This window comes from Alsobacter metallidurans, assembly GCF_014636935.1.
GTDB lineage: Bacteria > Pseudomonadota > Alphaproteobacteria > Rhizobiales > Beijerinckiaceae > Alsobacter > Alsobacter metallidurans.
Window position 1 is genome coordinate 1,762,587 of record NZ_BMES01000002.1, and the last position, 55,146, is coordinate 1,817,732.

At 68.2% G+C, this 55,146-nt stretch carries 56 protein-coding genes and 1 pseudogene (2 of these 57 running past the window's edge); 26 read left to right on the forward strand and 31 right to left on the reverse strand.

Annotated features, from left to right (window positions below; translation table 11 throughout):
• Positions 1-239: the beginning of a DUF1499 domain-containing protein gene (locus IEV99_RS18600; protein WP_188519209.1), read on the reverse strand. 286 nt of this gene lie to the left of the window's left edge; the window shows 239 of its 525 coding nt (coding positions 1-239); it begins with the start codon at positions 237-239; its stop codon lies off the left edge, out of view.
• Between the two features lie 105 nt (positions 240-344).
• Here IEV99_RS18600 and IEV99_RS18605 point away from each other — a divergent pair, with 105 nt between their 5' ends.
• Entirely contained in the window at positions 345-704 is a 360-nt protein-coding gene (locus IEV99_RS18605; protein WP_210318674.1) for a DMT family protein, read from the forward strand.
• 28 nt (positions 705-732) lie between these two features.
• Here IEV99_RS18605 and IEV99_RS18610 read toward each other — a convergent pair whose 3' ends face one another.
• Both IEV99_RS18610 and uvrB read right to left on the reverse strand, forming a co-directional pair.
• Positions 733-957 (reverse strand): hypothetical protein, encoded by a 225-nt coding sequence (locus tag IEV99_RS18610; RefSeq protein ID WP_188519210.1) that lies wholly within the window; start codon positions 955-957, stop codon positions 733-735.
• A 103-nt stretch (positions 958-1,060) separates the two neighbouring features.
• A complete protein-coding gene (gene uvrB, locus IEV99_RS18615) occupies positions 1,061-4,003 on the reverse strand; it encodes an excinuclease ABC subunit UvrB (RefSeq protein WP_244643924.1) in 2,943 nt (980 codons plus the stop codon).
• Between the two features lie 177 nt (positions 4,004-4,180).
• Between uvrB and IEV99_RS18620 the strand changes: the two genes are divergently transcribed.
• The 7 genes from IEV99_RS18620 to IEV99_RS18650 all read left to right on the forward strand — a co-directional run bounded on the left by IEV99_RS18620 (position 4,181) and on the right by IEV99_RS18650 (position 12,777).
• Positions 4,181-5,650 carry a DUF1800 domain-containing protein gene (locus IEV99_RS18620; RefSeq protein ID WP_188519211.1) on the forward strand — a complete coding sequence of 490 codons (1,470 nt, stop codon included), beginning with the start codon at positions 4,181-4,183 and terminating at the stop codon, positions 5,648-5,650.
• A gap of 14 nt (positions 5,651-5,664) precedes the next feature.
• A complete protein-coding gene (locus IEV99_RS18625) occupies positions 5,665-6,918 on the forward strand; it encodes a DUF1501 domain-containing protein (RefSeq protein WP_188519212.1) in 1,254 nt (417 codons plus the stop codon).
• Positions 6,919-7,045: 127 nt separating this feature from the next.
• Entirely contained in the window at positions 7,046-7,531 is a 486-nt protein-coding gene (locus IEV99_RS18630) for a DUF992 domain-containing protein (RefSeq protein ID WP_188519213.1), read from the forward strand.
• Positions 7,532-7,680: 149 nt separating this feature from the next.
• A complete protein-coding gene (locus tag IEV99_RS18635) occupies positions 7,681-8,727 on the forward strand; it encodes an ABC transporter substrate-binding protein (protein ID WP_188519214.1) in 1,047 nt (348 codons plus the stop codon).
• A 250-nt stretch (positions 8,728-8,977) separates the two neighbouring features.
• Positions 8,978-9,742, forward strand: a complete 765-nt coding sequence (locus IEV99_RS18640; protein ID WP_188519215.1) for an ABC transporter ATP-binding protein — start codon at positions 8,978-8,980, stop codon at positions 9,740-9,742.
• On the forward strand, positions 9,739-10,542 hold the full coding sequence (locus IEV99_RS18645; RefSeq protein ID WP_188519216.1) for an ABC transporter permease: 804 nt from the start codon (positions 9,739-9,741) through the stop codon (positions 10,540-10,542). The genes IEV99_RS18640 and IEV99_RS18645 overlap by 4 nt, the downstream gene beginning before the upstream one ends.
• A gap of 150 nt (positions 10,543-10,692) precedes the next feature.
• The gene (locus IEV99_RS18650) at positions 10,693-12,777 is read left to right on the forward strand and encodes an elongation factor G (protein ID WP_188519217.1); all 2,085 of its coding nucleotides are present in this window, start codon (positions 10,693-10,695) and stop codon (positions 12,775-12,777) included.
• 204 nt (positions 12,778-12,981) lie between these two features.
• Here IEV99_RS18650 and IEV99_RS18655 read toward each other — a convergent pair whose 3' ends face one another.
• A complete protein-coding gene (locus IEV99_RS18655) occupies positions 12,982-14,064 on the reverse strand; it encodes an extensin-like domain-containing protein (RefSeq protein ID WP_188519218.1) in 1,083 nt (360 codons plus the stop codon).
• A gap of 296 nt (positions 14,065-14,360) precedes the next feature.
• Here IEV99_RS18655 and IEV99_RS18660 point away from each other — a divergent pair, with 296 nt between their 5' ends.
• Positions 14,361-16,025, forward strand: a complete 1,665-nt coding sequence (locus tag IEV99_RS18660; RefSeq protein WP_188519219.1) for an L-lactate permease — start codon at positions 14,361-14,363, stop codon at positions 16,023-16,025.
• A gap of 78 nt (positions 16,026-16,103) precedes the next feature.
• Here the strand turns inward: IEV99_RS18660 and IEV99_RS18665 are convergent, their stop codons facing one another.
• From IEV99_RS18665 to IEV99_RS18705, 9 genes are all read right to left on the reverse strand, one after another.
• Positions 16,104-16,649, reverse strand: coding sequence for a DUF2852 domain-containing protein (locus tag IEV99_RS18665; RefSeq protein ID WP_371875802.1), 546 nt, complete (start codon positions 16,647-16,649; stop codon positions 16,104-16,106).
• Between the two features lie 164 nt (positions 16,650-16,813).
• Complete coding sequence (locus IEV99_RS18670; RefSeq protein ID WP_188519221.1) at positions 16,814-17,467, reverse strand: TetR/AcrR family transcriptional regulator; 654 nt, start codon at positions 17,465-17,467, stop codon at positions 16,814-16,816.
• A gap of 46 nt (positions 17,468-17,513) precedes the next feature.
• Positions 17,514-17,852 carry a hypothetical protein gene (locus tag IEV99_RS18675; RefSeq protein ID WP_188519222.1) on the reverse strand — a complete coding sequence of 113 codons (339 nt, stop codon included), beginning with the start codon at positions 17,850-17,852 and terminating at the stop codon, positions 17,514-17,516.
• 45 nt (positions 17,853-17,897) lie between these two features.
• A complete protein-coding gene (locus tag IEV99_RS18680) occupies positions 17,898-18,590 on the reverse strand; it encodes a ribonuclease T2 family protein (protein ID WP_188519223.1) in 693 nt (230 codons plus the stop codon).
• An 81-nt stretch (positions 18,591-18,671) separates the two neighbouring features.
• Entirely contained in the window at positions 18,672-19,139 is a 468-nt protein-coding gene (locus IEV99_RS18685) for a hypothetical protein (protein WP_244643928.1), read from the reverse strand.
• A 106-nt stretch (positions 19,140-19,245) separates the two neighbouring features.
• Positions 19,246-19,776, reverse strand: a complete 531-nt coding sequence (locus IEV99_RS18690; RefSeq protein WP_188519224.1) for a winged helix DNA-binding protein — start codon at positions 19,774-19,776, stop codon at positions 19,246-19,248.
• Between the two features lie 199 nt (positions 19,777-19,975).
• On the reverse strand, positions 19,976-20,965 hold the full coding sequence (locus IEV99_RS18695; protein WP_188519225.1) for a TRAP transporter substrate-binding protein: 990 nt from the start codon (positions 20,963-20,965) through the stop codon (positions 19,976-19,978).
• 23 nt (positions 20,966-20,988) lie between these two features.
• Entirely contained in the window at positions 20,989-22,305 is a 1,317-nt protein-coding gene (locus tag IEV99_RS18700) for a TRAP transporter large permease (protein ID WP_188519226.1), read from the reverse strand.
• 3 nt (positions 22,306-22,308) lie between these two features.
• A complete protein-coding gene (locus IEV99_RS18705; RefSeq protein WP_188519227.1) occupies positions 22,309-22,854 on the reverse strand; it encodes a TRAP transporter small permease in 546 nt (181 codons plus the stop codon).
• A 168-nt stretch (positions 22,855-23,022) separates the two neighbouring features.
• On the opposite strand from IEV99_RS18705, the pseudogene IEV99_RS24010 reads away from it, so the two are divergent.
• The 5 genes and pseudogenes from IEV99_RS24010 to IEV99_RS18725 all read left to right on the forward strand — a co-directional run.
• A pseudogene (locus IEV99_RS24010) lies at positions 23,023-24,517 on the forward strand (hydantoinase/oxoprolinase family protein); the annotation flags it as partial.
• Between the two features lie 23 nt (positions 24,518-24,540).
• A complete protein-coding gene (locus IEV99_RS24015; protein WP_371875814.1) occupies positions 24,541-26,658 on the forward strand; it encodes a hydantoinase B/oxoprolinase family protein in 2,118 nt (705 codons plus the stop codon).
• Between the two features lie 92 nt (positions 26,659-26,750).
• Entirely contained in the window at positions 26,751-27,323 is a 573-nt protein-coding gene (locus tag IEV99_RS18715; RefSeq protein WP_188519229.1) for a type 1 glutamine amidotransferase domain-containing protein, read from the forward strand.
• A gap of 79 nt (positions 27,324-27,402) precedes the next feature.
• Positions 27,403-28,278 carry a 23S rRNA (adenine(2030)-N(6))-methyltransferase RlmJ gene (locus tag IEV99_RS18720; RefSeq protein WP_188519230.1) on the forward strand — a complete coding sequence of 292 codons (876 nt, stop codon included), beginning with the start codon at positions 27,403-27,405 and terminating at the stop codon, positions 28,276-28,278.
• Positions 28,279-28,547: 269 nt separating this feature from the next.
• Complete coding sequence (locus IEV99_RS18725) at positions 28,548-28,766, forward strand: cold-shock protein (protein WP_188519231.1); 219 nt, start codon at positions 28,548-28,550, stop codon at positions 28,764-28,766.
• Between the two features lie 62 nt (positions 28,767-28,828).
• On the opposite strand, the gene IEV99_RS18730 is transcribed toward IEV99_RS18725, so the two are convergent.
• Entirely contained in the window at positions 28,829-29,461 is a 633-nt protein-coding gene (locus IEV99_RS18730) for an outer membrane protein (protein WP_188519232.1), read from the reverse strand.
• Positions 29,462-29,719: 258 nt separating this feature from the next.
• On the opposite strand from IEV99_RS18730, the gene IEV99_RS18735 reads away from it, so the two are divergent.
• Complete coding sequence (locus tag IEV99_RS18735; protein WP_244643929.1) at positions 29,720-30,535, forward strand: glycosyltransferase family 2 protein; 816 nt, start codon at positions 29,720-29,722, stop codon at positions 30,533-30,535.
• Positions 30,532-31,278: an SDR family oxidoreductase gene (locus IEV99_RS18740; RefSeq protein ID WP_188519233.1), complete on the forward strand. Its 747-nt coding sequence runs from the start codon at positions 30,532-30,534 to the stop codon at positions 31,276-31,278. Before IEV99_RS18735 ends, IEV99_RS18740 begins: the two co-directional genes overlap by 4 nt.
• Before the next feature lie 33 nt (positions 31,279-31,311).
• Here IEV99_RS18740 and pgeF read toward each other — a convergent pair whose 3' ends face one another.
• The 3 genes from pgeF to lgt are packed head-to-tail and all read right to left on the reverse strand — an operon-like array spanning position 31,312 to position 34,028.
• Entirely contained in the window at positions 31,312-32,076 is a 765-nt protein-coding gene (gene pgeF / locus IEV99_RS18745) for a peptidoglycan editing factor PgeF (protein ID WP_188519234.1), read from the reverse strand.
• A gap of 33 nt (positions 32,077-32,109) precedes the next feature.
• Positions 32,110-33,201, reverse strand: coding sequence for a class I SAM-dependent methyltransferase (locus IEV99_RS18750; protein ID WP_188519235.1), 1,092 nt, complete (start codon positions 33,199-33,201; stop codon positions 32,110-32,112).
• Positions 33,198-34,028 (reverse strand): prolipoprotein diacylglyceryl transferase, encoded by an 831-nt coding sequence (lgt, locus tag IEV99_RS18755; RefSeq protein ID WP_188519236.1) that lies wholly within the window; start codon positions 34,026-34,028, stop codon positions 33,198-33,200. The genes IEV99_RS18750 and lgt overlap by 4 nt, the downstream gene beginning before the upstream one ends.
• Positions 34,029-34,185: 157 nt before the next feature.
• Between lgt and IEV99_RS18760 the strand changes: the two genes are divergently transcribed.
• The 4 genes from IEV99_RS18760 to IEV99_RS18775 all read left to right on the forward strand — a co-directional run bounded on the left by IEV99_RS18760 (position 34,186) and on the right by IEV99_RS18775 (position 36,970).
• Entirely contained in the window at positions 34,186-34,461 is a 276-nt protein-coding gene (locus IEV99_RS18760) for an accessory factor UbiK family protein (RefSeq protein WP_188519237.1), read from the forward strand.
• Positions 34,462-34,665: 204 nt separating this feature from the next.
• Entirely contained in the window at positions 34,666-35,169 is a 504-nt protein-coding gene (locus IEV99_RS18765; RefSeq protein ID WP_188519238.1) for a type III secretion system chaperone family protein, read from the forward strand.
• A gap of 102 nt (positions 35,170-35,271) precedes the next feature.
• A complete protein-coding gene (gene proC, locus IEV99_RS18770; protein ID WP_188519239.1) occupies positions 35,272-36,093 on the forward strand; it encodes a pyrroline-5-carboxylate reductase in 822 nt (273 codons plus the stop codon).
• An 88-nt stretch (positions 36,094-36,181) separates the two neighbouring features.
• Positions 36,182-36,970 carry a TetR family transcriptional regulator gene (locus IEV99_RS18775; RefSeq protein ID WP_188519240.1) on the forward strand — a complete coding sequence of 263 codons (789 nt, stop codon included), beginning with the start codon at positions 36,182-36,184 and terminating at the stop codon, positions 36,968-36,970.
• A 4-nt stretch (positions 36,971-36,974) separates the two neighbouring features.
• On the opposite strand, the gene IEV99_RS18780 is transcribed toward IEV99_RS18775, so the two are convergent.
• The 3 genes from IEV99_RS18780 to IEV99_RS18790 form a co-directional block, all read right to left on the reverse strand.
• Positions 36,975-38,291: an ATP-binding protein gene (locus tag IEV99_RS18780; RefSeq protein ID WP_188519743.1), complete on the reverse strand. Its 1,317-nt coding sequence runs from the start codon at positions 38,289-38,291 to the stop codon at positions 36,975-36,977.
• An 81-nt stretch (positions 38,292-38,372) separates the two neighbouring features.
• The gene (locus tag IEV99_RS18785) at positions 38,373-39,092 is read right to left on the reverse strand and encodes a response regulator (RefSeq protein WP_188519241.1); all 720 of its coding nucleotides are present in this window, start codon (positions 39,090-39,092) and stop codon (positions 38,373-38,375) included.
• Positions 39,089-39,589 (reverse strand): MarR family winged helix-turn-helix transcriptional regulator, encoded by a 501-nt coding sequence (locus IEV99_RS18790; RefSeq protein WP_244643983.1) that lies wholly within the window; start codon positions 39,587-39,589, stop codon positions 39,089-39,091. The genes IEV99_RS18785 and IEV99_RS18790 overlap by 4 nt, the downstream gene beginning before the upstream one ends.
• Positions 39,590-39,774: 185 nt before the next feature.
• Here IEV99_RS18790 and IEV99_RS18795 point away from each other — a divergent pair, with 185 nt between their 5' ends.
• Positions 39,775-40,662, forward strand: coding sequence for a branched-chain amino acid aminotransferase (locus tag IEV99_RS18795; protein WP_188519243.1), 888 nt, complete (start codon positions 39,775-39,777; stop codon positions 40,660-40,662).
• 110 nt (positions 40,663-40,772) lie between these two features.
• Entirely contained in the window at positions 40,773-42,548 is a 1,776-nt protein-coding gene (locus IEV99_RS18800) for a hypothetical protein (RefSeq protein WP_188519244.1), read from the forward strand.
• Positions 42,549-42,552: 4 nt separating this feature from the next.
• Here the strand turns inward: IEV99_RS18800 and IEV99_RS23815 are convergent, their stop codons facing one another.
• From IEV99_RS23815 to petA, 11 genes are all read right to left on the reverse strand, one after another.
• Positions 42,553-43,053, reverse strand: a complete 501-nt coding sequence (locus IEV99_RS23815; protein ID WP_244643930.1) for a MaoC family dehydratase — start codon at positions 43,051-43,053, stop codon at positions 42,553-42,555.
• The gene (locus IEV99_RS23820; RefSeq protein WP_244643931.1) at positions 43,050-43,505 is read right to left on the reverse strand and encodes a MaoC family dehydratase; all 456 of its coding nucleotides are present in this window, start codon (positions 43,503-43,505) and stop codon (positions 43,050-43,052) included. Before IEV99_RS23820 ends, IEV99_RS23815 begins: the two co-directional genes overlap by 4 nt.
• 254 nt (positions 43,506-43,759) lie before the next feature.
• Entirely contained in the window at positions 43,760-44,857 is a 1,098-nt protein-coding gene (gene ychF, locus IEV99_RS18810) for a redox-regulated ATPase YchF (RefSeq protein WP_188519245.1), read from the reverse strand.
• A gap of 78 nt (positions 44,858-44,935) precedes the next feature.
• On the reverse strand, positions 44,936-45,544 hold the full coding sequence (pth, locus tag IEV99_RS18815; protein WP_188519246.1) for an aminoacyl-tRNA hydrolase: 609 nt from the start codon (positions 45,542-45,544) through the stop codon (positions 44,936-44,938).
• Positions 45,545-45,630: 86 nt separating this feature from the next.
• Positions 45,631-46,290, reverse strand: coding sequence for a 50S ribosomal protein L25/general stress protein Ctc (locus IEV99_RS18820; protein ID WP_188519247.1), 660 nt, complete (start codon positions 46,288-46,290; stop codon positions 45,631-45,633).
• 195 nt (positions 46,291-46,485) lie between these two features.
• Positions 46,486-47,430 carry a ribose-phosphate pyrophosphokinase gene (locus IEV99_RS18825; protein WP_188519248.1) on the reverse strand — a complete coding sequence of 315 codons (945 nt, stop codon included), beginning with the start codon at positions 47,428-47,430 and terminating at the stop codon, positions 46,486-46,488.
• A 160-nt stretch (positions 47,431-47,590) separates the two neighbouring features.
• The gene (locus IEV99_RS18830; protein ID WP_188519249.1) at positions 47,591-48,130 is read right to left on the reverse strand and encodes a hypothetical protein; all 540 of its coding nucleotides are present in this window, start codon (positions 48,128-48,130) and stop codon (positions 47,591-47,593) included.
• A gap of 47 nt (positions 48,131-48,177) precedes the next feature.
• The gene (locus tag IEV99_RS18835; RefSeq protein ID WP_188519250.1) at positions 48,178-49,326 is read right to left on the reverse strand and encodes a M24 family metallopeptidase; all 1,149 of its coding nucleotides are present in this window, start codon (positions 49,324-49,326) and stop codon (positions 48,178-48,180) included.
• Between the two features lie 113 nt (positions 49,327-49,439).
• Entirely contained in the window at positions 49,440-50,300 is an 861-nt protein-coding gene (locus tag IEV99_RS18840) for a cytochrome c1 (protein WP_244643932.1), read from the reverse strand.
• 37 nt (positions 50,301-50,337) lie between these two features.
• Positions 50,338-51,615 carry a cytochrome b gene (locus IEV99_RS18845; protein ID WP_188519251.1) on the reverse strand — a complete coding sequence of 426 codons (1,278 nt, stop codon included), beginning with the start codon at positions 51,613-51,615 and terminating at the stop codon, positions 50,338-50,340.
• 30 nt (positions 51,616-51,645) lie between these two features.
• Positions 51,646-52,182 (reverse strand): ubiquinol-cytochrome c reductase iron-sulfur subunit, encoded by a 537-nt coding sequence (petA, locus tag IEV99_RS18850; RefSeq protein ID WP_188519252.1) that lies wholly within the window; start codon positions 52,180-52,182, stop codon positions 51,646-51,648.
• Positions 52,183-52,422: 240 nt separating this feature from the next.
• Between petA and IEV99_RS18855 the strand changes: the two genes are divergently transcribed.
• The 4 genes in view from IEV99_RS18855 to IEV99_RS18870 are tightly spaced (at most 34 nt apart) and all read left to right on the forward strand, a layout consistent with a single transcriptional unit that may run on beyond the window.
• Positions 52,423-52,908, forward strand: a complete 486-nt coding sequence (locus tag IEV99_RS18855) for a tRNA (cytidine(34)-2'-O)-methyltransferase (protein ID WP_188519253.1) — start codon at positions 52,423-52,425, stop codon at positions 52,906-52,908.
• Complete coding sequence (hemF, locus tag IEV99_RS18860; RefSeq protein WP_188519254.1) at positions 52,908-53,804, forward strand: oxygen-dependent coproporphyrinogen oxidase; 897 nt, start codon at positions 52,908-52,910, stop codon at positions 53,802-53,804. Before IEV99_RS18855 ends, hemF begins: the two co-directional genes overlap by 1 nt.
• Entirely contained in the window at positions 53,795-55,024 is a 1,230-nt protein-coding gene (locus IEV99_RS18865) for a low temperature requirement protein A (protein ID WP_371875815.1), read from the forward strand. The genes hemF and IEV99_RS18865 overlap by 10 nt, the downstream gene beginning before the upstream one ends.
• Positions 55,025-55,058: 34 nt before the next feature.
• Positions 55,059-55,146: the beginning of a DUF1285 domain-containing protein gene (locus IEV99_RS18870; protein WP_188519255.1), read on the forward strand. 500 nt of this gene lie beyond the right edge of the window; only the first 88 of its 588 coding nucleotides appear in the window; the start codon lies at positions 55,059-55,061; its stop codon lies beyond the right edge, outside the window.

Consider the following 55,146-nt stretch of genomic DNA (forward strand, 5'->3'; position numbering starts at 1 on the left):
GCGGTCGCGGCGTAGCGCGGCGGTATAAGGTCAACAGGCGCAGCGCAGAAAGCGGCAGGGCACACGAGCGCGTCGTTGCGCCCGGGGCGGCGCGCCAGATGGGCGAAATCGACCCGCCCCTGATCGGCCGGCCCGACGAGTTCCCAGACGCGGCCGATGCCGCCGGGCGCGTCCTTCCTGAGCACGACCACGCCGGCCGCCAGCGCGGCGACCCCGATCGCAATCACGAATCCGCGCATCGGCCCATCAATCCATGTTCGGGAGGTCCGCGGTCGGAACTCTCCGGGCTACTCTGGCCTATGTTCCCGTCGTTCGCACAACAAAGCAGATCCTGAAAGGTCCCGATGTCCGCGATTCCTCACGCCGCCTTCGTGGCGCCCATCCTGATGCTCGTCGCCTCCAACGTATTCATGACCTTCGCGTGGTACGGGCACCTGAAATTCCCGTCCGTGTCGCTGCCGCTCGTGGTGGTCATCAGCTGGGGCATCGCGTTCTTCGAATACTGTCTTGCCGTGCCCGCCAACCGCATCGGCCACGAGGTCTACTCGGCCGCGCAGCTCAAGACGATCCAGGAAGTGGTGACCCTGCTGGTGTTCGCCGTGTTCTCGGTGACGGTGCTCAAGGAGGCGCTCACCTGGAACCACGCGGTCGGCTTCGCGCTGATCGCCGGCGGAGCGTTCTTCATTTTCCAGGGGCCGCTATAGCGGCGTAGCGCTGCGGCGCCCTGATGTTTTAGCGGCTTAGCGTCGCGGGCGGCAGCGAGGAAACCTGCACGGGCGCGGCGGGGCCGAACAGGGCAACCGCGACGGTGGCGACGCTGAGCGCCGCGACGAGCCACACCGACATCCGGAACTGGCGCTGCGCTTCGAGATGCGCGCCCGCCATCACGCGCCCGCCCTGCGGCATGCGCAGCGGAGCGTCAGCGGACAGGCAGGCGATGGTCGGGGCGCGGAACATGGAAGGGATCTCGGTGCGGCTTCGTTGGCCGCTTCTATGATCCCGCCAATCCCCGGCGGATGTGCGCCGCCGCACATGATCGTGCGACCGCGCAGCCCTGCGGTCACCCCTTCTTGCCGCCCCTGAACGCCCGCGTGCCCGGCCGGCCCGCCTTGCTGCGCGCCGCTGCGGCTTCGCCGCCGAGCGGACGACCAAGGCCGCCGCCGAGATTATGCGGCCCCATCTCGTCCAGCGTCGGCTTGCGGGCCCGGGTGGGCGGGAGCGGGGCGTCCGTGGGCGTGTCGTCCGAGAACCGCGGGCCGTCCGCGAAGCGGTCGTCTCCGGTCGTGCCGGCGCCGCGGCCGCGCTTGGGCTCCACCGGGGGCAGGTTGCCGGCGCGGCCGTATTTCTTGGGGCCGGCGTAGCCGCCGGTCTTCTCGTCCACCTGCGTCTGGGTCGCCATGGGATCGGCGGCGAGCACCAGCTCGGTGGCTTGCAGGCGCTTGATCTCGTCGCGAAGGCGGGCCGCGACCTCGAAGTCGAGGTTGGCGGCGGCCTCCCGCATCTTCTTCTCGAGGTCGGCCAGCGTAGCCTTCATGTTGTGGCCGACCAGCGCGCCCTCCTTGGCGACGCCGGTGTCGACGCGGACATGGTCGCGCTCGTAGACGCTCTCCAGGATGTCGCCGATGTTGCGCTTCACGCTCTCGGGCGTGATGCCGTTGGCCTGGTTCCAGGCGTTCTGCTTTTCGCGGCGGCGGTTGGTTTCCTGGATGGCGCGGTCCATGGACCCCGTCACCTGGTCGGCGTACAGGATGACCTTGCCGTCGACGTTGCGGGCGGCGCGGCCGATGGTCTGGATCAGCGACGTCTCGGAGCGCAGGAAGCCCTCCTTGTCGGCGTCCAGGATCGCGACGAGGCCGCATTCAGGGATGTCGAGGCCCTCGCGCAAGAGGTTGATGCCCACCAGCACGTCGAAGGCGCCCAACCGCAGGTCGCGCAGAATCTCGATGCGCTCGATGGTGTCGATGTCGGAGTGCATGTAGCGCACCCGTACGCCGTTCTCGTGCAGGTACTCGGTGAGGTCCTCGGCCATGCGCTTGGTCAGCACCGTGACCAGCGTACGGTAGCCGTTGGCTGCAACCTCGCGCACCTCGCCCAGCAAGTCGTCGACCTGCGCGCGGGCCGGGCGGACGTCGATCACCGGGTCGATCAGCCCCGTCGGCCGGATGACCTGCTCGACGAACACGCCGCCGGTGCGCTCCATTTCCCATGTGCCGGGCGTAGCCGACACGTGGACGGTCTGGGGCCGCATGGCCTCCCATTCCTCAAAGCGCAACGGCCGGTTGTCCATGCAGGACGGCAGGCGGAAGCCGTACTCGGCCAGCGTCGCCTTGCGGCGGAAGTCGCCCTTGTACATGCCGCCGATCTGCGGAACCGTGACGTGGCACTCGTCTGTGAACACGATGGCGTTGTCGGGCAGGTATTCAAACAAGGTGGGCGGCGGCTCGCCTGGCCGGCGGCCGGTGAGATAGCGCGAGTAGTTCTCGATGCCCGCGCAGGACCCGGTGGCCTCCAGCATCTCGATGTCGAACAGCGTGCGCTGCTCCAGCCGCTGCGCCTCCAGGAGGCGGCCCATGCGGTAGAGCTCCTCCAGGCGCTGCTTGAGCTCGTCCTTGATGCTCTTCACGGCCTGCTGGAGCGTGGGCTTGGGCGTGACATAGTGCGAGTTGGCGTAGATCTTCACGAATTCGAGGTCGGCCGACTTGTTGCCCGTGAGTGGGTCGAACTCCTGGATGCTCTCGACCTCGTCGCCGAAGAGGTTGATGCGCCAGGCCCGGTCCTCGTAGTGGGCCGGGAAGATCTCGACCACGTCGCCGCGCACCCGGAAGGTGCCGCGCGAGAAGTCGCCCATGTTGCGCTTGTACTGGAGGGCCGTGAGGTCGGCGAGGAGCTGGCGCTGATCCAGCCGCTCGCCCACCTTTACGGTGAACGTCATAGCCGTGTAGGTCTCGACCGACCCGATGCCGTAGATGCACGACACGGAGGCCACGATGATGACGTCGTCGCGCTCCAGCAAAGCGCGCGTGGCGGCGTGGCGCATGCGGTCGATCTGCTCGTTGATCGAGGATTCCTTCTCGATATAGGTGTCGGTGCGCGGGACGTAGGCCTCCGGCTGGTAGTAGTCGTAGTAGGAGACGAAGTACTCCACGGCGTTGTTGGGAAAGAAGCTCTTGAACTCGCCATAGAGCTGCGCCGCCAGCGTCTTGTTGGGGGCGAGGATCAGCGCCGGCCGGTTGGTCCGGGAGATCACCTGCGCCATCGTGAAGGTCTTGCCCGAGCCGGTGACGCCGAGCAGCACCTGGTCGCGCTCGTGACGCTTCACGCCCTCCACCAGCTCGGCGATGGCGGTGGGCTGGTCTCCCTTCGGCTCGAACTCGGACACGAGATCGAAGCGCTTGCCGCCCTCGGACTTGTCCGGGCGGGGCGGGCGGTGCGGCGCCCAGGGCTTCTTCTCGCGCAGGTTCGGATCGCCCTGCTCCAGCAGCGCCTTCAGCGAATCCATGGTCGCGGTGGCGCCCACGAGGCCGTTGCCGCGCACCTGGTCGTCGTCGTCCTCGTCGCGCAGCACGTTGCCCTGGCGCACGCGCTTGGGCGCGGCCTTGAGGATGTCCTCACGGGAGAGACCGACGTCGCGCTTGCGATTTCCGGGGTGGATCTCGCCCTCGACCGGAGGCGGATTCGCCTTGGCGCGGCGCGCGGCGGCGCCCGGGGCGGCGCGACCGTTGTCGCCGTCGGCCGGGAAATCGAGCCCGAGTTTGCGGGCCAGCGCGGGGTCAACGCCCTCGACGTCGTCCGGATCGTAGCCGGCCTGTGGCGACTCGGCGAAGCCCGAGCCGGAGCGGGCCGTTTTGGCGGCCTCTCGCGCAATGCCGGGGTTGAGAAGCGCGGCGAGATGGTCGTCCAGCGGCTTCAGCTCGGGCCTGGACGCCTTGGAGCGTGGCGTCCGTGGGCTGAGCGCGCTGTCGCGGCCGGAAGACGGCGCGGGAGATTTCGGTGTTTTGGCCATACCGTGAACATGGGGCGAGTCACGCCGCGGGGCAAGCCGCCGCGGCGGACAGACGACCGGCGCGGCCAGAGGCCATGGCTCGGTATTGGAGCCTTTCCGAAAACGATCCTTAACGTCTGGTAGGCCTTAATGCAGCCCATGTCCGCTCCCTATCGTGGCGGACCCCCGGACATTATCATGGCCGTTGATCCCCGCCTGTCTCTGGTCGCCCTGAACCGCTTTGGCCTCGGCGCCATGCCCGGAGAGCTGGCGCGTGTCGGCTCCGACCCGCGCGGCTTCGTGCTCGCTCAGCTGAGCCCTGCCGCGGTGCGACCTCTGGCGGACGTGGCGGGGTTCCCGCCCTTGCAGGACAGCAGCCGCAACCTCGTGGACGCGCGCCGCTTCGAGAACGAACGCAGGGCGGCGAAGCTTGCTCAGGCCGCCATGGCGGCCGCCGCGCCCGGCGTCAACATGCAGGACGAGACCAATGCCCGGACGATGCAGCCGCCAAGCGGAGCCATGGCGGGAGGGTCCTTGGCGCCGCCGCCCAAGCAGCCGGAACCGCCCGAGCAGGCCGCCTTTCGCGCCGAGGTGGTGGCGCGCTTCGCCCGGCTGCTCGGCACGGAGAACGGGCTGGTGGAACGGCTGACGCTGTTCTGGTCCAACCACTTCGCGGTGTCGGCCGCCAAGGGCCCGGGGTTGCGCATGCTGTGCGGCTCGTTCGAGCGCGAGGCCATCCGGCCCTTTGTGCTCGGGCGCTTCGGAGACATGCTGAAGGCCGTGGAGCAGCACCCGGCGATGCTCTACTACCTCGACAATCACCAATCCGTCGGCCCGACCTCCAAGGGCGGGCAGAACGGCAAGCGCGGGCTGAACGAGAATCTCGCCCGCGAGATCCTGGAGCTGCACACGCTCGGGGTCGACGGCGGCTACGGGCAGGCTGACGTGACCAGCCTGTCGCGCATCATCACCGGCTGGACGGTGACGTCGCCGGACGAGGACCTCTTGCACGGCGGACGTTTCACCTTCGCGCCTGCCCGGCACGAACCGGGCGACCATGTGGTGCTGGGCAAGACTTACATGCAGGACGACCAGCGCCAGGGCGAGGCCGTGCTGGCCGACCTCGCCGTGCACCCCGCGACCGCGCGGCGCGTCGCCCGCAAGCTGGCGACCCATTTCGTGGCCGACCAGCCGCCGAAGATGCTGGTGGATCGGTTGGCCAAGACGTTTCTGGACAGCAAGGGCGACCTCGCGGCGGTGACGCGCGTGCTGGTGAGCGCCCCGGAGGCTTGGTCCGCGCCGGCTGCCAAGCTGCGGACCCCGCAGGACTTCCTGATCGCGGCGTTTCGGGCCACCGGCAAGACGCCCGATCCGGGCGCCGTTACGGGCGTTCTGCAGGTCATGGGCCAGCCCTTGTGGCAGCCGATCGGCCCCAACGGCTTCTCCGACCAGTCGGCCGAATGGGCCTCGCCCGAGGGCGTCTCGGCGCGTCTCGACGCGGCCGCGCAGTGGGGCCGGCAAAACGCCAAACTGGATCCGCAGGCTCTGCTGGAGACCACAATTGGGCCGGCAGCGTCGGCCGAGACCCGCCAGGCCGTGGCGCGCGCGGAAAGCCGCGCCCAGGCGGTCGCGCTGGTGTTCATGTCCCCCGAATTCCAGCGCCGATGAGCCGGGAGCTCGCCATGTCGCATCCGTTTCTCACCGGTCCCGAGGCTGCCTGCTGCGAGGCGCCCGATCCGTCCCGCCGCGCCGTGCTGGTGACCGGCGGGGCGCTGTTCGCCTGGGCGTTTGCGCCGCGCTTCGCCCATGCGGCAGGGGGCAAGGATCCGCGACTCGTCACCATCGTGCTGCGCGGCGCGCTGGATGGGCTCTCGGCCGTGGCGCCGGTGGGCGACCCCGACTATGCGGCGCTGCGGGCCGGCATTGCGCTGTCGGCGACCGGAGACAACGCCGCGCTGCCGCTGAACGGCTTTTTCGCCCTGCATCCGGCGATGCCGAACTTCGCCCGCCTCTACAAGGCAGGGCAGGCCAGCGTGGTTCACGCGACGGCCACGCCCTACCGGTCGCGCTCGCATTTCGACGGGCAGGACGTGCTGGAGAGCGGCCTGCCGGGCGTCGCGCCGGTGGACAGCGGCTGGATGAACCGGGCGCTGGCGGCGCTGCCAAAGGGCGAGCGCATCGGCAAGCTCGGCGGGGTCGGGGTCGGGGCCACCACGCCGCTGGTGATCCGCGGCAAGGCGCCCGTGCTGGGCTGGGCGCCGCAGGGCCTGCCCAAGGCCGAGGACGATCTCGCCGCCAGGGTGCTGGATCTCTACCGGCAAAAGGACCCGGCGCTGGGCGACGCGCTGACTCGCGGCCTCGACGCCGAGATGATCGCGACCCGCAATGGCGGCGGCCAGAACCGCAGGGGCGGCGGCGGAGCCGAAGCCATGCGCCGCGCCGCGGAGGGCGCGGGACGGCTGATGGCGGCCAACGACGGACCCCGGCTCGCCGCGCTGGCCTTCGGCGGCTGGGACACGCACGCTAACGAGGGCGGCGCCACCGGCCAGCTTGCGCAGTTGCTGGGCGGGCTGGACGGCGCGCTGGCGGCGCTGGAGGAAACGCTCGGGCCGGCGTGGAAGGACACCGCCGTGCTGGTGGTGACCGAGTTCGGCCGCACGGCGCGCATCAACGGCACGGTGGGCACCGACCACGGCACCGCCACTTGCGCGTTTCTGGCCGGCGGCGCCGTGAAGGGCGGCCGCGTGATCGCCGACTGGCCGGGGCTGAAGGAGGCGCAGCTCCACGAAGCCCGCGACCTGAAGCCCACCACGGATCTCCGGGCGATCACCAAGGGCGTGCTGGCCGACCATCTCGGCCTGTCGCGCGCCGTGCTGGGCGGGCAGGTCTTCCCGGACTCCATGGCGGTGGAGCCCATGCGCGGGCTGATCGCCTGAACCGATCCTGATAGTCACCTCGCCTCGCGCTTGTGCTTCAGCACGGCGCGGGGAACGAACCTTCCGGCCCATGATCGGTTGTCTGCTGGTTGCGCTTTTGCACACCGCCGCCCACAGGAGGCCTTCAATGAACGTCCGCACGCTCCGCGCACCCCTTCTCGCCGCCGCCGCGCTGGCGGCCGGCATCGTGGCCGGCGTTTCGTCCGCGGAGGCGGCCGTCAAGGTCGGCACGCTTCGCTGCAACGTGTCGGGCGGCCTGGGGCTGATCATCACCTCCAGCAAGACCATGGCCTGCCGCTTCTCACCGTCGCGCGGCGCTCGGGAGACCTATGTCGGCACAATCCGCCGCTTCGGCCTCGACATCGGCGCGACCGACAAGGGCGTGATGGTGTGGGGCGTTTTCGCCCCCACCAACGCCTGGCCACGCGGCGCGCTGGCCGGAGCGTACGCGGGCGGCTCCGCCGAGGCCACGGCGGGCGCGGGCGTCAGCGCCAATGCGCTGGTGGGCGGCAACAACAACACCATCAGCCTCCAGCCGCTCTCGGTGGGCGCGCAGACGGGCGCCAGCCTGGCGCTCGGCGTTTCGGCCCTCGAGCTGCGCCCGGCGCGCTGAGTCGGCATTTTCATGATGAACAAGGGCGGCCGGCTCTCGTCGGCCGCCCTTTTCGCATGCGTACGCGGCGTCAGCGCTGTTTCCTCGGCGACGAAAATCACTAATGTCGCGGCGTCTCGGCCGCGCAGACGGCCTCGGGAGGATCCCCCATGCCGTTGCTCCGCACCCGTCTCTTGTTGCTGTTCGCCGCCGCGATCTCGGCCGGGCTGGCCCTCGCCGCCCCCGCCTCCGCGCAGGAGAAGGTGAATGTCGGCGTCCTGCGCTTCGTGTCGTCGGGCGGGCTCTTCACGGCGGTCGAGAAGGGTTACTTCAAGGCCGAGGGCCTCGACGTGAACCTCACCTTCTTCGAGGCCGCGCAGCCGATCTCGCTCGCGGTGGTGTCGGGCGACGTCGATTTCGGCGTCACGGCCTTCACGGGCGGGTTCTTCAACCTCGCCGGCAAGGGCGCGCTGAAGATCATCGCCGCGCAGGCCAAGGAGGCGAAGGGCTATGAGGGCAACCTCGTGCTGGCCTCCAAGGGCGCGGCCGAGAAGGGCTTCACGGACATCAGCCAGTTCGCCGGCAAGTCGCTCGGCATCTCGCAGGTGGGATCGTCGTTTCACTACCAGATCGGGCAGCTCGCCCGCATCAAGGGCTTCGACCTGGCCAAGGTCGACATGAAGCCGCTGCAGTCGCTGCCCAACATGATGGCGGCGCTGAAGTCCAGCCAGGTGGACGGCATCATCATCGCGCCGCACCTCGCCAAGGCGCTGATCGCCAGCGGCGACGCCAAGCTGCTGGGCCGCTACTCGGACTTCGACGAGTACCAGTTCGGCGGGTTGTTCACGGCCTCGCGCACGGTCGCCAACAAGCGCGCCACCGTGGAGAAATTTGTGCGGGCCTACCAGAAGGGCGCGGCCGACTACTACGCGGCATTCCTGCAAAAGGACGCGAGCGGCGCCATCGTGACCACTCCGCACACGGACGAGACCGCCGCGTTGATCGCCAGGTCCGTGTACCCGGGCGAGCCGGCCGAAACGGCCGTCCCGAAGGTGAAGGCCTCGGCCTTTTTCGTCGACCCGCAGGCGCGGCTGGACGTGGCCGACCTCGTCCGGCAGGTGGAATGGTGCAAGCAGCAGGGCCTCGTCGACGCCGGCGTCGACGCCAAGGCGATGCTGGACCTGAGCTTTGTCCAAGGACACCTGAACGCGAATTGAAACGACTTAATCGCTGATCCGGCCGCATCATCTCGGGCCGGAGCCAGCGAAACGAGACCCTGACACGTTGCAAAACGTCGCCGCAGCCCACCCTCCCCTTGAGGGGGAGGGTCGACGAGCGAAGCCCGGCGGGGTGGGGTGACGCCGGGGTCGTGCGCGAACCCTGACGCTTCCTCCGTCACAACCGCGTTCCTCGTCTGCCTCGCGAAGGGCTTGCGCCCTTACGGTCGGCGTGAGAGCTACCCCACTCATGAAGCTCGCCGCCTCCAACATCACCCATCGCTACGGACCTCTGCCGGTGCTGGACGACGTCTCGCTCGGCGTAGCCGAAGGCGAGGTGGTGGCGGTGGTCGGGCCGTCGGGCTGCGGCAAGTCGACGTTGCTGCGCATCCTGGGTGGGCTGGAGCGGCCGGACGCCGGAACGGTCGCCACGGAGGGCGCCGCGCCGGCGCGGTCGTTGAACCCGATCACCTACGTGTTCCAGGATTTCGCGCTGCTGCCTTGGCGTACGGTGGCCGGAAATGTCCGGCTGCCGCTGGAGGAGCACACGATGCCGGAAAGTGAGCGCGACGCCGTGGTGCGGGACGCGCTCAACCGCACGGGCCTGGGAGACTTCGCCGGCGCCTGGCCGCGGCAGCTCTCGGGCGGCATGCGGCAGCGCGTCGGAATCGCACGGGCGCTCGCGGTGCGGCCGGCGATCCTGCTGATGGACGAGCCGCTCTCGGCGCTGGACGGGCAGACGCGCGAGTTGCTGATGGACGACCTGATTGCCCTGCATGCGAGCGGGGAGCTCTCCACCGTGTATGTCACGCACAATCTCGACGAGGCCGTGCGGCTGGCGGACCGGATCGTGGTGCTGTCGCGCCGGCCGGGCCGGGTGCGAGCCGAGGTGCGGCTGGACCGCCCGCGCGGCGAACGGCGCGCGGGCGACGCCGCGCTGGTCGCGCAGGCGCGGGACCTGTGGGAGCTGATCCGCGCCGATGCGGCGGCGGCCGACCGGGAGCTGGCGCGATGACGGAGCCAGCGGGCTTGACGACGAAGCCTGTCACGTTTCGGGGCGATCTCTTCCTGCCGCGCACCCGGCGGGTGGCGGGCGCGGCCGCGCTGGTCGCCCTTGTGGCGTTCTGGCAACTGGCTTCGAGCGTCGGCTGGCTCGATCCCGTGATGGCGCCGAGCCCGCGCGAGGTGTTCGGTTCGCTGTTCGCGCTGGCGCGCTCCGGCGAACTCGCCGGCCACCTGGCGGCTTCGCTGGGCCGGCTCTTCGGCGGTTTCGCGATCGGGGCGACGGCGGGCGTCGGCTTCGGCCTGGCGGTAGGGCTGTTCTCGGCCGTGCGCTCGCCCGGCGTCGCGGTGGTTTCGGCGCTGTTTCCGATCCCCAAGATCGCGCTTCTGCCGTTGTTCATCCTGTGGTTCGGCATCGGCGAGGGCTCCAAGCTGGCCACCATCGCGTTCGGGTCGTTTTTTCCCACCGTAGTCGCCACTTACGGGGCCGTGGACGGCGTCGACCGCTCGCTGGTGCGGATGGGCCGCTCATTCGGACTGTCGTCCTGGTCGATCGTACGCAAGATCGTGCTGCCGGGCGCGCTGCCCGGGATCCTGTCGGGGCTGCGCATCGCATCCTCGATTTCCATCGTGCTGCTGGTCGCCGCCGAGATGATCGGCGCCAACCGGGGCATCGGCGCGATGGTGCTGGCGGCCGGCAACCTGATGCAATCCGACCGGCTGCTCGGCGGCGTGGTGGTGCTGTCCCTGCTAGGGCTCGCGATCGCGGGGCTGCTCGGGTGGATCGAGCGGAAGCTGACCGCCTGGCGCTGAATTGCCCGAGACAGGGCAACCATCCTGACCTGCATTTCGCTTGCATCCGCCTGCCGACGGGCGGAGCATCGACCTGTTCGAAAGGCCATGTCAGGAGACAGTTGGCCGGCGCTACGGCCAACGCGCCTCCCGTTCAAGGGAGATCAGGCCATGTCAGGTCAAGCACCCGCAGGATCGGAGAACAACGCCGGAAGATCAGCCGCAGGCCCGCGGTGCGTCGCCATCGTGGGGCCTTTCCAGAGCGGCAAGACAACGCTGCTCGAAGCCATACTGGAACGAACGGGCGCGCTGACCCGCGCCGGCCGGGTGACGGACGGAACAGCCACTGGCGACGCCAGCGCTGAGGCGCGGGCGCATGGGCACGGGGTGGAGCCCAACATCGCGAGTTGCACCTTCCTCGGCGAACGCATGACCTTCGTCGACTGCCCCGGCTCGGTGGAATTCCTCCATGAGATGCGGGCCGTGACCCCTGCCTGCGACGCCGCCGTGGTCGTGTGCGAGCAGGACGAACGCAAGCTGCCGGCCCTGCAGGTGATCCTGCGCGACCTCGAGGAAGCCGGCATCCCGCGCTTCCTGTTCATCAACAAGATCGACACCGCGTCGCGCCGCGTCCACGAGACGCTGTCGCTTTTGCAGCCCGCATCGCGGACGCCCCTGCTGCTGCGGCAGATCCCCATCTGGAAGAACGGCATCGCGGTGGGGTTCATCGACCTCGCGCTGGAGAGGGCCTTCGTGTACCGCGAGCACGCCGCCAGCGAAGTGGTGGAAATCCCGGCCGAGGAGGTCGGGGCCGAGCGCGAGGCGCGCTACTCCATGCTGGAGCGGCTGGCCGACTATGACGACGCCCTCATGGAGGAGCTGATCGAGGAGATCGAGCCGCCGCGCGACCAGGTGTTCGAGGACCTGCGGCAAGAGCTGCGCGAAGGGCACGCCGTGCCGGTGCTGTTCGGCTCGGCCGACCGGGGCAATGGCGTGACGCGGCTCCTGAAAGCGATCCGGCATGAGGCGCCGGGCGTCGCTGCCGTGCGCAACCGCCTGGGCGTTGCGGCGGACGGCGCGCCGCTCGCGCATGTGATGAAGACCGTGCACACCGCGCATGGCGGCAAGCTCTCGGTGGCGCGTGTGCTGCGCGGATCGATCAAGGAAGGCGACGTGGTGGTGGGCTCGCATGGCGCGGAAGCCCGCGTGGCCGGGGTGCAGCGGTTGGCCGGCGCGGCCAGCTCCCGCGAGGGCGACGCCCAGACGGGCGACGTGCTGGCCTTCGCCAAGCTGGAGGGCATCGGCACGGGCGACAGCTTCGGGGTGGGCAAGAGCCCGCCGCGCGCGGTCGCCTCCGTGGCGCCGCCCGAGCCCGTCTACACGATCGCGATCGCGACCCGGGACCGCAAGGACGACGTCCGCCTCAACGCGGCGCTGCAGAAATTGACCGAGGAGGACCCGGCGCTGATCGTGCGGCACATGCCCGACACGGGCGAGTTGCGCATGACCGGCCAGGGCGAGGTGCACCTCAAGGTCGCGACCGAGAGGCTCGCCAGTCGCTACGGCGTCCAGGTGGACCGGCGCGAGCCGCATGTCGGCTATCGCGAGACGGTGCGGAGCAAGACTTCCGTGCGGGGGCGGCACAAGAAGCAGACCGGCGGCCACGGCCAGTTCGGCGACGTGGTGATCGAGGTGGAGCCGTTGCCGCGCGGGACCGGGTTCGAGTTCGTGGACCGGATCGTCGGGGGCGTGGTGCCGCGCCAGTACATCTCCTCCGTGGAGCACGGCGCGCGCGAGGCGCTCGGGGCCGGCGGGCTCGGCTTCCCGGTGGTGGACATCCGGGTGACGCTGACGGACGGGTCGCACCATTCGGTGGATTCCTCCGACATGGCCTTCCGGCAGGCGGCCCGCATCGCGATGGCGGAAGCCTTGCCAAAATGCCAGCCGGTGCTGCTGGAGCCTATCCAGTCGGTCGAGATCGCGATCCCGTCGGATTGCATGGCCAAGGCGACCGCAATCGTGACCGGCCGCCGTGGCCAGATCCTGGGCTACGACGCGCGCCCGGGCTGGGATGGGTGGGACGTGCTGAAGGCGCTGATCCCCGAGGCCGAGATGGGAGACCTCATCATCGAGCTGCGCTCGGCCACGGCCGGCGTCGGAGCGTTCACGGCGAGCCTCGATCATTTGGCGGAGCTCTCGGGCAAGCCGGCCGACGCGGTGGTAAAGCGCGCGGGAGCGATGGCGCGGCACGGCTGAGTGGCGGCTGGAGCGTGTCGGGGTCGCTGACACGACCCTCATCCTGCGGAGCAGGCCAACTTGGGCCTGCTCCCGGAGGACGCTGGCGTATATCGTCCTACGAGACACGTCGCCAAGGGGCGAAGGTCCTCGCGATGAGGGGCTTTGTGCGGTCCCAGAGGCTTGGCTTCAAAGAGCCGGCCTCGTCGCACCCGAGTAAAGTCCCTACCAGAACCAGCCCTTCTTCGCGGGAGCCGGCGGAGCAGCCGCTTGCGGCTGGGCCGCGTAGGGGTCTTCGTCCGATTCCAGCATCTCTTCCATGTCGGAGCCCTCCGGCGTGGCCGCCGCGCCCGGAACGCCGAGCGACATCGGGCCGCCCGCGATGCCCGGATAGGTGGCGGGCCGGGGCGCCGAAGCGCCGTAGAGGCCGCCCGTGCCGGTCGCTGGCGCACGGATGACGCCGGCCTGCTGGCCATAGGCCGGCGGCGTCCCGACCCCCGGATAGCCCTGCGCAACCGGCCGACGCTCGCCCGGCCCGGCGCCGACGGCTGCGCCCTCGGAATAGCGCGGCGTCTGTCCCGAGCCCATGCCTACCGGCCGTGGCGTCAGCATGCCGCCCGCCCGCGCGATGGCGTCGAGCCGCGGCGCAAACTTGATGATCGGCTTGCAAACCTTGCGACCGCCCGCATGGCGCGCGAGGTCGAGGTGGAAATGGTCATCGTGCTGCGGATAGCCCGGCCCAAGCACGGTGGTGAACCGCTCGCACGAGGCCACGAAAACCTCGCGAAGGAATTCCTGCTCGATCTGCTGGCCGCGCCAGCCGCGCGCCACCGAGATCTCCCGGCCGTCCGAGAGCCGAAACGCCATCACGTCCATGGCGTTGCCGAACGCGTGCTCGGAACGTGGCCCGCCACGTCGGTTCATGACGCTGCGGCAGGAGTAGGACCCCGCCTTCAGCTCCACCACGCGCGCGCCGTAATAGAGTTCGGCCGCCGGCTGCACGACCTCGTTGACCCAGCCGTCGATGACCGGGATCACCGGGCAGGCCCAGGTGGCCTTGCTGCTCAGGGCGACGGATCCCTCCGCCACGGCCGAGACCCGGAACGGCTGCAGCATGCCGCAGGCTCCGGGGCCCGAAATCTCTCGCGCTGGCTCGACATAGTTCGAGACGCGCACGGCCTTCGAGGCCAAGCAGGCTTGTTCCGCCTGGTCTCGCCATGGCGCGCGCTGCTCGTAGACGAACAGGCCACAGCCGGACAGACCGAGGACGGCGGAGCCGACTAAAAACAGGGCTACTCCGCGTCGCATGGTCGAGACAATGCGATCGGTTTCTTTAAGGAAGATAAAGAACGCCGGAGCCGTGTCGCGGCTGCATCAGATTTTCTCGACAGCGCGCGCGACGCGCTGGCGGGAGCCTCCCGCCAGACTATCCACAGGAATAGCGCCGCCACTTTGAGTTGTGGATCGCGCCCGAAAAGATCATGTCGAAACTACGGCAGGATAGTGTAGAACAGGGTTACCAGGCGGTTACTCGGCCGCCTTGCGCCTTGAAGGCCGGACAATGCTCCCCGGACGGAACCGGGCGGGGGAAACTGGGGAACGCCATGTGGCAGCAAGTTTATAACCCAACCGGGAGCACCGTGCTCTCGACGCTCCTGGCCGCGCTACCTGTGGTGGTGCTGCTCGGCCTCATCGCGTGGGGCAAGGTGGAAGCCTATGTGGCGGCTTTCATTGCGCTCGTCATCGCGCTGCTGGTCGCGATCTTCATCTTCACGATGCCGGCGGGCGTCGCCATCCGGGCCGCCGTGTTCGGCGCCGTCACGGGCCTGTTCCCGATCGGCTGGATCATCCTGAACGTGATCTTCCTCTACCGGCTCACGGTGGAGAAGGGCTGGTTCCAGGTGCTGCAGGGCTCCATCGGCGGCATAACGCCGGACCGGCGCCTGCAGCTGCTGCTGATCGCCTTCTCGTTCGGCGCCTTCTTCGAGGGCGCGTCCGGCTTCGGCACGCCCGTGGCCGTGACCGGCGCCATCCTGATGGGGCTCGGCTTCTCGCCGCTTGCCGCCGCGGGCCTGTCGCTGATCGCCAACACAGCCCCGGTCGCCTACGGCGCGCTCGGCACCCCCATCCAGGGCCTTGCCACCGTGACAGGCCTCGATCCCTACCTGCTGGGCGCGATGGTGGGGCGGCAGCTGCCGTTCTTCTCGCTGATCGTCCCCTTCTGGCTCATCTGGGCCTTCGCTGGCTGGCGCGGCATGATCCAGATCTGGCCGGCCATCCTGGTGTGCGGCGTCTCGTTCGCGGTGCCGCAGTTCGTGGTGTCGAACTACATCAACCCGTGGGTCGTCGACATCGTCGCCGCCATCGTCTCGATGGTGTGCCTGATCGGCTTCCTGAAGGTGTGGCAGCCGGCCGAGCTCTGGCTCTCGCCCAAGCTCCGCACCCGTGACGACTCGGCCGCCACGGCGCCGCCGACCGCCGCGGTCGCGATCCCCAATCCGACGCCCGAGCAGGTGCGGATGTCGTGGGTTCCGTGGGCGATCCTGTCCGTGGTGGTCATCATCTGGGGCGGCCAGTGGTTCAAGAACCTGGTCAACCCGATCTTCACCTGGAACTACCCGGTGGAGGGCCTGCACAACATGATCCAGAAGGTGCCTCCGGTGGTGGCGAAGCCCGCCAACGAGGGCGCGGTGTTCGCGTTCACCTATCTGTCCTTCACCGGCACAGGCATCCTGATCGCGGCCATCATCGCGGGCTTCGTGATGAAGTTCACGCCCGGGCAACTGGTGCGGGCCTATGGCCAAACGCTCTGGGTGGTGCGCTATTCGCTGCTGACCATCATGGCCATGCTGGCGATCGGCACCCTCACCCGCTACTCGGGCCTCGACGCCACGCTCGGCCTCGCCTTCGCGGCGACGGGCGTGCTCTACCCCTTCTTCGGCACCCTGCTCGGCTGGCTGGGCGTGGCGCTGACGGGGTCGGATACGGCCTCCAACGTTCTCTTCGGCGGATTGCAGAAGATCACCGCCGAACAGCTCGGCCTCTCGCCCATCCTCATGGGCGCGGCCAACTCATCCGGCGGCGTCATGGGCAAGATGATCGACGCGCAGAGCATCGTGGTCGCCTCCACGGCCACCAACTGGTTCGGCCACGAGGGCACGATCCTGCGCTATGTGTTCTGGCATTCCATCGTGCTCGCCTGCCTCGTGGGCGTGCTCGTGATGCTGCAGGCCTATGTGTGGCCGTTTACCGCGATGGTGATCCACTGAGGGGCTAGCGCCCTTGGGGCAAACAAAAGGGCGCGCCCGGTCGGCGCGCCCTTCTTCGTTGAAGCCCCAAAGAGCCGGCTAGCCTTGGGGCTGTTCCGGGTTCGAGCCGGCCTGGCCGCCGCCCTGGGCATTGCGGCGGCTTGCCAGGAAGGCGTCGAACTCTTCCTTGTCCTTGGCCCGGCGCAGGCTCTCGAGATGCTCGCCGAAGGCGCGCTGCTCGTCCACGAGCCTGTCGAACTCGGCCTGAAGGCGCGCGATCTCGGCCGACTTGTAATCCTCGAACGCCGAGTTGCCGCTATCACGCCGGAGCTCGTGTCGGCGCCAGCCCGGTCCCCGGCCATCGCCGCCGTCTCGGCCCTGCCCGCCCCAGCGCATGGCCATCCGACCCTCGCCGTCGGGGGCGCGGCAGGAGGCGAACCACCAGCCTTCTTTCCATCCCTTGTAGAACAGGATGGCGAGGCCGATCGGCCAGAAGAACACGAAGCCGGCGATCATGGCGGCGAGTTCGAACGGCCGCCATGCGCCCCGTCCCTCGCGTCCGTCCCGGGTCCTCCAGCCGGAGCGGCCCTCAAACCTGTAAGCTGCTGAACAGGACATCCCGTCCCTCCCATGTAAATGTAACATGCATTTACATTGGGGGCGCCGACGGGCGTGTCAAGGGACGGGATCGCGGAAGGAGGCGTTTGAACCTAAGGAGGAGCATGCTCGATCGGGCGAAGACGCGCCTGAAGCTCAGGAGGAGCCGTTCAGACGGATGGGCAGTCCGGAAACGGCTGCCGGCACGCGCATCAGACGGTCGGTGTCGGCTTCGCGGAGCCCCGGATCAAGGCTTCGACGCCGCTGACGAGCAAATCCTCCGCCCGGGAGGCGTCCGGCGGGCCAAAGCAGCCGGAGCGCTCGAGCGTTGCGACTCCGTGGCTCATCGCCCAGACCTGCCGGGCGATACGTTCGGCGTCAACGCCCCTGCTGACATGCCCGGCCAGAGCGCCCGAAACGCCGCGCAGCAGCATCGCGTAGGCCTCGCCGCCGGACGGCTCGGCGTCTGGCTCGTCGGCGACGCGCCGCGAAAACATGGCGGCGTAGAAGCCCGGCTCCTCGCGCGCAAAGGCCAGATAGGCCCGTCCCATGGCGGCGAAGCTCGCCTGTGCGTCCGGGCCGGCCGAGAGCGCCCCGGCCAGGCGTTGTGCAAACAGCGCGAAGCCCTCGCGGGCCACTTCCGAAAGCAGCGCCTCGCGATCGCGGAAATGGCGATAGGGCGCGGCCGGGCTGACGCCTGCGTGCTTGGCAGCGTCCGTCAGCGAGAAGCCCTCAGGCCCACGCACGCCCAAAAGTTCGCGCGCCGCCGCAATCAAGGCCTCGCGCAACTGTCCGTGATGGTAGCCGCGGCGCCGAAACGGCCCGCAGCCCTGGGGCGGCCCGGGGGGGCCATGGCGCCAACGCATGCGCCAGCGTTAGCCGATGCGCCCCCGGTGAGCAAACGACCAGTGGTCAGGAACGCCCCCGCGGGCACGCATCTGGAACAATCCGCGCCGCTATGATCAGGTCCATGCGGCCCGGCGCAGAAGCCTGCGGGCACGGCGTGGCGGTGGGCTCCCAGCTCGTGTTGTTGAGCACCATCACGCAGCGGGCGATGCGCGATCCGTCGGGCGTACGCATGCAGATCGTATCGCCCATCTGGAAATCCTGCCCCTGCGCCCGGCAGGTGCAGGGCGGCAGCGGCGGATCAGGCCCCCAAGGCGCAAAGCGGCCCTCCGCCAAGGCGAACCCCGGCGCGGCGGCGGCGGCCGCGATCGCGCAGGCCGCCAAAGCGAGAACGCGCGTGAGCATGCGCCAGCATAACAGCGACAACGCCGCGCGAAAGGGAGACGTGGCTCAGCGAACGGCCGGAACCTTGATTTCCCGGACGCGGCAACCGCGGCGGTTCACCTCCGGGCAGGCCACGAAGTCGCGCAGGTCCTTGCTGAAGCACACGCGTATCTCCTGCAGCGTCTCGCGCTTGCAGTCGACGCTCATCATGTCGGTGCGCAGCCCCGGATTGGAGGCCACGAAGGCGCGTTCGAGATCGATGGATGTCCAGGTCTGGTCCGCCTTTGGCTCCTTGAGGCCAGGCGGCACGACCAGCCGATCGCGGGCCGCCTTCACGGCCGCGAAGTAGTCGGTGGGGCTCAGGCCCGAGCAGGTTCCGTGCTTGCGCCACTCATAGCGGGCCAGGCCCTCGTCCGGAAACACGCCCTTGGTGGCCTCTAGGGCGATGCGCGACGGGTTGCGCCCGGCCGGCGAGCATTCGCTCGGAAATCCGCGTTCGTATTGTGGCCAAAGGCCATGCACCACGAAGCCGAGATTGGAGCCGGACTGGCACTGGTCGCGCGCCTTGTCGTCACCGCCCCCGGCGGAGCAAAAGCCCGGCGACCAGGACAGCGCGAGAACGTAGAAGTCGAAATCGCCGGCGCTTGCGCCGCGACGCTCGCCCTGCTGCGCCGAGGCGGCGGACGCAAAGCCGATGGCCAGAACGGCGAGCGCCGCCCCGATCAACCCGCGCAAGCTGCGCGCCCTGCTCGAACCCATGGCTGGCTCCAATGATCAAAAGAAACAATTGAACGATGTGACGACGAAAAAGGGCCGCCCCAACGGACGGCCCTCGGTGATTCAGGGGCGGGCCATCTTGCAGGCCGGCGAGTAGGCCCGTTCGCGGTCGAAGCCCTGCACGCAATATTCGACGCCCCAGCCATAGCCGAAGAGGCCAAGGTCCTCCGCCACCGAGTAGTCGATCCTGTGGCGACGGCCGTCGTTCACCACCACGGTCCCGGTGCAGAACAGCCGGGGAATGAAGTCCAGCCCCCAGGGGCGAAAGCCGAGCGGCCGGACGGTGTCGAAGGCGACGATCTGCGCCGCAGACGCCCAATAGGTGCTCTCAGTTTCGGAGAAGCGATCCTGGATCTTGCTCAGCACCGCCGGATCCGCGCAGGACGGGATGTTCTCCGGATAGGCCTTGTAGGGCAGCGTCCAGCGTTCGGCCGGAATCCGCTCCTCGGCGGCCGCCGGCCCGACGATTGTGGCGGTCGCGACCAGCGCGCCCACGAGGGCCTTCAGGACGTGTCGCATCATTCCGTGCATGGCCGGCTCCGATTGATTTGCCGCACGATGCGAAAGCGTCGCCGTGGGGTCAAGTGCACGGCGGACACGCTCAGCCACAATCTTGACGCGAAATCTCCACAGCACGCTAAAGCGACGCCGCCGAGCGGGCCGCCTGGTCGTAATGGCCCGACAACGCCCGCATGGCGGCGGCGAGTTCCGAAAGACGCCCCTCCTCGAACCCGAGCCCTTTCACGGCCTGCACCAGCAGCCCCTCGCGGATCTCCCGGTAGCGATCACAGGCCTGCGCGCCGGCGGGCGTGATCGCGACAGTCTTCTCCTTGCCCGCCTTGCCGCTCTTCACCAGCCGGAGGCGCTCGAGTTTCTTAACCGCGTAGGTGACGAGGTGTGTGTCCTCGATATTCAGCACAAGGCAGATGTCGGCGAGGCGCTTGGCCTTGCCACGATGATTGACGTTGTGCAGCACCAGCACGTCTAGCGCCGAAAGGTCCGGAAACCCCGCCGCCGCCATGGCGCGCACCATCCAGCGATGGAAGGCATGCGACACCAGAATGAGCCCGAACTCGAACTCCGACAGCGCCGGCAGCGCCCCGGCGGCAAGGTGCGCCGAGGACACGATCGGGCCGAGATCAGACGAGCTTCGCGGGCGTTCGGACATCGGGTTTGCTGGCTCGACCAGTTGGGCGTTTTCTCTCCGCCGTCATCCCCGGCCGAAGCGGCGGAGCCGCGCAGGGGAAGGGATCCAAAGGCGCCGAACCAGAAACTGCGCCCAATCGCCTGGACCCCTTCCCGCGCCTTCAGCGCGCCGGGGATGACGGTGTCGGTGGCGGGCGCCCCTCGGAGCCGCCCGGCGTTCGTCACATCTTCTTGTAGGCGTCCACCACGGCCTGGCCGTCGGCGCCGGCCTTCTTGATCCAGTCGGCGGTGAGCTGCTCGCCGATCTTCTTGAAGCCGTCAGCCAGCGCCGGGCTTGGGGCCTGCACCTTCATGCCCTTGGAGGAGAGCTGGTCGAGGTACCACTTGGTCTTGTCCTCGGAGAGCTTCCAGCCGCGCTCCTGGGCGGCGGCGGCGGCCTTCATGACGACGTCCTGGGTGGCCTTGTCGAGCGCGTCGAAAGCGGCCTTGTTCACGAAGATGAGGTTCTTCGGCAGCCAGGCCTGCGTGTCGTAGAAGTGGTCGAGGCTCTCCCAGACCTTGCTGTCATAGCCGGTCGCGCCGGAGGACATGAACGAGTTCACCACGCCGGTCGCCAGCGCCTGTGGCAGCTCGGCGGCCTGGATGGTGACCGACTGGGCGCCGACCAACTCGCCGATGCGCGCCGTGCCGACATTGTACGAGCGCCATTTCAGCCCCTTCATGTCCTCGACGCTGTTGATGTCTTTCTTGGCGTAGATGCCCTGCGGCGGCCACGGCACGGCGTAGAGGGTGACCAGACCCTGGCTGGCCAGCTTCTTCTCGACGGCCGGGCGGGACGCGTCCCAGAGCTTCTTGGAGTCCTTGAAGCTGGAGGCCAGGAACGGCACGACGTCGACGCCGAAGATCGGGTCCTCGTTTTCATGCAGCGACATCAGCACCTCGCCGATCTGCGCCTGCCCGGTTGCGACCGCGCGCTTGATTTCGGGCGCCTTGAACAGCGACGCGTTGGCGTGGATCGTGATCACGAGCTTGCCGCCGCTGCCGCTCTCCACGTCCTTGACGAACTGGGCGAGGTTCTCGGTGTGGAGGTTGTCGATCGGATACGCGGTCGGCAGGTTCCACTTGGTCTGCGCCGAGGCGGGCGCGGCGAGGGCCAGCGCGCCGAAGCCGGCGAGGATGGCGGAGATCGCGAAGGTGCGCGGTGTCGTCATGCGGGGTGTCCTCGTTCGGCGGGTCAGTCGGGAAAGGCGAGCTTCGGCAGGTAGAGCACGATCTGCGGAAAGGTCGTGATGATCAATACGGCCACGTTCAGCAGCAGGAAGAACGGGAACGCCGCCTTTGCGATCGTCATGGTGTCCTTGCCGCTCATGTTCTGCAGCACGAACAGGTTGAAGCCGACCGGCGGCGTGATCTGCGCCATTTCGACATGAATGATGAGGTAGACGCCGAACCAGACCAGGTCGAACCCCGCCTGCTTCACCATCGGCAGCACGATCACGGCCGTGAGCACGATCATCGAGATGCCGTCGATCAGGCAGCCCAGGATGATGTACATGCAGGTCAGCGCCAACACGAGCATGTGCGGCGAGAGCTGCTGGCCCTTCACCCACTCAGCCAGCGCGGCCGGGATGCCGGTGAACGCCATCGCGGCGGTGGTGAAGGCCGCGCCGGCCAGGATCAGCATGATCATGCAGGTGAGGCGCGTGGCGCTCATCACGCTGTCGAAGAACGCCTCGCGGGTCAGCGTGCCGCTCCACCACGCCAGCCCGAGCGCGCCGGTGACGCCCCAGGCGGCGCATTCGGTGGCGGTCGCGAAGCCGAGGATCAGCGACAGGAACACCACCGCGATCAGCAGCATGCAGGGCAGAAGCTTGGCCGATTGGCGCAGCTTGTCCATGAACGGCATCGAGGGATCGCGCGGCGGCTGCTTGTCGGGGTTCAGCAGCGCCCAGATGATGACGTAGCCCATGTAGAGCGCCATCACGAGCAGGCCGGGCAGGAAGCCGCCCAGGAAGACCTGCAGCACCGAGACGTTGGCCGTCACGGCATAGACCACCATCGGGATCGACGGCGGAATCAGGAGGCCGAGCGTGCCCGAGCCCGCCAGCGTGCCGAGGCTCATGCGGGCGTCATAGCCGCGCTTCTCCAGCTCCGGCAGCGCGATCTTGCCGATGGTCGCGCAGGTCGCCGCCGAGGAGCCGGACACGGCCGCGAAGATGCCGCAGCCGATGATGTTGGTGTGGATGAGCCGACCCGGCAGCCATTGCAGCCAGGGCGACAGGCCCCGGAACATCTGCTCGGAGAGCCGGGTGCGGAACAGGATTTCGCCCATCCAGATGAACAGCGGCAGCGCCGCCAGTGTCCATGAGGCGGAGGCGCTCCACACCGTGGTGGCGAGCACCTGCCCGATCGGCACGTTGGTGCTGAGCACCATCGCCAGGAGGCCGACGAGGCCAAGTCCGACCGCGATCCACACTCCGCTGGCCAGGATGACGACCAGGAACCCGAGCAGGATCATCGACAGTTCGGGAAGCGGAATGGCTCCGAACATGGCTCAGACTCCCCCGCCCGACGCGATGCGCTCGATCAGCTCCTCGGGCGTCGCGGCCGGCTCCATTTCGTAGGTCGGGCGGCGGCCCTGCAGCACCACCACGAGCTCGTCCACGATCCCGACCAGCAGGATGGCGAGGCCCGCCACCATGCCGAATTGCGGGATCCAGAGCGGGATCACCACCACGCCCTGCGACATGTCGCCGAAGCGCCAGGAGTCGAAGGCGAGCTGGCCCGCCTGCCACGTGAAATAGCCGATGAACGCGCCGGCGACGCTGAGCGAGATGAGCTCGGCGACCTGCTTGGGGCGCCCGGACAGCCGCTCCAGCAACAGCCCAACCCGGATCATCTCGCCGCGCTTGAAGGTGTGGGCCAAGCCGAGAAACGCCATTGCGACCAGCGACCAGGCGGCAAAGTCATCGCCCGACGCGACGTTCAGGTTGAACTCGCGCCCCACCGAGAGGAGCATCATCAACACAAAGATCGCGATCAGGAATGCGCCGGCCGCGTAGCCGGACCAAAGGTAGAGTCGATCCAGCACCATGCGCATGAAGCGTGCCTCCGTGTCTCGAGGGCCGGCCTCGGCGCCGGTTCGGGGCGCCGGGCAGAAACCGTCGCCACATTTCGATCGTATTCGGCCGGACGACCTTGTCAACGAAACACTCACGATTTATCGATGTTTCTGAGTTGAGGCTTGCCGCGCCGCCAGGAGACCGCCATGACCACGACCCGTTGGGACTTCTGGATCGATCGCGGCGGCACCTTCACGGACGTGATCGGCCGGGACCCGGGAGGCAAGTTGCATGCCCGCAAGCTCCTCTCCGAGAATCCGGAGGCCTACAGCGACGCCGCAGTGCAGGGCATCCGCGACCTGCTGGGGCTCGCGCCCGGCGCCGCCATTCCGTCCGGCGCGATTGGCGACGTCCGGATGGGCACCACGGTCGCCACCAACGCGCTGCTGGAGCGCAAGGGCGAGCGCACCCTGCTGGTGACCACGCGGGGCTTTCGGGACGCGCTGCGGATCGGGTACCAGGCCCGCTCGGACATTTTCGCCAAGGAGATCATCAAGCCCGAGCAGCTCTACGCCGAGGTGGTCGAGGTCGCCGAACGCGTGCGCGCCGACGGCGCGGTCGAGCTGGCGCCGGACCTCGCCGCCATCCGGACGGAGCTGGAGTCCGCCCGGGCGGCCGGCTTCAAGGCCGTCGCGGTGGTGTTCATGCACGCCTACCGCTACCCCGAGCACGAGCGCCAGGTGGGGGCGCTGGCGCGTGAGCTCGGCTTCCCGCAGGTGTCGGTGAGCCACGAGGTCAGCCCGCTGATCAAGCTGGTCGGGCGCGGCGACACCACCGTGGTGGACGCTTATCTGTCGCCCATCCTGGGCCGCTATGTGCAGCAGGTCGCCTCCGAACTGGACGCCGAGCGCTCAGGCGCGAGGCTCATGTTCATGATGTCCTCCGGCGGACTCACGGCCGCCAGCCTCTTCGCCGGCAAGGACGCCATCCTGTCCGGCCCGGCCGGCGGCATGGTGGCGCTGGCCGAGACCGGCAAGGAGGCGGGCTTTGGCCGCGTGATCGGCTTCGACATGGGCGGCACCTCCACGGACGTGGCGCATTTCGACGGCGAGTACGAGCGCGCCTTCGAGACCGAGGTGGCCGGCGTGCGCATGCGCGCCCCCATGATGCTGATCCACACGGTGGCGGCCGGCGGCGGCTCCATCCTGCATTTCGACGGCGCGCGCTTCCGGGTGGGCCCGGATTCGGCCGGCGCCAATCCGGGGCCGAAATGCTACCGGCGCGGCGGTCCGCTGGCCGTCACGGACGCCAACGTGATGCTGGGCAAGCTGAACCCGGCCTTCTTTCCGCGGATTTTCGGGCCGAACCAGGACCAGCCGCTCGACGCCGACAGCGTGCGCGCCGCTTTCGCGGAGCTCGCTGCCGAAGTCGGCGACGGCCGCTCGGCCGAGGAGGTCGCGGACGGCTTCGTGCGCATCGCGGTCGCCAACATGGCCGAGGCGATCAAGAAGATCTCGGTGGCGCGCGGCTACGACGTCACCCAATACGCGCTGAACGCCTTTGGCGGCGCGAGCGGCCAGCACGCCTGCCTGGTGGCCGACGCGCTGGCCATGAAGACGGTGCTGATCCACCCCTTCTCGTCGCTGCTCTCGGCCTACGGCATGGGCCTCGCCGACATCCGCGCCACGCGCCAGCAGGCCATCGAGGAGCCCTTCGCGCCCGCCGTGCTGGAAACGCTGACCCGCGAGGCAGACCGCCTCGGCGCCATCTGCCGCGACGAGGTCGCCGGACAGGGCGTGCCCGCCGACGCCATCGCGCTCCTTGTGCGCGCCCATGTGCGCTACGCCGGCACGGATACGTCGCTGGAGGTTCCGGTAGCGGCGGACAACCTCGGAGCTGGCGCGCAGGGAGAAACCGTCCTCGCCGCCATGCGCGAGCATTTCCAGGCAGCGCACCGGGCGCGCTTCGGCTTTATCGACGAGACCAAGCCGCTGGTCGTCGAAGCCATTTCGGTGGAGGCCGTGGGCGGCGGCGCCGGCATCGCCGAGACCGAGGAGGCGATCGCCGCCTCTCCGCTCCCCGAGCCCACCGAGCGCACCCGCATCTTCAGCGCCGGCGCGTTGCGCGAGGCGGCCGTCTACGCTCGCGAGCAGCTGGCGCCCGGCCACGTCGTGCGCGGCCCCGCGCTGGTCATCGAGCCGCACCAGACGGTGGTGATCGAGGACGGCTGGCAGGCCGCGCTCACCGCCAAGGACCACCTCGTCCTGACCCGCGCAGTGGCGCTGCCCAAAAGGACGGCGGTCGGCACCAGCGCCGACCCGGTGATGCTGGAGATCTTCAACAACCTGTTCATGTCCATCGCCGAGCAGATGGGCGTGACGCTGCAGAACACCGCCTATTCGGTGAACATCAAGGAGCGGCTCGACTTCTCCTGCGCGGTGTTCGACCATGAGGGCGCGCTGGTCGCCAACGCCCCGCACATGCCGGTGCATCTGGGCTCCATGGACAAGTCCGTCGAGACCATCATCCGCCAGAACGAGGGCCGCATCCGCCCCGGCGACGTCTACATGCTGAACGCGCCCTACAATGGCGGCACGCATCTGCCGGACATCACGGTCTGCACGCCGGTGTTCGACCAGGCGGGCGCCGAGATCCTGTTCTGGGTGGCGTCGCGCGGCCACCATGCCGATGTCGGCGGCGTCGCGCCGGGCTCCATGTCGCCGCTCGCGACCACGATCGAGCAGGAAGGCGTCTACATCGACAATTTCAAGATCGTCGACGAAGGCCGCTTCCGCGAGGCCGAGACCGAGGCGCTGCTGCTGGGCGCGACCTACCCGGTCCGCAACGTGGTGCAGAACGTCAACGACCTGAAGGCCCAGATCGCCGCCAACGAGAAGGGCGTGCGCGAGCTCTCCAAGGTGATCGGCGAGTTCGGGCTCGACGTCGTGCAGGCCTATATGGGCCACGTGCAGGACAACGCCGCCGAGAGCGTCCGGCGCGTGCTGGACCGGCTGCGCAACTGCGAGTTCACCTACCCGATGGACCAAGGCTGCGCGATCAAGGTCCGCATCACGGTGGACAAGGCGGCGCGGGAGGCCACGGTGGACTTCACCGGCACCTCGCCCCAGCGCGGCGACAACTTCAACGCGCCCGCGCCGGTGACGCGCGCGGCCGTGCTCTACGTATTCCGCGTCATGGTGGACGACGACATCCCGATGAACGCCGGTTGCCTCAGGCCGATCCGCATCGTGGTGCCCGAGCGCTCCATGCTGTCGCCCGAATACCCGGCCGCCGTGGTGGCCGGCAACGTGGAGGTGTCGCAGGCGGTGACGAACTGCCTGTTCGGCGCGCTGGAGGCCATGGCGGCCTCGCAGGGCACCATGAACAACCTCACCTTCGGCAACGACGAGTACCAGTATTACGAGACGATCTGCTCCGGCTCGCCCGCCGGCCCCGGCTTCAACGGCACGCCGGGCGTGCATGTCCACATGACCAACTCGCGCCTGACCGATCCCGAGATCCTGGAATACCGCTTCCCGGTGCTGCTGGAGGACTTCCATATCCGCGCCGGCTCGGGCGGCAAGGGGCGCTGGAACGCCGGCGACGGCACCAGCCGCACCATCCGGTTCCTGAAGCGGATGGAATGCGCCATCCTGTCCAGCCACCGCAAGGTGCGGCCTTTCGGCATGGACGGCGGCGAGCCGGGCGAACTCGGCCGCACCCTGGTGCGCCGTCTCGACGGCCGCATCGACGAACTTGGCGGCTGCGACCAGACCGGGCTGGAGGCCGGCGAAGCCGTGACGGTGATCACGCCGACGGGCGGCGGGTTCGGGAAGGCATGAGGGCGGCGCTTCGTCGCGCTACAGGGATCGCCGGAACCAGCCCGGCGGGTGGGCGTTTGCCCGGCTCCCAATCACCAACACGGAGCCAAGCCATGACCGATATCGGGCAGGCCAAGATTCTCATTCTCGCAACCGACGGCTTCGAGCAGTCGGAGCTCATGAAGCCGCTGGAGCAGCTGAAGGCGGCGGGCGCTACCGTGCATGTCGCGTCGCCCGAGAGGACCATGAAAGCCGGGGAGATCCGCGGCTGGGACCAGACCGATTGGGGCCAGAGCGTCAAGGTCGACAAGACGCTGTCGGAGGTGAGCGCCGGCGACTACGACGCCATCGTGCTGCCGGGCGGCCAGATCAACCCCGACAAGCTGCGCATCGAGCCCCAGGCCGTGCAGCTGGTGAAGGCGTTCTATGACGCCGGCAAGGTGGTGGCGGCCGTCTGCCATGGCCCGTGGCTGCTGGTCGAGGCCGGCGTCGCCAAGGGCCGCACCGTCACGTCCTGGCCGTCGGTAAAAACGGACCTGGTCAACGCCGGCGCGACCTGGGTCGACCAGCAGGTTGTCACTGACAAGGGCCTGATCACCAGCCGCAAGCCCGACGATCTCGACGCCTTCGTGGCCAAGATCATCGAAGAGGTGAAGGAAGGCCGGCACGAACGCCGCGCCGCCTGAACCCGCTGCGGGGAGGGCTCTCCCGCCCTCCCCCTCCGGCGATTGTTGACCCGGAGCGCGAAATGCCCCTTGTGGCGGCATGAATTACCGCCACGCCTTTCATGCCGGAAACTTCGCCGACGTGCTCAAGCACGCCGTGCTGGCCCGCATCCTCGTCCACCTCGCCCAAAAGCCCGCCGCATTCCGGGTCATCGACACCCATGCGGGGATCGGCCGCTACGATCTGGCCGGCGTCCAGGCCGGCAAGACGGGCGAATGGCGGGAGGGGATTGGCCGGCTTGAAGCCAAGCCGCTGACCGGCGAAGCGGCGCCCCTGATCGAGCCATATGTGCAGGCCATCCGGGAGGTCCGCGCCTTTCACGGCGATGCCGCCTATCCGGGCTCACCCCTGATCGCGGCCGCGCTGGCCAGGGCGCAGGATCGCCTGGTGTTCATCGAAAAGCACCCCGAGGACGTGAGGCGCCTCACCGACGCGGTCGGCAAGGACCGCCGCGCGAAGGTGATCGAACTCGACGGCTGGACGGCGCTGAACGCCTATGTGCCGCCGCCGGAGAAGCGGGGCCTGGTGCTGATCGACCCGCCCTTCGAGGAGCCGGGCGAGTTCGACCGCATGGCGGACCGGCTCGCGAAGGCGTGGAGCAAATGGCGAACCGGGATCTACATGGCCTGGTTTCCGGTGAAGGACGCGGCAGAGCGCGACGCGTTTTATGAAGCCATGCAGGCAAGCGGCATCCGCAAGATCCTCCGCATCGAACTCCTGCGCGAGCCCATCGCCCGCACGGGCGACTTGCTGGCCGGCAGCGGCATGGTCATCGTCAATCCACCGTGGACGCTCATGGACGAGATGCAGGTGCTCGGCCCCGCCCTGACGCAGGTGCTCGCCCGCAAAGGCTCAGGCCTTTTTCGCTGCGATTGGCTCGTCGAAGAGACCTCGCATACTGATCAGATGGATTAATCCGATCGACGACGTATTCGCATAGGAGCGATCACTAATCCGTCTTTCGCCATAGGTCATCAGAACTGTTTAACACAGCTGTGTACTTGAACCGGGCGGTGGTTTCGAGGACAGTTTGGGCAATACGTGCTGAGCGGGCGATGAGTGCTGTCTAGCTCCATGGGGCGAACCTCGGGCAATGCGGTTCGACCCTGGATTCGTGTTCCCTCGGGCGCGAGTGGTTCGTTGCGCGGTGCGCGCAGGCCGGCCCGAGACGGGAGCTGACGGTGATGACGCAACAGGGCGTGGTAAAATTCTTTAATTCCGAGAAGGGCTACGGCTTCATCAAGCCGGACGATGGCGGTCGGGACATCTTCGTTCATGTCACGGCCGTGTCGCAATCGGGTCTGCCGGCGCTCGACCAGGGGCAGAAGGTCGCGTTCGAGATCGAGCCGGACAAGAAGGGCAAGGGCCCGAAGGCCGTGAACCTGGTCGTGCTTGACGCGTGACGGCGTCACGAAAAAGGCCCGGCGTGGAGCCGGGCCTCGATCGCGGTCTCGACCAGCGAAGACTAGAACTTGTAGTTCGCGCCGGCGCGGATCACGTTGATGCTGTTTTCCACCTTCACGGGGCCGAGGAGCGGCGACGGGTAGGTCGCGTCGCCGAGGCCGTAGTGCAGGTATTCGGCGCGCACGGTGACGTTCGGGCTCATCATCATCTCGGCGCCAGCGCCGACCGCATAGCCCGCATGGGTGCCGTCGCTCTTGCCGCCGATGCCCTTGATCTCGGTGGTCGCCATTGCGACGCCGCCCGTCACGTAAGGCAGTACGTTGCCGACCGCGTAGCCGACGCGGGCGCGGGCGCTGCCCAGCCACTTCTGGCGCGTCTTGTCCGTGTAGCTGTTGTTGCGGATGCCCGAGGCGCTGAGGTCAGCCTCGACGCCGGCGACAAAGTTGTTCATCTGGAGGTTGTAGCCAACCTGGCCGCCCGCAACCAAGCCGGACGTGTTGGTCGGGCCCGCCTTGCCGAAGCCGCCGCCGGCGTGAACGCCCGCATAAAGGCCCTGCCAGGTCGGGACCGGAGCCGCATAGCCCGTGGCCACATAGGGGTCGCGCCGGCTCGGCAGGTCCGCGGCCTGCGCGCGGCCGGTGGCCGCAAGGGCCAGCAACATGGCGACCGGAACGATCGTGCGTGAAACCGACATCATACTCATCCTTTGCTCGCGGTCGGCGTTGCGACCTGCTTGAACGAAGGCAATAGACTTGATGATCGGTAATGTTAATCGAAGCTGAGTTTCAGGGTGTATATTCCATGAAGCTGGAAGGACTTCATTAACCCTCCGGTAGCACAGATGAAGCATTCCTTAACGTAAACACTTCCTAAATGCATGAGGCCCGGTTGTGGCGCCGCCGCCGCGCCGCCACGATCCCTCCAGGCGAGGCCTTGTTCAAGGTCGTCGGACATGGCACTCCCAACCGCCATGACAGCCGCCAAGCCCCCTTTGTCCGTCTTCGTGATCGCGAAAAACGAGGCCGACCGTATCGGCCGGACGATCGAGGCCGTGCGGACCATCAGCGACGACGTCATCGTGATCGACAGCGGCTCGACCGACGACACCCTCGCGGTGGCGGCCCGCAGCGGCGCGCGCGTGGTGGAGCACCCCTTCGAGGGCTACGGTCTCCAGAAGCGTTTCGGCGAGACGCTGTGCCGCCACGACTGGATGCTGAACGTCGACGCCGACGAGGTCGTCCCGCCCGATCTCGCCGAAGAAATTCGGGCGCTTTTCGCCATGGGAGAACCGGACGCGGACGCCTACAAGGTCCGCATCGCCGAGATCTTCCCGGGCGAGGGCGCGCCGCATCGCTTCGCCTACGCACTCGCGCCGGTGCGGCTCTATCGCAGGACCAAGGGAACCTACAATCCGTCGCCGGTGCATGACCGGGTGGACCTCGTCCCCGACGCCCGGGTGGCCAAGCTGCGTGGCACGATCCACCATTTCTCGGTGCGTTCGCTGGGCGACCAGATGGCCAAGCTGAACCGCTACACAGACGCGCTCGTAGACGACCTTGCGGCCCGAGGCGAGACGATCAGCATGGTGAGGCTGGTGCTGGAATTTCCAGCCAACTTCATCAAGGCCTATTTCGGCCGCCGCCATTTTCTGCGGGGAGCCTACGGTTTTATGACCGCCATGAACTTCGCCTTCTACCGCTACCTGCGCGTCGCCAAGCACATCGAGTTGCGTCAGCGGCTGAAGGCACGAAAGGACGGGCGCCTTTGAAACGCCCTGTCGCGCTCGTCACCGGCGGCGCGAGGCGCATCGGCGCCGCCATCGTGCGCCGGCTGGCCGAAGCCGGTTATGATGTCGCCATCCATTGCGGCCGGTCCCGCGAGGACGCGGACGCGCTCGCGGCCGATCTCGGCCGCACCGGCGCACGCGCGGCGGTGCTGCAGGCCGATCTCGCGGCGCTGGCCGAGGTTGCGGCGATTATCACGGCCGCGAACGCGGCGCTTGGGCCCGTGAGCCTGCTCGTGAACAGCGCCTCGCGTTTCGATGGAGACGCGCTCGGCGGGCTCGACCCGGTGCTTTGGGACGCCCATTTCGCCGTCAACCTCCGCGCCCCCGTTTTTCTGACCGAAGCCTTCGCCAGGCAGGCCCCTGACGGCGGCGACCCCTCGGTGGTGAACCTTCTGGACCAGCGGGTGCTGCGGCCAAACCCGAGCTTCTTCTCCTACTCGCTCACCAAGTCCGCGCTGCACGTCGCCACCACCACGATGGCGCAGGCTCTTGCGCCGCGAATCCGGGTGAACGGCGTGGCGCCCGGCCCAACGCTCGCCAACGTCCATGATGGCGACGACGGCTTGAAACGTGAGATCGCGGGCGTACCGCTGCAACATGGCGTTGATCCGGCCGAGATTGCGGACGCGGTGCTGTACCTCGCTCGCGCCCCCAGCGTCACAGGCCAGACGCTCGCGGTTGACGCCGGCCAGCACCTGGGGTGGCGCACCCCCGATTTCGCGTGAGCCGCGCCACTCCGCTGAAGCGAAAGGTACGGCTCACCCTTCCAGAACGATCGCCGAGATAAGCCGGCCGTAGTCCGGCTCGCCGCGATGCGTGGTGCGGCGGTAGCTGAAGAAAAGCTCTTCATCCGCATAGGTGCAGAGCTTCAGGTCGATGAAACGACCCACCCCGGCCGCCGCCATGCGGCTCGCGATATAGGCCGGCAGATCGAACATCGCGTGCTCGGGCTTGGCGCTCGGCGCGAAAAAGCGGGCATTGTCGGGGCTCTGCGCCGTGAAGCGCGTGACGAATTCCGGACCGACCTCATAAGCCGCGGCCGAAATCATCGGACCCAGCACCGCCGTGACGCGCTCACGACGCGCGCCCAGTTCCTCCATGCGGGCGAGCGTCGACTCCAGCACGCCCGTGAACGCGCCTTTCCAGCCTGAATGGCAGCCGCCCACGACCCGCGCTTTGGGGTCGGCGAACAGCACCGGCCCACAATCGGCCGTCGAGATCGCGAGCGCGACGCCCGGACGATTGGTGACGAGCCCGTCGGCTTTCGGCCGCTCGGCCGGCCACGGCCCATCCGCCACCACCACGTCCGGCGAGTGCACCTGATGCACGTTGACGAGGTTGTCAGGCCCCACGCCCAGCGCCTCCGCCATACGCCGCCGGTTCTCGGTCAGCGCGGCCTTGTCGTCGTCGGATCCGAGGCCGCCATTCAGGCTCGTGTAGATGCCATCCGAAACGCCGCCCTGCCGGGTGAAGAAGGCGTGGCGAATGCCGGGCGACGCAAGCGCGGGGGCGGTGATCATCATGGGTGTCAGGTTCCGATTCGGACGGCGCAAGGCTCAGGCCGGCGGCGCCTCGGTGTCAAATCCGGCGAGCGGGCCTAGCCGCGGATCCGCGACAGCCAGAACCTTGAACAACTCGCCCATGCCGGCGCCCCCGCCTGCCAGCCGATCCACGGCGGCGTCGATCCCGGCCGCCGCCTCGGCCGAGGCGTTTCGACGCAAGGTGTCCGCGCGGGTCGCGAGCCCGAGCGCGCGCAGGAAGGCGCCCTGCGTGGCCGGGCCGTGGACGGCCGCCCCGCTCTGCGCGGCGACACGCGCCAGCGCTGCGAAATCCACATGGGCGGTGACGTCTGCTTCCCCTGGCTCGGCGAGGGCATCCACAAACGCGTGGCGCCGCACCGCCTGGAGCGTCTCGCCCGGCTGGGTGCGAGTGTGGCCGTAGTCGATCGCCAGCACGGCCCCACCGCACTGCGCGACGCGGGCCGCCAGCGTTCGCATCACGCCGGCGCCCTCCTCGGCGACCTCCAGGATGGCCCCGAGCGGCCCAGCCGCGCCGGCCAGCGACGGCGCCAGCTCCGGCGACAGCCCGAAAGCGAGCCCTCCCCCGTCACCAAGACCAACAAGCCGCTCGCGCCATCCATCGGGGGCGCGCACGAATTGCCGGATCGGCAGGGCGTCGAAGAACTCGTTGGCGACGACCAGCGCGGGCCCATCCGGGACCGTCTCGATGCGTTCGTGCCAGGTCGCCGATATCCCGCCCGCCTCCAGGGTCGCACGCTGGATCTTCCGCAGCGCCTGGCTCGTCTCGACCAGATGAATGTCCAGCGCTGCGCGGAACGGCGGCAGCGCGCGGGCGGCCCGCGCCGCGTCGGCCATCAGCGTGCCTCGGCCCGGGCCGAGTTCCACGAGGCGCACGACGCCGGGCGCGCCCATGCGGCTCCAGGTGTCTGCGCACCACAGCCCGATCAGCTCGCCGAACATCTGCGAGACCTCGGGCGCGGTCACGAAGTCGCCCGCCGCCCCGAACGGGTCGCGCGTCATGTAGTAGCCATGGCGCGGGTCGCCCAGGCAGAGCGCCATGAAGCGCGCCACGCTGATGGGGCCCTCCGAGGCGACCAGCGCGGCGATCTCGCGGCCGAGCGGCGTCATGGGGCCGCCGGCTCCAGCGCCGGCCGGCGCAGCGCGTTGATCAGCAGCGCGATTCCAGCCACCAGCATGGGGGTGGACAGCACCATCCCCATGGTCAGCACCGAATTGATCACCTCGCTGTCGTCCGGCTGCCTGAAGAACTCACAGAAGCTGCGCGCTAGCGCGTACCCGATGGCGAACACGCCGGCGAGCAAACCGGGGCGACGAAAGCCCGTGCGCCGCGCCACGAACCCGACCACGATCAGCAGCAGGACGCCTTCGGTAAGGGCTTCATAGATCTGGCTTGGGTGCCGCGGCAGGTCGTCGGCGCGCGGGAAGATGAACGCCCAGGGCACGTCGGTGGGACGTCCCCAGAGCTCCTGGTTGATGAAGTTCGCCATGCGGCCGAAAAAGAGCCCGATCGGGGCCACCACGGCAAAGAGGTCCAGCACCGTGAGCGTCGACAACCCGCGCCGGTAGGCAAACAGCGCGATCGCCAGCAGCACGCCGATCAAGCCGCCATGAAAAGCCATGCCGCCGCGCCACACTTGCAGGATCTCGAGCGGGTTCTGGCGGTAGTAGTCGAAGCCGTAGAACAGCACGTGGCCGATGCGCCCGCCGAGCACGACGCCGAGCGCCGCGTACACCAGGAGGTCGTCGAGATCGGTCACGCTCGGCCGTTTCTGGCTCGGCGCCCAAAGGTCGTTCGCCTCGCACAGCTTGCGCATGGCGAGCCAGCCGAGAACCAGCCCGGCCACATAGGCGAGAGCGTACCAGCGGATCGCCAGAGGGCCGACGCTGATCACCACGGGGTCGATCACCGGAAACGGAATCGCGAAGAGGGGCATCGTCGGCTCCGGACGCGGCATGGCCGCGGGCCGCCTGAATGGGGCCCTGCGGGCGGGTGGTCAAGGGCGGCGCGCTGCTGCAACGCGTCCTGCCCCGTGCTATGGAGCCGCCACGCGCGGCCGTCCATCGGGGCGGAAGCAGCCAGAGGAGCACAGCATGGCCCAGAACCGCATCTTGGACGACGTGGCGCGCCTGTTCACGGACGCGGCCGGAATGGCGCAGGGCGTGCGCCGCGAGGCCGAGGGCGTCGTGAAGGCCCAGTTCGAGCGCATGATCCGCGACATGGACGTCGTCACCCGCGAGGAGTTCGAGGCCGTCCGCGAGATGGCGATTATGGCGCGTGACGAGAACGAGCGATTGGCGGCCCGCATCGCCGCGCTGGAAGCCAGATTGGGCGGCGCCGCCAGCGGAGACGCGGCCGCGGAGCTCTGAAAGCGGGCTTTCCGTCTCATCGGTTGTGGACGGAGAGGCGCCGCGAATTGCGCCGCGGCGCCGAATCCATGACGGTCCAACTCGCTCGTTGTGCGGCGTGACTCGCGCGCTGTATCGTCGAGATGAGAGGTGATTCGCCGCGTGAATCCAGAGAGTTGCTAAGACTCTCTTATTGCGGTCGAAACGCCCCAACCGGGGAACGGCATGTCCGCCATGGAAATCGAGATCGTCGAACGCAACGAGCATCCGCTCGACATCGTGGAGCGACTCGCGAGCGTGCACGACTGGTCGTTCGACCGCGCCGACGTCAATGAGATCTCGGTGGCGGTGGCGGGCTCCTGGGGCGATTACCAGATCGCATTTACGTGGCTGGACGAGTTGGAAGCGCTGCACATCGCCTGCGCGTTCGATCTCAAGATTCCGCCGCGGCGGCGCGCCGACATGCTCGAACTCGTGTCGTTGATCAACGAGCAGCTCTGGGTAGGGCATTTCGACCTCTGGCCCAGCGAGGACGTGGTGATGTTCCGCCACTCGCTGCTGCTGGCTGGCGGCGCTGAGCCGAACGGCCGCCAGTGCGAGACGCTGCTCAAGGTCGCCACCCAGGCTTGCGACCGCTACTACCAGTCCTTCCAGTTCGTGCTCTGGGCGGGCAAATCCCCGCGCGAGGCTATGGAAGGCGCGATGTTCGAAACCGTCGGACACGCCTGACCGCGACGATCGCCGATCTGGCCCGGCCACTCGACAGACCTCGGAAGCTTCGGCGATAACGGTATGCCGCCTGCGTCGGGCGGTCGCATCGAGGTCGCCGTCATGTCCGCCACCCTGCCCTCGTCCCTGGTTCTCGTCGGTTGCGGCAAGATGGGCGGCGCCATGCTCGAAGGCTGGCTCCGTGGCGGCCTCTCGGGCGACTGCGTCACCGTCATCGACCCGCACGCCAATATGGGCCTGGTGGCCTTTTGCGAGCGGCACGACGTCACTCTCAATCCGCCCGTCTCACAGGTCGAGACGCCCGAAGTGCTGGTCCTTGGGATCAAGCCTCAGATGCTCGAAGATGCCGCGCCCGAGATCGCGCACCTCGCCGGCGCCGACACGCTCGTGATTTCCATTCTGGCCGGAAAGACGCTGGGCGATCTGATGTCGCGCCTCCCGGCCGCCAGGGCTGTCATCCGCGCCATGCCGAACCTCCCCGCATCGGTTGGACGCGGCGTCACCGGATGCGCCGGCAGCCCCGAGGTGAGCGACAGGCAGCGCGAGGTCGCGAATGCATTGCTGCGCGGTGTAGGCCACGTCGAATGGGTGGAGAGCGAAGACCTGATCGACGCCGTCACGGCCGTTTCGGGCTCCGGCCCCGCTTATGTGTTCTACCTCGCAGAATGCCTCGCCAAGGCAGGCGCCGCGCAGGGCCTGCCGCCCGACCTCGCCGAGCGCCTCGCCCGCGCCACCGTGGAGGGCGCCGGCGAACTGCTGCACCGATCGGACCTCCCGCCCTCGACCTTGCGCGAGAACGTCACCTCTCCGGGCGGCACCACCGCGGCGGCGCTTTCCGTGCTGATGGCCGGCGACGGCCTCGAGCCGCTGATGCGCGACGCCGTCGCGGCCGCCCGCAAGCGCGCCGAAGAGCTGAGCGGCTGACCCTGCGCGCCTGCGTCCCTTGGACGGAGCGCCCCCCACGCCCTATCTAAAGGGTTGACCCGCTCAGCAGCTTGATCCGGAGAGCCCCATGGCCAGGCAGCCCAATCGCAAGACCGATCCGACCGCAGCGGCGGACGCCGCCGCGACGACGCCCGGGACCGCTGGCGCCCCACCCTCTGGCGGCTCCCCGCGCGATCGCATCGTGGACGCCCTGATGGCGCTCGCCGCCGAGCGTGACTGGGACGAGATCGAAATCCGCCACATCGCCGAACGCGCCGGCGTGAGCCTGTCGGAATTCCGCGACGCCTTTCCGTCCAAGGGCGCGGTGCTGGGCGGCCTGGCCCGCCGCATCGATAAGATCGTGCTGGACGGCGCGAGCGACGACCTCGCCGACGAGGGAGCCCGCGAGCGCGTCTTCGACGTTATGATGCGGCGCCTTGACGCGATGGCGCCATACCGCGAAGCCCTGCGGCGGATTGCGCCCGCGATGCGGCGCGATCCCTTGTCGCTCGCCGCCATGAACCAGCTGGCGTCCAACTCTATGCGCTTCATGCTGGCCTCCGCCGGGGTTGACACGAGCGACCAGCTCGGCCCCGTGAAGGTGCAGGGCGCGGTTCTGGTCTGGGCCCGCGTTCTCGACACCTGGCTGCATGACGACGACCCGGGTCTCGCCCGCACGATGGCGACCCTCGACAGGGAGCTCGCCCGTGGCGGACGCTTCCTCCAGGGCCTCGGCGACCTTTGCCGCGTCACAGCGCCGTTCCGGGCTTTCTTCGACCGCGCCGCACGCAGCGGCCGCGACTTTCGCGAGCGCCGCCGCGCGCCGCGCGACGAGGAGGATTACCCCGGCGACGAAGCCGGCGCGGCCGCGATCTAAGCGCCTACACCGGCACCCGCACCACGGCCCGCAGCCCGCCGAGCGGGCTGTCGGCCAAGGCCACGTCCCCGCCATGCGAGCGGGCGATGTCGCGCGCGATAGCCAGCCCAAGGCCGGTGCCGCCTTCGTCGACGTTGCGCGCTTCGTCGAGCCGCACGAAGGGCTTGAAAACTTCGTCCCGCTGATCCAGAGGCACGCCCGGCCCATCGTCATCCACCATGACGGTGAGCCAGCGCGGGTCGCGCGTCGCCGTGATGGCGATGCGGTCGCCATGCCGTACCGCGTTGTTGACGAGGTTCGCGATGCAGCGCTTGAATGCGTCGGGCCGCACGGTCGCGACCGGGTCGCCGCTGACCACCACGTCGGTGGCGTGGCCCTGACGCTCGGCGTCTGCCTTCAACTCTTCCAGCAGAGCGCCCATGTCGGTGGGGGACGATTGTTCGCCGGCGTCGCCGCGTGCGAAGGCGAGGTAGGCCTCGAGCATGCGGCTCATCTCGTCGACGTCCTTCTTGAGAGCGTCGAGCTCCGGCGCGTCCTCGTCCATCAGCGCCAGCGAAAGCTTGAACCGCGTCAGGATGGTGCGCAGGTCATGGCTGACGCCGTTCAGCATGGCGGTGCGCTGGTCCATCGCGCGCTCGATGCGCCGCCGCATCTCGATGAATGCATGTCCGGCCTGCCGCACCTCGCGGGCGCCCCGCGGGTGGAAATCGGTGTCCCGCCCCTTGCCGAAGCTCTCGGCCGCGGCCGCGAGCTTCAGGATGGGCCTGATCTGATTGCGCAAGAACGCGACCGCTATGCTGAGCAGCACGAAGGAGGTGCCGAGCATCCACATCAGGAAGATGTGCGAGTTCGACGCATAGGCCTGCGACCGCCGGGTCAGGACGCGCAACGTGCCCTTCTCCAGCTGAATGCGAACCTCGATGATGTTGGATCGCCCGACAGTGTCGATCCAGTAGGGCCGGCCGATCTGCGTCCGGATCTCGCGCGAGAGAGTGCTGTCGAGAATCGAGAAGAACGGCTTGGGCGCTGGCGGCGGCAGCGGGCCCGCCGGGAGCATCTCGATGTCGAGGCCCAGGCGATCGCTCGCGATGCGGCCCAGGGTCTCGTAGTCCTTGTCCTGCGGATAGCTCTCGGCGACGTCGATCAGGGCCGCGATGTCCTGCGTGACGGCCGCCGAGAGCCGGCGCGTCACGGTCTGCCAGTGCCGCTCCATGAACGCGTAGGCAAGCACGGACTGGAGGATCACCATCGGGGCGATGATGATGATCAGCGCGCGGGCGAACAGCCCCTTGGGCATGCGCTTGCCCACCCATCGGGCCATGCGGCGCCAGATGGCTGCGGGCGGCCGCAAGACCGGGCTGTTCTGGATGCCGCTGCTCAATTTCACCAGGGGGCGCTCGGATCAGTCCAAAAACAGGCGATAACCCATGCCGCGCACCGTCTGCAGCAAGAGCGGGTTGGCCGGGTCCGCCTCGATCTTACGCCTCAGGCGATTGATCTGCACGTCGACCGTGCGCTCGTTGGAGACCTCGCCCGATCCCGCGAGGTCCTCTCGCGGCACCGTCTCGCCGGGGCGCGAGGCGAGCACGGTCAGCATCTCGCGTTCGCGATCCGTGATGCGGACGATTTCGTCATCCTGCCGCAGTTCGCCCCGGTCGAGCCGGAACGTGAACGGCCCGAAGCGCACCACCTCGGGCGTCGTGGGGGTCGGCGCCGCCGCTGCGGCGGGCGCCTGACGCCGGATGATGTTCTTGAGGCGCAGCAGTAGTTCGCGCGGTTCGAACGGCTTGGGCAGATAGTCGTCCGCGCCGATTTCAAGCCCCTTCACGCGGTCTTTCGCGTCGGCCCGGGCGGTAAGCATCAGGATCGGCGTGGTCGAGCTCTCTCGAATCCAGCGGGCCAGATCGAAGCCGTTCTCGCCCGGCATCATGATGTCGAGCACGTAGACGTCGAACAGGAAGTTGGCGATGCGGGCGCGCGCCTCGACGGCGTCCTGCGCGGTGGTCACCCGGTAGCCGTTCTCGGACAGGAATCGGCCCAGCAGGTCGCGCAGACGCCGGTCGTCGTCCACCACCAGGACGTGCGGCGCGTCGTCGGCCGGAGGCGCGGCGCCGCGGCTCATGCGCCGTCCTCGTCGTCGTGATGCGACAGGCGCGCGACCGTGGGCCGCTCGGCCGGCTCGATCATGGCGGCCAGGAAGCGCTTGGCGGCCGCCTCGGCGTCCAGGCCGGTCTCCTCGAGCGCCCGGGCGATGCGCTGGGTCTGTAGACGTGCGAGATCCACCGCCAAGGCCTTGCCTCTCGGCGTGGGGTACAGCAGGCGTTGGCGCCGGTCGGTGAGGCCCGCGCGCTGCTCCACATAGCCCTTTTCGAGCAACTCCTTCAGCACGCGGTTGAGGCTCTGCTTCGTGATGCGCAGGATGTCGAGCAACGCCGCGATCGTGAGGCCTGGATTGCGATCCACGAAGTGCAGCACGCGGTGGTGCGCCCGGCCGAAGCCATACTGCTCGAGGATCCGGTCGGGATCGCCGACGAAGTCGCGGTAGGCGAAAAAGAACAGCTCGATCAGGTCGTAGAGCGGCCGATCCGGCGTATGATCCGCCACGGGCTTGCTGCGCATTTCGAGGGCTGTCTGCATCGGTGGCGTGCAACCTGAATGGGGATATGTCAGTGATGTTGACATATCCCAGCTTGATTGTTACTCGTCAAGGCCTCGCGGCGAAAGGAAAGAACCGCAAGCAGGGCGAATGCGCATCAAAGCTTCGCTGTCGCCGTGCCGAGCCGCGATATCCAAGGAGAAAGATCATGTCCGTGATTCCGTTCGATCAGCGTGAAGGTTTCATCTGGTTCGATGGCCAGATGATTCCCTGGGCGGACGCGAAGCTGCACGTACTCTCGCACGGCCTGCACTACGCGTCCTCGGTGTTCGAGGGCGAGCGGGCCTATGGCGGCCAGATCTTCAAGTCGACCGAGCATTCAGAGCGGTTCCGTCGGTCCGCCGAGATCCTCGATTTCACGATCCCGTACTCGGTGGCCGAGTTGGACGCCGCCAAGGCGCAGGTCGTGGCCAAAAACGGTTTCCAGAGCTGCTACGTGCGCCCCGTGGCCTGGCGCGGCAGCGAGATGATGGCGGTGGCGGCCCAGAACTCGACCATCCACGTGGCGATCGCCGTGTGGGACTGGCCGTCCATGTTCGACGTCGAGCAAAAGATGAAGGGCATCCGCCTCGACATCGCCGAGTATCGCCGCCCCGACCCCAAGACCGCGCCGTGCCACTCAAAGGCGGCGGGCCTTTACATGATCTGCACGATCTCCAAGCACCAGGCCGAGAAGAAGGGCTACGCCGACGCCCTGATGCTCGACTGGCAGGGTCGGGTGGCCGAGTGCACCGGCGCCAACGTGTTCTTCGCCAAAGGCGGCGCGTTGCACACCCCGATCGCCGATTGCTTCCTGGACGGCATCACGCGCCGCACCGTGATCGACCTCGCCAAGCGGCGCGGCATCGAGGTGATCGAGCGCCGCATCATGCCGGAGGAGCTGGCCGGCTTCGAGGAATGCTTCATCTGCGGCACCGGCGCGGAGGTCACGCCCGTGTCCGAGGTCGGTCCCTATCGCTTTACGCCCGGCGCGATCTCGCGCGCCATGCTGGACGACTACTCGGCCGAAGTGCAGCCGAAGTCCAAGGCGGCCTGAACGGTCCGCCTCCGATCGAACTAAGGGCCGTCGCGGCGTAACCGCGGCGGCCCTTTCGCGTTGACGAGGGCGGCGTGGTCGGAGGCCGCGACGGCCGCCGGAGGCGACGCGTGCTGGTGTATGGGGACGTGGTTCGACGGGTCGCCCCCGCGGCCGAGTGGGCCGAACTCGGGCGCGCGTGGGCGCAGGCCCGCGCGGCCGGACCAGGGCTGCCGCGCCACTCCGCCCTCGTTCAGGCCTTCATCGCAACGGCCGAACTCGCGCAGGGCGTCGCGGACGCCGAGGCGCAGGCCAGCGGGCTCGACCAGCCCGGCAAGGCCACCACGACGGTCATGAACCATTTGCGCCAAATGGCCGCCGAGGTGCTGAGCTCCTGGACGAACGGTTTCGCGGGCGATCCCGGCCCCGAGCGTCCGTGGCCGCCCCTCCACGCCGAAACGATCCCTTCCGAGGTGACGTGCAAGCGTGGCGAGGGCTACGCCTATTACGCTCTGTACCCGGAAGCGTTCGGCGCCGCCGCCCGCGCCTTGCAAGGCGGGCATGGCCTGCGCGTGATCGGGCTGCGCAGCATCGGCACAGGCCTCGCCGCCATGGTGGCGGCCGGCGCCAAAGTCGGGACGCCGCTAACGCTGCGGCCGCAGGGCGACCCCTTTGGGCGAGCCGTTGAGCCGGGACCGGACACCGCCGCGAATTTGCTCGCCGACCCTGATGCGCAATTCGCGATTGTCGACGAAGGTCCAGGCCTGTCCGGCAGCTCCTTCGCAGGCGCGGCGCGCTGGCTGGAGAGCCGGGGCGTCGCGCGGGGCCGGATCCACCTGTTTCCCAGCCATGCCGGCGAACCCGGCGCGGCGGTGCCCGCGGAGCGTCGGGACTGGTGGCGCACAGCGCGAAAACACTGCGTGACCTTCGACGAGCTCGTACGCGCCCCATCCAGCCCCGATCACCGGCTCGAACGCTGGATTGCGGGGGTGGTCGGCTCGCCCGAGGGGCCGTTGGAGGATCTCTCCGGCGGCCGCTGGCGCGAAACTCTGGCGTCCGCTGACTGGCCTGCCGTGAATGCGTGGCAGGAGCGGCTGAAGTACCGCGTTCGCGCCGGCGGCCGATCCTGGCTCGCCAAGTTCAGCGGCGTCGACGCGCTTGGCGCTGCGGCGCTTCCGCGCGCGCGAACGCTTGCCGGGATGGGTTTTTGTCCGGAGCCCGCCGGCTGGGCCCATGGCTTCCTGATCGAGCGTTGGCGCGACGATGCTCGCATCCTGCAACCCGCCGAGGCGCATGACCAGGCGTTCGACCGGCGGCTGGCGTCATATCTCGGTTTCCGCGCGCGCATGTTCCCCGCGCCAACCGCCGGCGCATCGCTGGAACAGCTCGCCCACATGCTGGAGATCAACGCCATCGAGGCGCTCGGTCCCGACGCCAACAGCGCCGTGGAGTCATACCGCCGTGGCGCCGCAGCGCTGCAACGCCATGTGCGGCCCGTTGTGACGGACAACCGGCTGCATGCCCATGAGTGGATCGTGACCCGCGATGGCTCTGTGCTGAAGACGGATGCGATTGATCATGCCTTCGCGCACGATCTCGTCGGCTGTCAGGACATTGCGTGGGACGTCGCAGGAGCCGGCGTGGAGTTTGCGCTTAGCCCCGACGCCGTGGCTCGGCTCCGCGCGGAGGTAGCCGCCGCGGCCGAGCACGATGTCTCGCCCGATCTCGTCCGCTTCCTCACGCCCTGTTACGCCGCGTTCCAGCTTGGCTGGTGGAGCATGGCGGCCAACGCTCATGGGGGCTGGCCGGACGAGCAGCGGCGGCTGCAAGCGGCTGCAGCCCGTTACAGGGACGCGCTTGCGACCCTCCTGCTCACCAGCGGCGAGCGGACAGGAAGTGGCCGCTAGACCTTCAGCCTTGAGGCCGCCGCTCCCAGAACGCGATGCCGATAAATTCCATTACGCGCTGGCCATTCTGGTTGGTTCCGCCGTTCAGGTGCTGCACAAGCCCCCATCCCGGGCGTGAGGCAGTCGGGCGCGCCTCAAGGAGCGTCGAATCGTAAGAGATGGTGTCGCCCGCATAGACCGGCTTGAGCCACTTCAACTCCCGAAAACCGGGTGACGGCCCAAAGCCCGGGATCGGCAGCCCGGCAGCGCGCAACTCTTCGTTGATCCGCTTTTGCGCGGCGATGCGCAGGCGCATCCAGATGCCGACCGTCTGCCAGCCCGAAGCGCAAAGCCCGCCGAAATGGCTCGCCTTGGCGGCTTCCTCGTCCATATGGAAGGGCTGCGGGTCATACGCGGCCGCGAACGTCTTGATCTCATCGGCCGTAAACGTGTGCGAGCCCAGCGCCTCGCGCGCGCCAATTACGAGGTCTTCAAGCCAAACCGGCTTGGCGGTTGCGGCGCTCATGCGGCCTCCGGGCGGCTGACGCCAAAGATGATGCTGTTGGTCTGCTCCAGCACGACGTCACCTGATTGGTTCAGCACCTCGAACCGGAACCGCACATAGCCCCGGTCGCCGCGGCTGGAAGGCCGCTTGTCGAGCACGGTCTGCCTGATGCTGAGCATGTCGCCAGGCCGCACCGGCCGCTTCCATTTCACCTCATCGATGCCCCCCGCCCCCATGCCGGTCGAATCCGCCAGCACGTTGTCGTAGAGCATGCGCATCAGCATCGAGCACGTGTGCCACCCCGAAGAGCCGATCCCGCCGAGCAGGGTGCCGGCCGCCGCCGCCTCGTCGAGATGCATCGGCTGGGGATCGTACTGGCTCGCGAACGCGATGATCTCCTCGCGGGTCACCGGATAGGACCCGTAGGTGGTCACGGCGCCAGGCTCGAAGCTGTCGTAGGTAAGGCGGGGCATCGATCCTCCGTGGCGGGCTCTTGGGGCCGTTGGCCTAGCGGAGAAAATGCCGGAGCCCGGCCATTGGCACAAGCTGCGTTGGCGCAAGGGAGCCGCGCAACTCTCTCCCGCGCAGGCGGGGAGAGATGTCGGCGCGAGCCGACAGATGGCGCCGAGGCAAATATCATCCTCCGGCGTTTTGCGGCGGGGCGGCCGCCTCACCCCGCCCTCCCTCGCTTCACGGGAGAGGGTTGCGCCTCACCCGTTCGGAAGCCTCAGTTCGCGAACCGGAAATGCAGCACGTCGCCATCGGCCACGACGTACTCCTTGCCTTCCAGCCGGAACTTGCCGGCGTCGCGCGCTCCGGCTTCGCCCTTGTTGGCCACGTAGTCCGGATACGCGATGGTCTCGGCCCGGATGAAGCCCTTCTCGAAGTCGGTGTGGATCACGCCCGCCGCCGCCGGGGCCTTGGTGCCCTTGGTGATGGTCCAGGCGCGCGCCTCCTTGGGGCCCACCGTGAAATAGGTCAGCAGGTGCAGGAGATCGTAGCCGGCGCGGATCACGCGATTGAGGCCGGGCTCGTCGAGGCCCACGGCCTCCAGGTATTCCTTCATGTCCTCGGGGGCCAGCACCGCGATCTCGCTCTCGATCTTGGCCGACACCACGACCGCCACGGCGCCCTCCTCCTTGGCGCGCGCGAACACCTTTTCAGAAAACGCGTTGCCGTCATGGGCGGCGGCTTCCTCGACGTTGCACACGTAGAGAACCGGCTTGGCGGTGAGCAGGTTCAGCATACCGAAGGTGCGCTCTTCCTCTGCCCGACGCTCCACCAGGCGGGCCGGCTTGCCGTCCTGCAGCAGCTTGAGGCAGCGCTGCACGATATCGAGCTGCTCCTTGCTTTCCTTGTCGCCGCCCCGGGCTTTCTTCTCCAGCGCGACCACGCGCTTTTCCAGGCTCTCGAGATCAGCCAGCATCAGCTCGGTCTCGATGGTCTCGATGTCGGCGAGCGGGTCAACCTTGCCTTCCACGTGGGTAATGTCGCCGTCCTCGAAGCAGCGCACCACATGCGCGATGGCGTCGACCTCACGGATGTTGGCCAGGAACTGGTTGCCCAGCCCCTCGCCCTTGGACGCGCCGCGCACGATGCCGGCGATGTCCACGAAGGTGATGCGCGTCGGGATGATCTGCGCTGAGCCCGCGATCGCCGCAAGCGTGTCGAGCCGCGGGTCCGGCACCGCCACGTCGCCCACGTTCGGCTCGATGGTGCAGAACGGATAATTCGCCGCCTGCGCGGCTGCGGTCTGCGTCAGCGCGTTGAAGAGGGTCGACTTGCCGACGTTCGGCAGGCCGACGATGCCGCATTTGAAGCCCATGGTGGTCCGGTCCGTTCGGGGTCGCGATGGTGACCCGCGTTGTGGGTGGGAAGTGTCCGAAAAGCAAGCCAGCCCGGCTCAATCCCGGTCCTTGATCCCCTTCACGTCGCCCCAGCCGCGGCCTTCCATGGCGAGATGGATCTTGTTCTGGAAGGCCGGGTCCTCGCCAGAGGCCAGCAACTCGGCGTTGTCCGCGCAGGCGTTGCAGAGATCCTGCACCCAGTCGCGCTCCGTTTTGGCGAAGTCGCTCAGCACATAGGCGTGCACCAGCGCCTTGTCGCCCGGGTGGCCGATGCCCATGCGGATGCGGCGGTAGTCATTGCCGCATAGCGCCGTGATGGACCGAAGGCCATTGTGGCCGGCGTTGCCGCCGCCGAGCTTCACCCGCAGCTTGGACGGCGCGAGATCGAGCTCGTCGTGGAACACCACCACGTCCTTCAGCGCGATCTTGAAGAAGCGCAGGGCCTCGCCTACCGCGCGGCCGCTCTCGTTCATGAAGGTTTCGGGCTTCAGCAGCACCACGCGCTCGCCCCCGATCGTGGCCTCCGTGGCCTCTCCCTGGAAGCGCCGGCGCCATGGCGCGGCCTTGTGGCGGCGCGCGATTGCGTCCACGGCCATGAAGCCGATGTTGTGCCGGTTGCCCGCATAGCGCGAGCCCGGATTGCCGAGGCCGACGAAAAGCAGCATGGATCACCCGCGCGGGACGTGCCCGCCTAACGAAAACGGCCGGGCGCAAGGCCCGGCCGCAGAACGGAACGGCCGAAGCCGTCCGCTTACTTCTTGGCCGCGGGCTTACCGGCGGCTGCGGCCGAAGCTGCGGCAGCGGCAGCGGCGGCGGCGTCATCGGCGTCGGCCTCCTTGAGGCCGGACGGAGCCACGATGGTCGCAACCGTGAAGTCACGGTCGTTGATCACCGGGCGGCAGTTGTCCGGCAGCTTGATCGCCGAAATATGGAGGCTGTCGCCGATCTCGAGACCGGTGAGGTCGGCTTCGAGCGAAGCCGGGATGTTATCGGCCGGAACGAACAGTTCGACTGTATGCCGAACGACGTTCATGGTGCCGCCGCGCTTCAGGCCAGGCGACGCTTCGCTGTTCGAGAAGTGCACCGGCACGTCGACGCGGATCTGCTGGCCCTGGCGCAGGCGGAGGAAGTCGACATGCATGACGCGGTCCGTGACCGGGTCGAGCTGGTAGTCGCGCGGGAGCACGCGGCTCTTCTCGCCGTCGACGTCGATGTCGAACTGCGTGGTCAGGAAGTGACCGGCGAAGATCAGCTGGCTGGCGATCTTCTGGTCGAGCGAAATGGAGACGGGCGCATCGCCGCCGCCGTAGATCACGGCGGGAATCTGGCCCTGACGACGAACGGCGCGTGCGGCCCCCTTGCCGCCCTGAACGCGCTTGGCAGCCGTCAGCTGCTTCACGGAAGTGGACATTGGATCGATCCTTCATGACGAAGGGCCGCATCGCGGCGGCCCAAGCTCTCGCGTCCGTGCCTCCAGGGGTGTCTGGCGGACGCGTGCGCGCTATAGCGGAAAAGCCCGCCAGCGGCAAGGCGGAGCAGGCCGAGACGCCCAGGCAAAGTCGCGGTGAACACCGAATTAATGCGCGAGCGCCCAGGCTGGAAGCGCTTAGTCGAACAGGCTCGACACGCTCTCTTCCAGCGCGGTGCGCTGGATGGCTTCGCCGAGCAGACTCGCGACCGAAATAACGCGAATGTTGCGCGCCACCTTCACGGCCTCTGTCGGCTGAATGGAGTCGGTAAGCACGAGCTGCTTAAGCTTGGAGGCCGCGATGCGCGCCACGGCGCCGCCCGACAATACGCCATGCGTGATGTAGGCGTAGACTTCCTTGGCGCCATGGGCCAGCAGCGCGTCGGCGGCGTTGCAGAGCGTGCCGCCCGAATCGACGATGTCGTCCACCAGGATGCAGCTGCGGCCGGTGACGTCGCCGATGATGTTCATCACTTCGCTCTCGCCGGCCCGCTCGCGGCGCTTGTCGACGATCGCCAGGGGCGCATCGATGCGCTTGGCCAGCGCGCGGGCGCGCACCACGCCGCCGACGTCCGGCGACACCACCATGACGTTGCTGAGGTCCAGCCGCTCCTTGACGTCGCGCACCATCACGGGCGCGGAGAAAAGGTTATCGGTCGGGATGTCGAAGAAGCCCTGGATCTGGCCGGCGTGCAGATCGATCGTCAGCACGCGATCGACGCCCGCCTGGGTGATAAGGTTGGCGACGAGCTTGGCCGAGATCGGCGTGCGCGGCCCCGCCTTGCGGTCCTGGCGGGCGTAGCCGAAATAAGGCAGCACGGCCGTGATGCGCCGGGCCGACGCGCGGCGCAGCGCGTCCGAGATGATCAGGAGCTCCATGAGGTGGTCGTTGGCCGGAAACGACGTTGACTGGATCACGTAGACGTCCTGGCCGCGGACGTTTTCCTGAATCTCGACGAACACTTCCATGTCGGCGAACCGCCGGACCTGCGCCTTGGCGAGCGGCACCTCCAGATATGCGCCGATGGCTTCGGCGAGGGCGCGGTTTGAATTGCCCGCCACGAGCTTGATGGCAGTCTTCATCCGGCAGGCTCCGTTCTGGTCCGCTGATGCGCTTGCACGCTACCGGACTCCACCGAGACCCGGCCTTATGGGCGGGCTCTTAGCAGTCCGCTGCGTTGCAAACAATATGACGCGCGCGCGACGGACGCTGAAAGGCGTGGACGGGGCCAAATGAAGTCGCTTATTCGCCCGCCGCGAAACCGAGCGCCTTCGCGGGCTCCAGCGACGCCGTCGCGGGCCCAGCCCCGGGCGTCTGGCCTGCCAGAAAAGCCGCGACCTGGTTCATGCTTTGCGAGGTCGCCTTGGCGATCTGCGTCTCGCCGATCCGCGACCAGGGATCGTCGCCCTGCCCCTTCGCGACCGTCGTGGTTGTGACCCGCTGCTGGCGCTTATTGGCGGCGTCGAACACGTCCCACACCACCGCTAACGTGGTGTCGCCGGTTTCGGTCGGGTAGGCGGTGAGGTAGCCCTTGAGCCGGTAACGAGGCTGAGCCTGACTGTCGACGAGTTCGATCCGGCGGGCGGTGGCCTGGGTGCTGATTTCGGCCGACACACGAGTCTTGACCGCCTCAGGCGCGCCCTCAAGCGTGTCGAGCGCGACGGGCACGCCCGGCGCCTCGTAGCGGGCCGTGGGGCCGTCTGTCGCCTGGCAGCCGGCCAGCGAGCAAGCCAGAGCGGCCGCAGCCGCCCATCCGAGGAACCCCGATAGCCTCGTGCTCATGACCCCTCCCGGCCGGCTTCGCGCGGCTCGTTAGGAATCGTTTAACCCTATCGCAGCTGAAGGTCCAGATCTCCGCAGTTGAGGGCTTCCGCCCCGCCCTGGCCGACCAGATAGGTTCGGCCGAGGCACATCGCCGTCTCGGTCGCCGAATCCATCAGGATCATGTGGGCGAACAGCACCATTCCGGGTTCGATTACCCAATCATTGTGGGCGTAGAACATCGGCCAATCCATCCAGGATGGTGTGAATTTCGCCCCGAGCGAGTAGCCGCAGGCGTTCAGCCGATGCGACGCCAGCCCGTGCGTGTCGAAGACGTCGCAATGCGCCTTGAACACGTCGCCGGCCGTCGCGCCCGGCTTCATGGCGGCCTCGCAGGCCAGCAACGCCTCGCGGGCGGCCGCATGGTAGGACACGTGCAGCGGCCTTGGCTCGCCCACCACCACGGTGCGCATCGCCGCCACGTGGTAGTGACGAAAGGCGCCGGCGAACTCGAGCGTGATCTGGTCCTGCGCATCCAGCCTGCGGCGGCCGGACTTGTAGCGGCACAGCAGCGCGTCGCGCCCTGAGCCGATGATGAATTCGTTGCCGGGGTAATCGCCCCCGCCTGCGAAGACGGCGGCGTGCTGGGCCGCCAGGATCTCGCCCTCGTCAGCGCCGGCCGAGATGGCGTCCAGCGCCGCCCGGTCGGCAGCGTCGCACAGGGAGGCGGCGCTGCGCACATAGGCGATCTCGGCCGGCGACTTCACCGCGCGCAGGCGTGGCATGACGTCCGAGATGTCGGAGAGGTCGGCTGTTCCGGCGAGCGCGGCCTCCAGCTTGCGGCCGCTGGCGTGCGTCAGCCCGTAGCTGTCGAACTCGACGCCGATCCGCCGGCCTGCACCAAGGTCGCGCAACAGCGCGCGCGTCGCCCCGGCCGGGTCCGCCTCGCGCCCGTCGCGCCAGACACGGATGTCCTGGAGCGTGGACGTATGCTGCGCCTGCCGCAGATCGGCCGAGCGCGTCAGCAGCGCCATGCGGCCGTCCGCGCCGACATAGAGGCACTGGTAGAAGCAAAACCCAAACGTGTCGTAGCCTGTGAGCCAGAACATGCTCTCCTGGGCGAACAGCAGCGCGCCATCCAGCTTGCGGTCGGCCAGAACGCCCAGGAAGCGGCGCTTGCGCGCCTCGAATTCGTCAGCTGTGAAATGAAGCGCCATGGCGTCCTGCTTGAGCGGGGAGGCGGCATGCTGCAGCGGCGCGACCGTCGACGCAACGCCGCAACGAAAAAGGGCTCCGCGAACGGAGCCCTTCTGAAAAACTTCCGGTTTCGTCAGTGCGAAACGGCGTGGCCTTCGACCTTGGACCAGATCTTCTTCTTGGTGAAGTAGAGCAGGCCCGCGAACACCAGCAGGAAGGAGAGGATGCGGAAGCCGATCTGCTTGCGCGCCTCGAGGTGCGGCTCGGCCGACCACATCATGAACGCAGAAACGTCCTTGGCGTACTGCGCCACCGTTTCGGGGGCCTGCGGCTTGCCGTCCGGACCCTTCGGGTACTCCACCTGACCATCGCTCAGAGGCTTCGGCATCGAGATGATGTGGCCCGGGAAGTAGGTGTTGTAGTACTTGCCGGCCGGAACCTCGACGCCATGCGCAGGCTCTTCGTAGCCCAGCATCAAGGCCGTGATGTAGTCGACGCCCTGCTCCTGGAACTGCGTGAACATATCGAACACGAACCAGGGGAAACCGCGCTCATACGTGCGCGCCTTGGCGAGAACAGAGAAGTCCGGCGGGTAGGCGCCGCCGTTGGCCGCCTCGGCGGCCTGCCGGTTGGCGAAGGGCGGCGGGAAGCGGTCGGCCGGCCGTGCCGGGCGCTGGAACATCTCGCCCGAGTCGTTCGGGCCGTCCGTGACCTTGTACTCGGCCGCCAGCGCCTTGACCTGCGCCTCGGAAAAGTGCGGGCCGCCCTCCTCGGCGAGGTTGCGGAACGCAAGCAGGCGAACCGAATGGCAGTTGGCGCAAACCTCGCGGTACACCTTGAAGCCGCGCTGCAGCTGCGTGGCGTCGAAATGGCCGAACGGGCCCGAGAAAGTCCAGCTCTGGCGCGGCGGCACCGGCGTGCCCTCGGCCGCCAGGACGGCGCCCGAAGCGCCCACCCCGAGAAGGGCCAGCGCGCCGGCGGCGAAGCGGAGCATCGTGTTTGTCTTCATCATCATGATCCCCGAAACCCGCTCAGCCTTTGGTGTTCGGCGACTGGGCCGCCCCGGCCGCCATCGCGGAGGCCGAACCGCCCTTGCCGAGCACCGCCTCGGCGATGGACCCCGGGAGACGGCGCGGCGTCTCGAACAGGCCCAGCAGCGGGAGGACGATGAGGAAGTGCGCGAAATAGTAGAAGGTGAGGATGCGCGAGGCGATCACGTAGCCGCCCTCCGGCGGCTTGGCGCCGAGCCAGCCGAGGCCAACAGCCGCCACCGCGAACAGCCAGAAGAACTGGCGGTAGAGCGGACGATAGTTCGCCGACTTCACCCGCGAGGTGTCGAGCCAGGGCAGGAAGGCCAGCACCGCGATCGAGCCGAACATCGCCAGCACGCCCATGAGCTTGTCCGGGATGGCGCGCAGGATCGCGTAGAACGGCAGGAAGTACCACTCCGGCACGATGTGCGCCGGCGTCACAGCCGGGTTCGCCTCGATGTAGTTGTCGGCGTGGCCGAGGAAATTCGGCGTATAGGCCACGAACCAGATGTAGACCATCAGGAAGCAGACCAGCGCCAGCGCGTCCTTCACGGTGAAGTAGGGGTGGAAGGGCAGCGTGTCCTTCTCGGTCTTCTTCTCGATGCCGGTCGGGTTGTTGGAGCCCGGCACGTGCAGCGCCCAGATGTGCAGCACGACGACGCCCGCGATCATGAAGGGCAGCAGGTAGTGCAGCGAGAAGAAGCGGTTCAGGGTCGGGTTGTCGACCGAGTAGCCGCCCCACAGGAAGGTCACGATCGTCTCGCCCACCACCGGGAAGGCCGAGAACAGGTTGGTGATGACGGTCGCGCCCCAGAAGGACATCTGGCCCCAGGGCAGCACGTAGCCCATGAACGCCGTCGCCATCATCAGCAGGAAGATGATCACGCCGAGGATCCACAGGATCTCGCGAGGGGCCTTGTAGGACCCGTAGTAGAGGCCGCGGAAGATGTGGACGTAGACCGCCACGAAGAACATCGATGCGCCGTTGGCGTGCAGGTAGCGCAGCAGCCAGCCGTAGTTCACGTCCCGCATGATGTGCTCGACGCTGTCGAACGCCATCTTCGCGTTAGGCGTGTAGTGCATCGCCAGCACGACGCCGGTGACGATCTGCGCCACGAGCATGAAGGCCAGCATGCCTCCGAAGGTCCAGAAATAGTTCAGGTTCCGCGGATTCGGGAACACGATGAACGACGAATGGAGAAGGCCCATCACGGGGAGGCGGCTCTCGAACCACTTCCCAAACGCGCTCTTCGGAACATAGGTGGAAGGTGCACTCATGGCATGATCCTGAAACGGCGCGATGCGGCCTTAGCCGATCTGAATCTTGGCGTCGGAAACGAACGTGTACGGCGGAACCGGCAGGTTCGTCGGAGCCGGTCCCTGGCGGATTCGGCCCGAAGTGTCGAACACCGAACCATGGCACGGGCACTGCCAGCCATGGAACGCGCCTTCGTTGCCGAGCGGCACGCAGCCGAGATGCGTGCAGTTGCCGTACACCACGAGCCACTGCGCCTTGCCGGGCTTTACGCGCGCGGCGTCATCCTGCGGGTCGGGGAGCGTCGCGACGTTCACCGTCTGGGCGGCCTTGATCTCCTCGGCCGTGCGGTGACGGACGAAGATCAGCTTGCCGCGCCAGAACAGCTTCACGATCTGGCCTTCGGCGACGGGCGTCAGGTCGAAATCGACCGGCGCGCCGGCCGCGATCGTGGCGGCGTCCGGTCCCATCTGGGAGATGAACGGCCACAGCGTGGCTGCGACGCCGACCGCGCCGACGGCGCCGGTCGCGATGAAGAGAAAGTCCCGCCGGGTCGGTTCCGACGCGGTCGCAGTGGAAGTCGTCGCCACGTAATCATCCCCTCAATCCGGGCCCCCAGCCGAAACCGAAGGCTTGATTGATTGATCGTTGAAGCTCGTCCCGGGCGGTATGCGCGCAAACACAAGGGCTCGCAATGCGACCGGGAGTCGCCGCGCGGCGGCTGTTTCGCACGCTGCTTAGGGCTTGTCCATAGGACGGAATGCTGATTGGGAGTGGCTGGCGGACGTTTTCCCGCCCCTGTTCCCAATCTGCAGCGGAGCCTTGCGCGCTTGAACGTCCGCCTCGCCCTCTACCAGCCCGACATTCCGCAGAACACGGGAACGATCCTGCGCCTCTGCGCTTGCCTTGGCGTGCCCGCCGACATCATCGAACCCGCCGGTTTCCCGGTGTCTGACCGCGCCTTCCGCCGCGCCGGCATGGACTATCTCGACGAGGTCGAGATCGAGCGCCACGTGTCCTGGACCACGTTCGAGGCCGCGCGCCGGCAGGCGGGCCGTCGGCTCGTGCTCGCCACCACCAGGGCGGCCGTGCGCTATGTTGATTTCGCCTTCGCGCCGGGCGACGTCATCCTGCTCGGCCGCGAGTCGGCCGGAGCGCCGGATGCCGTTCACGCCGCGGCCGACGCCCGCATCCTCATCCCCATGCGGCCCGCCATGCGTTCGTTGAACATCGCGGTCTCGGCCGCCATGATCCTCGGCGAAGCCCTACGCCAGACCGCCGGGTTTCCAGCGCCAGCCCCAGAAGGACAGCCCTGATGCTCCCACCCTCCGATGAGCTCGAGCGCCGCAAGGGCGAGGCAAGCGACTGGTTCCGGACGCTGCGCGACCGCATCTGCGCAGCTTTCGAGGATCTGGAGGCCAGCGCTGGGGGGCCGTTTTTTCCCGAGGCGTCCGAGGCGGGCCGTTTCGAGCGCAAGCCCTGGACTCGCACGGACCACACAGGCGCGCCCGGCGGCGGCGGCGAGATGAGCATGCTGCGCGGCCGGGTGTTCGAGAAGGCCGGCGTCCACATCTCTACGGTCCATGGCGAGTTCGCCCCGGAGTTCCGCACCCAGATCCCGGGCGCGTCCGACGACCCGCGCTTTTGGGCGTCCGGGATCTCGCTGATTGCGCATCCGTGGAACCCAAACGTCCCGACCGTCCACATGAACACGCGCTTCGTGGTCACCACCAAGGCGTGGTTCGGCGGCGGCGCCGACCTCACCCCCGTGCTGGACCGCCGGCGCACCCAGGAAGACCCGGACACGCAGGCCTTCCACGAGGCCTTCCGGCAGGCCTGCGAGGCGCACCCCGTCGCAGATTACGCCCGCTACAAGGCGTGGTGCGACGAGTACTTCCACCTGAAGCACCGCAACGAGCAGCGCGGCGTCGGCGGCATCTTCTACGACTACCTGGAAAACGAGAATTGGGATGCCGACTTCGCATTTACCCGCGACGTCGGCGAGGCATTTCACTCCATCTACCCGGCCATCGCCCGCCGCAACGTCGCGACAGGCTGGACCGAAGCCGACCGCCTCGAACAGCAGGCCCGGCGCGGCCGCTATGTCGAGTTCAACCTTCTCTACGATCGCGGCACGATTTTTGGCCTCCGGACAGGCGGCAATGTCGAAAGCATCCTCTCCAGCATGCCGCCCAGCGTGCGCTGGCCGTGAGCGAACCCAAGCCTGCCGCCAACAACAGTGAACTGCTCCGCGGCGAGCCCGATGACGGGCACCATCGGGTCACCTATGTGGAGCTATTCTTCGACCTCGTGTTCGTGTTCGCGGTCACGCAGCTCTCGCACACGCTTGCGGCGCAGTTCGACGCCTGGGGAGTATTGCAGGCGTTTATTCTGATGCTGGCCGTCTGGTGGGTGTGGATCGACACCTCCTGGGTGACGAATTGGCTGAACCCCGACCGCACCCCCGTGCGCGCCGTGATCTTTGGCCTGATGCTCGCCGGGCTCGGACTGTCCATCTCGATCCCGAAGGCGTTCGGCGATCGCGCCATTCTTTTCGCCGTCTGCTACGGGGTGATGCAGGTCGCGCGCTCGATCTTCGCTATGTGGGCGACGCCGCGTGACGAAGAGGCGCTCCGCACCAACTTCACCCGCATCCTGGCCTGGCACTGCGCCGGCGCGGCGTTCTGGCTTGCGGGCGCCTCGGCGCCGGACGCCTGGCGCCTCGGCCTGTGGGCAGTCGCCGTGGTGATCGCCAGCGCCGGCCCGCTCACGCGCTTCTGGACGCCCGGCCTCGGGGCGTCGGCGGTGTCGGACTGGAACGTCGAAGGAGGGCATATGGCCGAACGCTGCGGCCTGTTCATCATCATCGCGCTGGGCGAATCGATCCTCGTCACCGGAGCGACCTTCGCGGACGCGCCCTGGAAAGCCTGGACAATCGTCGGCTTCGTCTCGTCCTTCGTCGCCAGCCTGGCGATGTGGTGGATCTATTTCGATCTCGGGGCCGAGGCCGGCAGCCGTGAGATCGCCGACGCGGACGACCCCGGCCGGCTGGCGCGGCTGGCCTACACCTACCTGCACCTGCCCATCATGGCGGGCGTCATCGTGACGGCCGTCGGCGACGAGTTCGTGCTCGATCATCCCGACGGCCACGGCGAATTGCGAACGCTGCTCACCGTGGTGGGCGGGCCGCTGCTGTTTCTCACCGGCGCGATCCTGTTCAAGCGCGCGGTGCGCGGCTTCTTCCAACTGTCACACCTCGTCGGCATCGGCCTGCTCGGCGGCATGCTGGCGGCTGGCGCGCTGCTCACCAGCCTTCCGCCAGCGCTGCTGAGCGTGCTGTCGACGACGTGCCTCGTCGTAGTGGCGGTGTGGGAATCGTGGTCGTTCAACGCGCACCACCACACCACGCAGACCAGCGCCAAGCACGACTGATGCAACCGGCGCGCCGCCGCCCTATTCTCACCCCATGACCGCCAACACCCCTCCTGCCCTCGACGCCCTCACGGCCGGAGCCCGCGCGGCCGGCCGGAAGGGCCCGCCGCCCGTGCACCTGT

Excerpts from the sequence above, each read along its gene's own strand:
- IEV99_RS18845 (WP_188519251.1), bottom strand. The coding sequence starts at position 51,615 with ATGAGTGCACCTTCCACCTATGTTCCGAAGAGCGCGTTTGGGAAGTGG.
- IEV99_RS18630 (WP_188519213.1), top strand. The coding sequence starts at position 7,046 with ATGAACGTCCGCACGCTCCGCGCACCCCTTCTCGCCGCCGCCGCGCTG.
- IEV99_RS18680 (WP_188519223.1), bottom strand. The coding sequence starts at position 18,590 with ATGGGTTCGAGCAGGGCGCGCAGCTTGCGCGGGTTGATCGGGGCGGCG.
- IEV99_RS18670 (WP_188519221.1), bottom strand. The coding sequence starts at position 17,467 with ATGCGTTGGCGCCATGGCCCCCCCGGGCCGCCCCAGGGCTGCGGGCCG.
- IEV99_RS18830 (WP_188519249.1), bottom strand. The coding sequence starts at position 48,130 with ATGAGCACGAGGCTATCGGGGTTCCTCGGATGGGCGGCTGCGGCCGCT.
- IEV99_RS18795 (WP_188519243.1), top strand. The coding sequence starts at position 39,775 with ATGTCCGTGATTCCGTTCGATCAGCGTGAAGGTTTCATCTGGTTCGAT.
- IEV99_RS23815 (WP_244643930.1), bottom strand. The coding sequence starts at position 43,053 with ATGAGCGCCGCAACCGCCAAGCCGGTTTGGCTTGAAGACCTCGTAATT.
- IEV99_RS18785 (WP_188519241.1), bottom strand. The coding sequence starts at position 39,092 with ATGAGCCGCGGCGCCGCGCCTCCGGCCGACGACGCGCCGCACGTCCTG.
- IEV99_RS18780 (WP_188519743.1), bottom strand. The coding sequence starts at position 38,291 with ATGGCCCGATGGGTGGGCAAGCGCATGCCCAAGGGGCTGTTCGCCCGC.
- IEV99_RS18705 (WP_188519227.1), bottom strand. The coding sequence starts at position 22,854 with ATGCGCATGGTGCTGGATCGACTCTACCTTTGGTCCGGCTACGCGGCC.
- IEV99_RS18760 (WP_188519237.1), top strand. The coding sequence starts at position 34,186 with ATGGCCCAGAACCGCATCTTGGACGACGTGGCGCGCCTGTTCACGGAC.
- IEV99_RS18665 (WP_371875802.1), bottom strand. The coding sequence starts at position 16,649 with ATGTTACATTTACATGGGAGGGACGGGATGTCCTGTTCAGCAGCTTAC.
- IEV99_RS18675 (WP_188519222.1), bottom strand. The coding sequence starts at position 17,852 with ATGCTCACGCGCGTTCTCGCTTTGGCGGCCTGCGCGATCGCGGCCGCC.
- IEV99_RS18635 (WP_188519214.1), top strand. The coding sequence starts at position 7,681 with ATGCCGTTGCTCCGCACCCGTCTCTTGTTGCTGTTCGCCGCCGCGATC.
- IEV99_RS18695 (WP_188519225.1), bottom strand. The coding sequence starts at position 20,965 with ATGACGACACCGCGCACCTTCGCGATCTCCGCCATCCTCGCCGGCTTC.
- IEV99_RS18700 (WP_188519226.1), bottom strand. The coding sequence starts at position 22,305 with ATGTTCGGAGCCATTCCGCTTCCCGAACTGTCGATGATCCTGCTCGGG.
- IEV99_RS18620 (WP_188519211.1), top strand. The coding sequence starts at position 4,181 with ATGGCCGTTGATCCCCGCCTGTCTCTGGTCGCCCTGAACCGCTTTGGC.
- IEV99_RS18685 (WP_244643928.1), bottom strand. The coding sequence starts at position 19,139 with ATGCACGGAATGATGCGACACGTCCTGAAGGCCCTCGTGGGCGCGCTG.
- uvrB (WP_244643924.1), bottom strand. The coding sequence starts at position 4,003 with ATGGCCAAAACACCGAAATCTCCCGCGCCGTCTTCCGGCCGCGACAGC.
- IEV99_RS18840 (WP_244643932.1), bottom strand. The coding sequence starts at position 50,300 with ATGCTCCGCTTCGCCGCCGGCGCGCTGGCCCTTCTCGGGGTGGGCGCT.
- IEV99_RS18690 (WP_188519224.1), bottom strand. The coding sequence starts at position 19,776 with ATGTCCGAACGCCCGCGAAGCTCGTCTGATCTCGGCCCGATCGTGTCC.
- IEV99_RS18625 (WP_188519212.1), top strand. The coding sequence starts at position 5,665 with ATGTCGCATCCGTTTCTCACCGGTCCCGAGGCTGCCTGCTGCGAGGCG.
- IEV99_RS18605 (WP_210318674.1), top strand. The coding sequence starts at position 345 with ATGTCCGCGATTCCTCACGCCGCCTTCGTGGCGCCCATCCTGATGCTC.
- IEV99_RS18640 (WP_188519215.1), top strand. The coding sequence starts at position 8,978 with ATGAAGCTCGCCGCCTCCAACATCACCCATCGCTACGGACCTCTGCCG.
- IEV99_RS23820 (WP_244643931.1), bottom strand. The coding sequence starts at position 43,505 with ATGCCCCGCCTTACCTACGACAGCTTCGAGCCTGGCGCCGTGACCACC.
- IEV99_RS18645 (WP_188519216.1), top strand. The coding sequence starts at position 9,739 with ATGACGGAGCCAGCGGGCTTGACGACGAAGCCTGTCACGTTTCGGGGC.
- IEV99_RS18750 (WP_188519235.1), bottom strand. The coding sequence starts at position 33,201 with ATGACGCCGCTCGGCCGCGAGATCGCCGCGCTGGTCGCCTCGGAGGGC.
- IEV99_RS18790 (WP_244643983.1), bottom strand. The coding sequence starts at position 39,589 with ATGCGCAGCAAGCCCGTGGCGGATCATACGCCGGATCGGCCGCTCTAC.
- IEV99_RS18825 (WP_188519248.1), bottom strand. The coding sequence starts at position 47,430 with ATGAAGACTGCCATCAAGCTCGTGGCGGGCAATTCAAACCGCGCCCTC.
- IEV99_RS18720 (WP_188519230.1), top strand. The coding sequence starts at position 27,403 with ATGAATTACCGCCACGCCTTTCATGCCGGAAACTTCGCCGACGTGCTC.
- pth (WP_188519246.1), bottom strand. The coding sequence starts at position 45,544 with ATGCTGCTTTTCGTCGGCCTCGGCAATCCGGGCTCGCGCTATGCGGGC.
- proC (WP_188519239.1), top strand. The coding sequence starts at position 35,272 with ATGTCCGCCACCCTGCCCTCGTCCCTGGTTCTCGTCGGTTGCGGCAAG.
- IEV99_RS18715 (WP_188519229.1), top strand. The coding sequence starts at position 26,751 with ATGACCGATATCGGGCAGGCCAAGATTCTCATTCTCGCAACCGACGGC.
- IEV99_RS18765 (WP_188519238.1), top strand. The coding sequence starts at position 34,666 with ATGTCCGCCATGGAAATCGAGATCGTCGAACGCAACGAGCATCCGCTC.
- ychF (WP_188519245.1), bottom strand. The coding sequence starts at position 44,857 with ATGGGCTTCAAATGCGGCATCGTCGGCCTGCCGAACGTCGGCAAGTCG.
- hemF (WP_188519254.1), top strand. The coding sequence starts at position 52,908 with ATGCTCCCACCCTCCGATGAGCTCGAGCGCCGCAAGGGCGAGGCAAGC.
- IEV99_RS18650 (WP_188519217.1), top strand. The coding sequence starts at position 10,693 with ATGTCAGGTCAAGCACCCGCAGGATCGGAGAACAACGCCGGAAGATCA.
- IEV99_RS18775 (WP_188519240.1), top strand. The coding sequence starts at position 36,182 with ATGGCCAGGCAGCCCAATCGCAAGACCGATCCGACCGCAGCGGCGGAC.
- IEV99_RS18820 (WP_188519247.1), bottom strand. The coding sequence starts at position 46,290 with ATGTCCACTTCCGTGAAGCAGCTGACGGCTGCCAAGCGCGTTCAGGGC.
- IEV99_RS18835 (WP_188519250.1), bottom strand. The coding sequence starts at position 49,326 with ATGGCGCTTCATTTCACAGCTGACGAATTCGAGGCGCGCAAGCGCCGC.
- IEV99_RS18660 (WP_188519219.1), top strand. The coding sequence starts at position 14,361 with ATGTGGCAGCAAGTTTATAACCCAACCGGGAGCACCGTGCTCTCGACG.
- pgeF (WP_188519234.1), bottom strand. The coding sequence starts at position 32,076 with ATGATGATCACCGCCCCCGCGCTTGCGTCGCCCGGCATTCGCCACGCC.
- IEV99_RS18725 (WP_188519231.1), top strand. The coding sequence starts at position 28,548 with ATGACGCAACAGGGCGTGGTAAAATTCTTTAATTCCGAGAAGGGCTAC.
- IEV99_RS18730 (WP_188519232.1), bottom strand. The coding sequence starts at position 29,461 with ATGTCGGTTTCACGCACGATCGTTCCGGTCGCCATGTTGCTGGCCCTT.
- IEV99_RS18735 (WP_244643929.1), top strand. The coding sequence starts at position 29,720 with ATGGCACTCCCAACCGCCATGACAGCCGCCAAGCCCCCTTTGTCCGTC.
- lgt (WP_188519236.1), bottom strand. The coding sequence starts at position 34,028 with ATGCCCCTCTTCGCGATTCCGTTTCCGGTGATCGACCCCGTGGTGATC.
- IEV99_RS18610 (WP_188519210.1), bottom strand. The coding sequence starts at position 957 with ATGTTCCGCGCCCCGACCATCGCCTGCCTGTCCGCTGACGCTCCGCTG.
- IEV99_RS18655 (WP_188519218.1), bottom strand. The coding sequence starts at position 14,064 with ATGCGACGCGGAGTAGCCCTGTTTTTAGTCGGCTCCGCCGTCCTCGGT.